This window comes from Rothia sp. HMSC071F11 (genome assembly GCF_001809115.1).
Classification (GTDB): Bacteria; Actinomycetota; Actinomycetes; order Actinomycetales; family Micrococcaceae; genus Rothia; species Rothia dentocariosa.
In genome coordinates this window covers 1-57671 of sequence record NZ_KV795763.1, presented here as the reverse complement: position 1 = coordinate 57671, position 57671 = coordinate 1, and the positions used below count along the sequence as shown (strand labels likewise).

47 protein-coding genes and 1 tRNA gene (1 of these 48 running past the window's edge) are annotated in these 57671 nt (G+C 55.2%); 30 read left to right on the top strand and 18 right to left on the bottom strand.

Going from position 1 to position 57671, the window contains the following annotated elements; all coding sequences use genetic code 11:
• On the bottom strand, positions 1 to 184 hold the 5' portion of the coding sequence (locus HMPREF2554_RS08375) for an alpha/beta hydrolase (protein WP_070536675.1). Its footprint begins 710 nt before the window's first position; only the first 184 of its 894 coding nucleotides appear in the window; the start codon lies at positions 182 to 184; the stop codon falls past the left edge of the window.
• A 199-nt stretch (positions 185 to 383) separates the two neighbouring features.
• Between HMPREF2554_RS08375 and HMPREF2554_RS08370 the strand changes: the two genes are divergently transcribed.
• The 8 genes from HMPREF2554_RS08370 (at position 384) to HMPREF2554_RS08335 (ending at position 10324) form a co-directional block, all read left to right on the top strand.
• The gene (locus HMPREF2554_RS08370; protein WP_013398444.1) at positions 384 to 1109 is read left to right on the top strand and encodes a queuosine precursor transporter; all 726 of its coding nucleotides are present in this window, start codon (positions 384 to 386) and stop codon (positions 1107 to 1109) included.
• A gap of 367 nt (positions 1110 to 1476) precedes the next feature.
• Positions 1477 to 2931 carry an amino acid permease gene (locus tag HMPREF2554_RS08365; protein ID WP_070554902.1) on the top strand — a complete coding sequence of 485 codons (1455 nt, stop codon included), beginning with the start codon at positions 1477 to 1479 and terminating at the stop codon, positions 2929 to 2931.
• Positions 2932 to 3108: 177 nt separating this feature from the next.
• On the top strand, positions 3109 to 4653 hold the full coding sequence (locus tag HMPREF2554_RS08360; protein ID WP_070554691.1) for an amino acid permease: 1545 nt from the start codon (positions 3109 to 3111) through the stop codon (positions 4651 to 4653).
• 495 nt (positions 4654 to 5148) lie between these two features.
• Positions 5149 to 5649: an acyl-CoA thioesterase gene (locus HMPREF2554_RS08355; RefSeq protein WP_070554688.1), complete on the top strand. Its 501-nt coding sequence runs from the start codon at positions 5149 to 5151 to the stop codon at positions 5647 to 5649.
• A 260-nt stretch (positions 5650 to 5909) separates the two neighbouring features.
• Positions 5910 to 7103 carry an MFS transporter gene (locus HMPREF2554_RS08350; RefSeq protein WP_070554686.1) on the top strand — a complete coding sequence of 398 codons (1194 nt, stop codon included), beginning with the start codon at positions 5910 to 5912 and terminating at the stop codon, positions 7101 to 7103.
• A 410-nt stretch (positions 7104 to 7513) separates the two neighbouring features.
• Complete coding sequence (locus tag HMPREF2554_RS08345) at positions 7514 to 8074, top strand: DUF6318 family protein (RefSeq protein WP_070520757.1); 561 nt, start codon at positions 7514 to 7516, stop codon at positions 8072 to 8074.
• A gap of 415 nt (positions 8075 to 8489) precedes the next feature.
• Positions 8490 to 9326: a hypothetical protein gene (locus HMPREF2554_RS08340; RefSeq protein ID WP_070554684.1), complete on the top strand. Its 837-nt coding sequence runs from the start codon at positions 8490 to 8492 to the stop codon at positions 9324 to 9326.
• A 287-nt stretch (positions 9327 to 9613) separates the two neighbouring features.
• Entirely contained in the window at positions 9614 to 10324 is a 711-nt protein-coding gene (locus HMPREF2554_RS08335) for a hypothetical protein (protein WP_070554682.1), read from the top strand.
• A 145-nt stretch (positions 10325 to 10469) separates the two neighbouring features.
• On the opposite strand, the gene HMPREF2554_RS08330 is transcribed toward HMPREF2554_RS08335, so the two are convergent.
• The 4 genes from HMPREF2554_RS08330 to HMPREF2554_RS08315 all read right to left on the bottom strand — a co-directional run bounded on the left by HMPREF2554_RS08330 (position 10470) and on the right by HMPREF2554_RS08315 (position 14915).
• The gene (locus tag HMPREF2554_RS08330; protein ID WP_048753498.1) at positions 10470 to 10970 is read right to left on the bottom strand and encodes an SRPBCC family protein; all 501 of its coding nucleotides are present in this window, start codon (positions 10968 to 10970) and stop codon (positions 10470 to 10472) included.
• Between the two features lie 25 nt (positions 10971 to 10995).
• Positions 10996 to 12297 (bottom strand): tRNA guanosine(34) transglycosylase Tgt, encoded by a 1302-nt coding sequence (gene tgt, locus HMPREF2554_RS08325; RefSeq protein WP_048754561.1) that lies wholly within the window; start codon positions 12295 to 12297, stop codon positions 10996 to 10998.
• Positions 12298 to 12481: 184 nt separating this feature from the next.
• Positions 12482 to 13744 (bottom strand): glycoside hydrolase family 76 protein, encoded by a 1263-nt coding sequence (locus HMPREF2554_RS08320; RefSeq protein WP_070554680.1) that lies wholly within the window; start codon positions 13742 to 13744, stop codon positions 12482 to 12484.
• Between the two features lie 76 nt (positions 13745 to 13820).
• Positions 13821 to 14915: a pseudouridine synthase gene (locus HMPREF2554_RS08315; protein WP_070554677.1), complete on the bottom strand. Its 1095-nt coding sequence runs from the start codon at positions 14913 to 14915 to the stop codon at positions 13821 to 13823.
• A gap of 368 nt (positions 14916 to 15283) precedes the next feature.
• On the opposite strand from HMPREF2554_RS08315, the gene HMPREF2554_RS08310 reads away from it, so the two are divergent.
• Positions 15284 to 15910, top strand: coding sequence for a TetR/AcrR family transcriptional regulator (locus tag HMPREF2554_RS08310; protein ID WP_070554675.1), 627 nt, complete (start codon positions 15284 to 15286; stop codon positions 15908 to 15910).
• Between the two features lie 156 nt (positions 15911 to 16066).
• Here the strand turns inward: HMPREF2554_RS08310 and HMPREF2554_RS08305 are convergent, their stop codons facing one another.
• Complete coding sequence (locus HMPREF2554_RS08305; protein WP_048779957.1) at positions 16067 to 17005, bottom strand: Dyp-type peroxidase; 939 nt, start codon at positions 17003 to 17005, stop codon at positions 16067 to 16069.
• A gap of 180 nt (positions 17006 to 17185) precedes the next feature.
• Positions 17186 to 22777 carry an Lhr family helicase gene (locus tag HMPREF2554_RS08300; protein WP_070554673.1) on the bottom strand — a complete coding sequence of 1864 codons (5592 nt, stop codon included), beginning with the start codon at positions 22775 to 22777 and terminating at the stop codon, positions 17186 to 17188.
• 190 nt (positions 22778 to 22967) lie between these two features.
• Here HMPREF2554_RS08300 and HMPREF2554_RS08295 point away from each other — a divergent pair, with 190 nt between their 5' ends.
• The 3 genes from HMPREF2554_RS08295 to HMPREF2554_RS08285 all read left to right on the top strand — a co-directional run bounded on the left by HMPREF2554_RS08295 (position 22968) and on the right by HMPREF2554_RS08285 (position 25296).
• The gene (locus tag HMPREF2554_RS08295) at positions 22968 to 23552 is read left to right on the top strand and encodes a malonic semialdehyde reductase (RefSeq protein WP_013398459.1); all 585 of its coding nucleotides are present in this window, start codon (positions 22968 to 22970) and stop codon (positions 23550 to 23552) included.
• 319 nt (positions 23553 to 23871) lie between these two features.
• Complete coding sequence (locus HMPREF2554_RS08290) at positions 23872 to 24456, top strand: malonic semialdehyde reductase (protein WP_070554670.1); 585 nt, start codon at positions 23872 to 23874, stop codon at positions 24454 to 24456.
• Between the two features lie 183 nt (positions 24457 to 24639).
• Entirely contained in the window at positions 24640 to 25296 is a 657-nt protein-coding gene (locus tag HMPREF2554_RS08285; RefSeq protein WP_239664711.1) for a malonic semialdehyde reductase, read from the top strand.
• A gap of 291 nt (positions 25297 to 25587) precedes the next feature.
• Here the strand turns inward: HMPREF2554_RS08285 and HMPREF2554_RS08280 are convergent, their stop codons facing one another.
• The 5 genes from HMPREF2554_RS08280 to HMPREF2554_RS08260 all read right to left on the bottom strand — a co-directional run bounded on the left by HMPREF2554_RS08280 (position 25588) and on the right by HMPREF2554_RS08260 (position 30128).
• Positions 25588 to 26469, bottom strand: a complete 882-nt coding sequence (locus tag HMPREF2554_RS08280; RefSeq protein ID WP_013398462.1) for a DUF4232 domain-containing protein — start codon at positions 26467 to 26469, stop codon at positions 25588 to 25590.
• A gap of 1 nt (position 26470) precedes the next feature.
• Complete coding sequence (locus HMPREF2554_RS08275) at positions 26471 to 26791, bottom strand: 2Fe-2S iron-sulfur cluster-binding protein (RefSeq protein ID WP_004006570.1); 321 nt, start codon at positions 26789 to 26791, stop codon at positions 26471 to 26473.
• Positions 26792 to 27008: 217 nt separating this feature from the next.
• Positions 27009 to 28193, bottom strand: coding sequence for a hypothetical protein (locus HMPREF2554_RS08270; protein ID WP_048754569.1), 1185 nt, complete (start codon positions 28191 to 28193; stop codon positions 27009 to 27011).
• Between the two features lie 21 nt (positions 28194 to 28214).
• Complete coding sequence (locus tag HMPREF2554_RS08265) at positions 28215 to 29549, bottom strand: hypothetical protein (protein ID WP_070554667.1); 1335 nt, start codon at positions 29547 to 29549, stop codon at positions 28215 to 28217.
• Between the two features lie 506 nt (positions 29550 to 30055).
• A tRNA-Arg gene (locus HMPREF2554_RS08260) sits at positions 30056 to 30128 on the bottom strand.
• Between the two features lie 481 nt (positions 30129 to 30609).
• On the opposite strand from HMPREF2554_RS08260, the gene HMPREF2554_RS08255 reads away from it, so the two are divergent.
• From HMPREF2554_RS08255 to HMPREF2554_RS08245, 3 genes are all read left to right on the top strand, one after another.
• Positions 30610 to 32460 (top strand): phosphoenolpyruvate carboxykinase (GTP), encoded by a 1851-nt coding sequence (locus HMPREF2554_RS08255; RefSeq protein WP_070554665.1) that lies wholly within the window; start codon positions 30610 to 30612, stop codon positions 32458 to 32460.
• Between the two features lie 359 nt (positions 32461 to 32819).
• Positions 32820 to 33332, top strand: coding sequence for an RrF2 family transcriptional regulator (locus HMPREF2554_RS08250; protein ID WP_004006574.1), 513 nt, complete (start codon positions 32820 to 32822; stop codon positions 33330 to 33332).
• Positions 33333 to 33835: 503 nt separating this feature from the next.
• On the top strand, positions 33836 to 35005 hold the full coding sequence (locus HMPREF2554_RS08245; RefSeq protein WP_013398468.1) for an FAD-binding oxidoreductase: 1170 nt from the start codon (positions 33836 to 33838) through the stop codon (positions 35003 to 35005).
• 624 nt (positions 35006 to 35629) lie between these two features.
• Here HMPREF2554_RS08245 and HMPREF2554_RS08240 read toward each other — a convergent pair.
• Positions 35630 to 37033, bottom strand: coding sequence for a phosphomannomutase/phosphoglucomutase (locus HMPREF2554_RS08240; RefSeq protein ID WP_013398469.1), 1404 nt, complete (start codon positions 37031 to 37033; stop codon positions 35630 to 35632).
• A 150-nt stretch (positions 37034 to 37183) separates the two neighbouring features.
• Between HMPREF2554_RS08240 and manA the strand changes: the two genes are divergently transcribed.
• The 6 genes from manA (at position 37184) to HMPREF2554_RS08210 (ending at position 43499) form a co-directional block, all read left to right on the top strand.
• The gene (gene manA, locus HMPREF2554_RS08235; RefSeq protein ID WP_013398470.1) at positions 37184 to 38365 is read left to right on the top strand and encodes a mannose-6-phosphate isomerase, class I; all 1182 of its coding nucleotides are present in this window, start codon (positions 37184 to 37186) and stop codon (positions 38363 to 38365) included.
• An 82-nt stretch (positions 38366 to 38447) separates the two neighbouring features.
• Positions 38448 to 38738, top strand: a complete 291-nt coding sequence (locus tag HMPREF2554_RS08230) for a nucleotidyltransferase family protein (protein ID WP_013398471.1) — start codon at positions 38448 to 38450, stop codon at positions 38736 to 38738.
• Between the two features lie 2 nt (positions 38739 to 38740).
• On the top strand, positions 38741 to 39073 hold the full coding sequence (locus HMPREF2554_RS08225) for a HepT-like ribonuclease domain-containing protein (protein WP_048753335.1): 333 nt from the start codon (positions 38741 to 38743) through the stop codon (positions 39071 to 39073).
• Positions 39074 to 39243: 170 nt separating this feature from the next.
• A complete protein-coding gene (locus HMPREF2554_RS08220) occupies positions 39244 to 41703 on the top strand; it encodes an RNA ligase (protein WP_070554663.1) in 2460 nt (819 codons plus the stop codon).
• A gap of 153 nt (positions 41704 to 41856) precedes the next feature.
• The gene (locus HMPREF2554_RS08215; protein ID WP_004006581.1) at positions 41857 to 42126 is read left to right on the top strand and encodes an ACT domain-containing protein; all 270 of its coding nucleotides are present in this window, start codon (positions 41857 to 41859) and stop codon (positions 42124 to 42126) included.
• Between the two features lie 17 nt (positions 42127 to 42143).
• Positions 42144 to 43499: a PFL family protein gene (locus HMPREF2554_RS08210; RefSeq protein ID WP_013398474.1), complete on the top strand. Its 1356-nt coding sequence runs from the start codon at positions 42144 to 42146 to the stop codon at positions 43497 to 43499.
• A gap of 72 nt (positions 43500 to 43571) precedes the next feature.
• Here the strand turns inward: HMPREF2554_RS08210 and HMPREF2554_RS08205 are convergent, their stop codons facing one another.
• From HMPREF2554_RS08205 to tmk, 4 genes are all read right to left on the bottom strand, one after another.
• Entirely contained in the window at positions 43572 to 44813 is a 1242-nt protein-coding gene (locus tag HMPREF2554_RS08205) for a DUF6119 family protein (RefSeq protein ID WP_141744378.1), read from the bottom strand.
• Between the two features lie 172 nt (positions 44814 to 44985).
• On the bottom strand, positions 44986 to 45789 hold the full coding sequence (locus HMPREF2554_RS08200; RefSeq protein ID WP_070554659.1) for a DUF6119 family protein: 804 nt from the start codon (positions 45787 to 45789) through the stop codon (positions 44986 to 44988).
• Positions 45790 to 45816: 27 nt separating this feature from the next.
• Positions 45817 to 46956: a DNA polymerase III subunit delta' gene (locus HMPREF2554_RS08195; RefSeq protein ID WP_070554657.1), complete on the bottom strand. Its 1140-nt coding sequence runs from the start codon at positions 46954 to 46956 to the stop codon at positions 45817 to 45819.
• Complete coding sequence (gene tmk / locus HMPREF2554_RS08190; protein WP_246826039.1) at positions 46953 to 47714, bottom strand: dTMP kinase; 762 nt, start codon at positions 47712 to 47714, stop codon at positions 46953 to 46955. Before tmk ends, HMPREF2554_RS08195 begins: the two co-directional genes overlap by 4 nt.
• 132 nt (positions 47715 to 47846) lie before the next feature.
• Here tmk and HMPREF2554_RS08185 point away from each other — a divergent pair, with 132 nt between their 5' ends.
• The 5 genes from HMPREF2554_RS08185 to HMPREF2554_RS08165 all read left to right on the top strand — a co-directional run bounded on the left by HMPREF2554_RS08185 (position 47847) and on the right by HMPREF2554_RS08165 (position 52372).
• A complete protein-coding gene (locus HMPREF2554_RS08185) occupies positions 47847 to 49040 on the top strand; it encodes a trans-sulfuration enzyme family protein (protein WP_070554655.1) in 1194 nt (397 codons plus the stop codon).
• 7 nt (positions 49041 to 49047) lie between these two features.
• On the top strand, positions 49048 to 49383 hold the full coding sequence (locus tag HMPREF2554_RS08180; RefSeq protein ID WP_004006586.1) for a DUF2516 family protein: 336 nt from the start codon (positions 49048 to 49050) through the stop codon (positions 49381 to 49383).
• A 196-nt stretch (positions 49384 to 49579) separates the two neighbouring features.
• On the top strand, positions 49580 to 50317 hold the full coding sequence (locus tag HMPREF2554_RS08175; RefSeq protein ID WP_004006587.1) for a phosphoglyceromutase: 738 nt from the start codon (positions 49580 to 49582) through the stop codon (positions 50315 to 50317).
• Positions 50318 to 50487: 170 nt separating this feature from the next.
• Entirely contained in the window at positions 50488 to 51672 is a 1185-nt protein-coding gene (locus HMPREF2554_RS08170) for a sensor histidine kinase (protein WP_070554653.1), read from the top strand.
• 13 nt (positions 51673 to 51685) lie between these two features.
• Positions 51686 to 52372: a response regulator transcription factor gene (locus HMPREF2554_RS08165; protein ID WP_070554650.1), complete on the top strand. Its 687-nt coding sequence runs from the start codon at positions 51686 to 51688 to the stop codon at positions 52370 to 52372.
• A 90-nt stretch (positions 52373 to 52462) separates the two neighbouring features.
• On the opposite strand, the gene HMPREF2554_RS08160 is transcribed toward HMPREF2554_RS08165, so the two are convergent.
• Positions 52463 to 53167 carry a hypothetical protein gene (locus tag HMPREF2554_RS08160; RefSeq protein WP_070554648.1) on the bottom strand — a complete coding sequence of 235 codons (705 nt, stop codon included), beginning with the start codon at positions 53165 to 53167 and terminating at the stop codon, positions 52463 to 52465.
• A 286-nt stretch (positions 53168 to 53453) separates the two neighbouring features.
• Between HMPREF2554_RS08160 and ispD the strand changes: the two genes are divergently transcribed.
• The 4 genes from ispD (at position 53454) to rlmB (ending at position 57338) form a co-directional block, all read left to right on the top strand.
• Positions 53454 to 54224, top strand: a complete 771-nt coding sequence (gene ispD / locus HMPREF2554_RS08155; protein WP_083297454.1) for a 2-C-methyl-D-erythritol 4-phosphate cytidylyltransferase — start codon at positions 53454 to 53456, stop codon at positions 54222 to 54224.
• A 34-nt stretch (positions 54225 to 54258) separates the two neighbouring features.
• Positions 54259 to 54783 (top strand): 2-C-methyl-D-erythritol 2,4-cyclodiphosphate synthase, encoded by a 525-nt coding sequence (gene ispF, locus HMPREF2554_RS08150; RefSeq protein ID WP_070554645.1) that lies wholly within the window; start codon positions 54259 to 54261, stop codon positions 54781 to 54783.
• 76 nt (positions 54784 to 54859) lie between these two features.
• Complete coding sequence (gene cysS, locus HMPREF2554_RS08145) at positions 54860 to 56290, top strand: cysteine--tRNA ligase (RefSeq protein ID WP_070554636.1); 1431 nt, start codon at positions 54860 to 54862, stop codon at positions 56288 to 56290.
• A gap of 61 nt (positions 56291 to 56351) precedes the next feature.
• On the top strand, positions 56352 to 57338 hold the full coding sequence (gene rlmB / locus HMPREF2554_RS08140) for a 23S rRNA (guanosine(2251)-2'-O)-methyltransferase RlmB (protein ID WP_048754585.1): 987 nt from the start codon (positions 56352 to 56354) through the stop codon (positions 57336 to 57338).
• Positions 57339 to 57671 lie beyond the last annotated feature (333 nt).

Genomic DNA, 57671 nt, shown 5'->3' with positions numbered 1-57671 from the left:
GGGTTCGTCCGTAGGCACGATAGGGGAGGTACCCGATGAGTTCGCTGGAGGAAACGAGCAGGGGTTCCAGAACTGAACCGGCGCGGCGGGCACCGCGCATCGCCGCCGAAATGCTTCGGGGCAAACGCGGGATGTGCGCGGTTGTGCGGCGCACGGATGAGCGAGCAGGTTCTTGGTGACCCATATTTATAGTTTAAGAGGCGGCAGCCTGCACCGTAAAAAGGCTCGTGATCCGAATAAATCGGCGAAACTACGCTTTATCACCTCAAGAGCCTTTTTAGGTTCTCGCCCAAACGGAGTTACTGGGTAAGATAGTGAGTGCTCGGGTGGCAGACGAGCATAACCTCAAAACAACATTCACATCAAACCTTTCAGGGAGAACTATGTCTACACCCGCTAAGGCACCGCAGGATATTACTACCCCGCCGTGGGCGAAGCGCCGCAGCTATTTTGACCTGCTGCTGGGCGCATCCTGCGTGATTCTGATTATTTCGAATATTGCGGCTACGAAAGGTATCGAATTCGGGCCGCTCCCATTTGAGCTTCCGCCGTTCACGAACGGCAACTTTATCCCCAGTGATGGTGGTTTCTTCTTGTACCCGCTGGCCTATGTACTCGGCGATGTGCTCTCTGAGGTGTACGGGTTTAAGCGCGCTCGCCGGGCTATTATCGCCTCGTTTGTGGCGGCGGCGTTCGCTGCCGGATGCTTCCTGCTGACTGTTGCCCTGCCGCCCGCCAGCTACTATGAGAATCAAGAGGCGTTCGCCATTATTCTCGGTCCCGTATGGCAGATTTTTGCCGGGTCGCTGCTGGGGTATTTGACAGGTCAGCTTCTGAACGCATGGGTGATGGTTGCCATGAAGAAGGCCACCTCCGGGCGGTTTATGTGGGCGCGTATGATCGCTTCAACCCTCGTGGGCGAGCTGGCGGATACCATTATTTTCTGTGCGATTGCTTCGCCTATTCTGGGGATTACCAGCTTGGATCAATTCATCAGCTACACCTTGGTCGGGTATGTGTATAAGTGCCTGGTTGAGATTGTGCTCATGCCTATCAGTTACCCGGTGATTGGCTGGTTCAAACGGCACGAGATCGAGTACGACGGTTAGGCTGATGCCGCACACCGCCGTGAAAAATTGATGATGTGGCGAGAAGCGGATGGGTTGTCTGCTTCTCGCCATTAATATTTGTGGCACTGTATCCTTGTGCGGTGGGTGGCGCATCCTATGCACAAATTTGCATTACGTCGTGGAACACCCAAAAATAACCAAACTCTGAGAATCATAGGGAAAATCTGTTTCGCCACGCACAAACCCATGCAAAAAGTTGCATAGATGATGCTCGACGCGGGATAGTTATTCGATACGCCTTTGCCACATTTGCTGCAGACCGGGTACCGAGCCGCGCTCGGTTTCGACGCGACATACGAGGGCAGGCGCCCAACCGATGAACGAAAAAAATGGAAAGCACCACCTGATGAGTAAAGCACAGGACGCCTCAGCACCTAAGACGGCACCGGCAGAAAACGGCGAACTGAAACGTTCCCTCTCGCATGGTCAAATGACTATGATTGCGATGGGTCTCGCCCTGGGGACCGGCCTCTTTCTGGGCTCTGGTTCCGCCATCAAAATTGCGGGACCCGGTGCTATCATCGCCTACGCTGTTGGGTCCATGATCGCCGCTATTATCGCGGCATGCGCGGGCGAAATGGCGGTTCGCCACCCCGTTCCCGGCGGGTTCGGCACTATCGCAACCAGATACCTCAGCCCCTACGCCGGGTATATTGGCCGTTGGGCGTATTGGGCAACTACCGTGCCGCTGACCGGCGCCGAACTCGTGGCGGTTGGCAAATATTTCTCGTATTGGTTCCCCGCAATTCCGCTGTGGGTGACGGTGGCAGCCTCCGGCATCCTGATTCTCATCCTGAACCTGGTGAGCGTTAAATCCTTCGGCGCCCTCGAATTTTTCCTCTCTTCCATTAAAGTAATTGCGGTTATCGTCTTTATTGTGCTGGGGCTGCTTCTTGTGTTCGTTGGCCTGCCCGGACACACTGCGGTGGGTACCGCAAACCTCGTGAACGACGGTGGGCTGCTTCCTAACGGACTCGGCGCCGTCTGGGTTTCGATGGCAATTGTGATGTTCTCTTTCGGTGGCGTTGAGATGCTTTCCATCTCCGCCGCAGAGGCGCAGAACCCGGCGCGTTCGGTGCGTACCAGTGTCAAGGCCATGATCTGGCGGCTCTCCAGCTTCTACGTGCTCTCGATGTTGATTATTCTGTGCCTGATGCCCTGGCAGCAGGCGGCGCAGACCGGCAAAGACCTCAGCCAATCGCCCTTCGTGATGGTGTTCTCTGAACTGGGCATTCCTTATGCGGCAGATATTACCAACTTCGTGATTCTGATCGCCGCGCTTTCGGGCGCGAACGCCTCGCTGTATGCGGCAACCCGCCTGCTCCACGCGCTTGCGGGCGATAAAATGGCACCCACGTTTGCGGGCACCACGAACCATAACGGCGTGCCCGTCACCGCGCTTATGCTCTCTTTCCTGGGTGTGGTGATCGCATCTGTCATGGCGGTGGCAGAAATCAGTAATATTTTCGAGCTACTGATGGCCCTAGTCACCCTGTGCATTTTGGTTGTGTGGATTATGATTTTGCTGACCTATCAGGCATACAAGAAGCACCAGGGGAACTCCTCAGGATTCACCGTCTGGGGTGGGCGCATTACGGCGGGTGTGGGGCTTGCCGGGGTCCTTGCTACACTGGTCGCCCTTTTCATGCTTCCCGATTCGAGCGCCGTAGTATCCGTGCAGGTGGGCGTGGTGTTCTTCGCCATCATCTCTATCTTCTATATTGTGTTGGCGAAAAAACGCGGCGGTTTCCCGCGTGCCGATCTTGACGCGCTTGCCGAACAACAGAAGGAAGACGCATAGCCTGTTGCTATACCACGAGCAGATAGTATTTTGACGAGAAGATAGCGCTATCTTCTCGTCAAAATACTATCTGCTCGCGGTTAATACGGGCGATGTACTACCCTAGAAACACACTCATTCTTTGACATTTTCACAACATCACAGTCCAGGCACTCAGAACCCGAAGAAGGCTTAAACATGACCGACGGCCACACCCCTCAACCTGCTAAGAGGCATAGAAGCGGCACTGCGCATCCAGCTGGCGGAGCACCACGCAATAAATCCGCCCGCGCCGAACTCAAGCGTTCCCTCTCGCACGGACAGATGACCATGATCGTTATGGGCTCGGCGCTTGGCACCGGCCTATTCCTGGGGTCCGGGCGGGCAATCGCTATGGCCGGACCAGCCGTTATTCTTGCGTATGCTATCGGCTCGGCGCTCGCCTCCGTCATAGGCGCGGCCACTGGCGAGATGGCGGTGCGTTATCCGGTGCGAGGCGGTTTCGGCGCTATCGCCACCAGGTACCTTGGTCCCTATGCCGGGTTTCTCACACGCTTAGCCTATTGGACCGCAACCGTGGTCATTACCGGCGTGGAACTGGTCTCTGTGGCTACCTACCTGAATTACTGGTGGCCGCAGCTGCCTCTGTGGGCGGGCATCGCGGTATTCGGTGTAGCAATTATTATTCTGAACATCACGAGCGTGAAATCCTTTGGTGCGCTCGAATTTTTCCTCTCGTCCATCAAAGTTATATCGGTGATCGCCTTTATTCTGGTGGGTCTATGTCTGGTATTCTTCGGACTGCCCTCACATGCGGCGGTCGGCACCGCTAATCTTGTCAATGATGGCGGGTTTATGCCCCACGGGTTCGGCGCGGTTTGGCTTTCACTGGCGGTCGTGATGTTCTCCTTCGGCGGTATTGAGATGATCTCTATCTCCGCCGCAGAAGCCAAGGATCCCGCTCGGTCGGTGCGTTCCAGTGCGAAGGCTATGATGATTCGTTTGGCAACGTTCTATGTGCTGGCGCTGTTTATTGTGGTGTCGATTATTCCGTGGCGTTCGGCGGGCGAGCTGGGGGAGAAGGTTGAAACCTCCCCGTTTGTTCTGGTTTTCGATCAGTTGGGCATTACGGGCGCGGCGCATTTCGTGAACTTTGTGGTGCTTATTGCGGCGCTGTCTTCGGCAAACGCTAACCTGTATGCCGGTGCCCGCCTGATGCACTCGCTGGCGACCGACCGTATGGCGCCTCGCGCATTGGCAGCGGTGAACGCCTCCGGGGTGCCTTCGCGTGCCGTATGGGTTTCCACCAGCGGTGTTGTTATCGCTATTCTGCTGGCGCTGTTCAGCCCGCAAGAAGCATTCCTCTCCATGATCTTCCTGATTATGGTGTGTGCGCTCACCGTGTGGGTGCTGATTCTGCTCGCGTACATTGTGTACCGGCGGGTTGAGGGCAAAAGCTCGGCATTCCGCCTGTGGGGCGGGCGCGTTACGGCGGGCGTGGGCATCATGGTGCTTTTCGCCGTGTGGGTTGCCCTGTTTATGGTGCGTGGTTCGCTCATTCCCGCGATTGTGGGCGTGGGGTACTTCCTGGTTCTGACGATTGTGTACTTTGCGCGTGTGAAACACACACTCACGGTTGATGAGGATGCGTTTGCCGAAGCACAGCAGGCTTCCGCTGAGCACGCCACAGCCTTAGAGGAGGAAGAGGAGGCGTTGAAGACAGCCTCCGAATTCGGTCGCTAGAGCGCCTTGCTGATGCGGCGCATGCTGGGTTTCGTCGCTGAAGTGCGGGGTGATGAGTGCTCTGCCGCAGCCATCACCATAATAATTTGCAGGGGAAACCTCAAGTAATGATGATTTTATCTATCATGTAGTACTTGAAGGTTTTGTGGGTATTCTCGAAAGACCGCGAAATTCACAAAAAGTTTTTCTGTAACAAACCCGCAATAATGCATCATAGGCTTACAAGAGGGTCTATAGTTATTGGTGAACCGTATGATCTTGTATGCGTTCAAATGTCTGTGTGTTGGGTGTTCCCCGGAGGCGGTGATGCTTCCGGGGAACATCATTTTTAAGGCTATTTAAGATGTTTTGGTATCAGCAGATGACGATCTAGCGAGAATTTCTTACAGTGCGCTGTATAGGCCCAACAGTAGTGCAAGTTAGGGGAAGTACGACTGTAAAACTTTACCCATATACGTATTTATGCATAAAAATGCACAAGGTAGAGTTAAGAGCATGAGCGCACATCAATCCACTGCGAACCCATCAACTTCGATAACCGGCGAATCCGGTCTGACCGTGCAGGTGCCGCCGCGCTGGGGTGATATGGATGCCTACGGGCACGTCAATAACGTTGCAATACTGAGCCTTCTCGAAGAGGCACGCATCGCCGTCTTCGGACCGCCACCGTCTTCAGGGCAGAAACCGCAGAATTTGCCCGCGCCGCCCATCCCGCTTTTTGAAACCATGCCCGATGGAGTGCAGGCCCTTATCGCCGAACACGGGGTGCGTTATCTGGGGCAGCTTCCCTATACGGGCGAGCCATTAGAGGTAAACGTGCGTATCGAAAAGGTGAGCGCCGCCTCGGTGCGAGTGGGCTATAGTATCTATTCCCCGGTGGATCATGCTGAGTGCGTGCGTGCCTTCACTGTGTTGGCTTTTTGGGATGCACCTGCCGCCCGCCTCGCGCGCCTCACCCCCGAACAGCGGGAGCTTTTGGCGCAGTATATGCCGTAGCACTTTGACCGCGAGCAGATAGTATTTTGACGAAAAGATAACCGAGCTCCATCTGCTCGCGGTATGTGCGGTTGGGGGTGAGTGAAGTCCGGCAGCCCGGTCTCCCTATTGCATACAATGTGATTCAGAAAAACATGCCCGGCGGTTTACCTGCGAGGGCGCAAGGCAAAATACCACGTGAGGAGGTGTGTATCGTGCAGCAGGTGATATTCGGCGGCGCAGAGGCATAGGCAACTATCCCTCTGAACCGAAACGAAAGCATGAAAGAACTAATTCAATACTTCAAAACTCCCCTTCTTCTCATCACCCTGATCGATGGATTCGCGGACGCATCCTTCGGGCTGATCCTCATTGTTTATATCTCGCGCATTGCCGAGCCCTGGTGGCTCACCGTCATGGCTGTCGGCGGGTTCTTCACCGGCATACTCTTCGGTCCTTTCACAGGCTGGGTTGCCGATCGTTTTTCGGGTCGAGCCTGCTGGTCTGGCTCCCTGGCCGTATCCTCGCTCTGCGTAGCAGTCATCGCGTTTTTCCCGAATCCGGTCACCATCATTGCCATGAGCGTGCTCAACGGGGCCGCCGGAAATCTCACCAACGCCGCCGAATTCAAACTACTGCCGAAGGCGCCGGGTATGACCCCGTCGAGCGCATCTGCCTCTATTGTGGGAATCGGTTCATTCTGCTCGATCGTAGCTCCACCTGTGGGTGCCTTCTTCGCTACCTGGAACATGACCGCCACTATAGTAGGCTCTTCGGTGCTCCTGCTGGTCGCGGCAGTCATCGCCTGGTTTAACGTGCCAGCACGGCGCGATCACGAACTTTCCGATGCGATTAAACGCGATAGTTTTAAAGATATTTTCCTAGGATTCTCGGCTATTTCCAGCGCTCGCGCCCTCGTGATTTTCTTACCCGTGATGGCGGTCGTAGTTGCTTCCACCACGATGGAAGGCATCGCCGGGGTGTTCTACCTGCAATCCATCACGAACACTGCATTCGAGTATTCGCTCGTGTTGGCGATGTGGGCTGTCGGCGCGCTCATCGCCAGTATTTTCTATGGGCGCGGATGGTACAAACCGCAGCTGGTGAACGCGATTTTGTGGGGTGGATTCTTTATCGGCGCCGTGATTCTGCTGGAAGGGCTGGTGGCGAATCCTTGGATTGTAGGAGCTGGGTTTCTGGTAGGCGGGTTCTTCAACTCGATCCACAATATGGGTATTCGTGACATGGTGTATATGCAGGTACCCGAGCATCGTCAGGGGCAGTGCTGGGCTCTTATCGGCTCGCTGTTTAGTTCGATGGTGCTTGTGGGTGACCTACTCGGTACGCCGGGAATACTGGGGGATGCGCGCACTATTGTCATGATCGGCGGCGCGACGGCAACCGGTGCGGCGGTGGTGAACCTGCTGCTGTATGTGCTGGCGCGTAACCGCACGGGGCACATCCATCGCGCTTAGATGCGGCTAGAAGAGGAGTCGGTAGGCAGAGAGCGTTTAGGGTGAGGGTAAGCATAAGGAGTAGTTAAGGTCACAGTGCAGAGTCTGAGGCAATCCGACCAGATATATGTGACCTATGATACTTTACATATGTCTAGTTTCTCACTGAATACACCCTAGAGAGGGGTTAAGCAATGTTATCTTTAGCTGTTAATCGTCGTACCGCGCTCCTGTTCCTTGGTTCTGGTGCTGGGGCTGTCTTGATGAGTGCATGTGGTGGGAATGCGTCAAATACCGAAAGCTCTGCTTCGCCTCTCGCAAGCTCTTCATCCGCGAGTTCCACTTCTTCTTCGTTGTCATCAGAAAATTCATCAAGCGCTTCGCCCAGTGCCAGTCCAAGCAGGCGGAATAGCTTCCAGCGAGGATTCGATGTGGAGCTTAATAATGCGGATATGGAGTATACGGGTGAGGGCTATATGTATTCCACGCGCGAAAAGCCGGGCTATGGGTGGTCGCATCCTAAAAGGCCTCAAGAAATGAGCGAGAACTCTGAACTCGGGCTGTACTATAGCTGGGCATATGCATCGGCTGGAATAAGTTATGCCATGAAAACGGGTGATGATACGTATATTAAGCAGTCTGGAATGACTGAGGGCGATCAGAAGCTTTTTAAAAGTATTGCTCTTTTGGAAGAAACGCGTGAGGGTAAGTATTGGGAAGAGTCAGGTAACTTCGTATATAGGCTAGAATCCGATCACCCCGAGAAAAAGGGTGAAGAATATTCTTGGCCTTATCAATTACAAATGTTTCATGGAGACTTCTACGTGCGTAACGGAGAAGTGCATGAAATTCCTGAGAATACTGATGGTTGGGGGCAGACTGTCTACTCCACTGGGACCCTTAAGGCGAGGTATCTTGATGGTGCCTGGCAGATGGAAGGGTTCTTTGAAGGTATCGCTACCGATGTTGTTGGAAAACCCTTTGATAAATAGCCTGTTATTTATTTGAGAAAAATGCTGTCTCACGCAGTAGCTTTTTTCTATTTTGAGACCGCAGAAAAAGGTTCTTGGTGTGAACACAACACTAGATATTCCGCATTGTTCACACTAAGAACCTTTTTAGTATATATGAATAATATTTTATAGTTTTCTCAAAGTTTAAAAGGATAGCAGGGTATGTAAATTTTGAGAATAGTATATGGCTTAGTGCGAACGCTAGAATATCCAGAAAGCACTTAGAGAACCATGTTTACAGCTCGTGAAAGAAAATAATACTAATTATATTTCATATCACTATAAAAACTTTAATGATAGTGTTCCTCGTATGCACTCTGTATCAAAAGACGGAAAGCATCATATTAATCAACACACTATGAAAAACTATCGTTATAAAAATTGAGGAGTACTTATGTCTACGAAAAAGATGCGTACTGTAGCCCTAACTGCGCTCGCAGTTCCTGCCCTGATTGGCTCGGTCATGGCAGCCCCCGCCCAGGCAGAGGTGCAATCGGGAACTAACCTGACCTATACTTCGCCCCAAAATGTGAGTTCGCAGTACCACGTTTACGCCGATAATATCGACTGGTCACAGCCCGTGGGCGTGGTGTTTTACTTCGATGGTGACTATAACCAGGACGACGTAGATAGCTCTTTCTTCTACAACCCTAAAGGTGACACCATGCAAGGTATGGCGAATGCAGCTCAGAAACACAACAAGGTCTTTGTCTCCGTAGATACGCCCGATGAATTCGACCCAAATAAAGCAAATGATTACGCCACTTGGTGGGAAAACGCTGATGGGAATGGCGACTACTTCCGCAGTTTTGCCCAGGAGTTTATCGCCGATTCAGATATAGATGAGTCGCAAGTGTGGCTTATGGGATACTCTGGCGGCGCCGAATTTATCACCTATGAGCTTGATGCCGATCAGCAGGGAACCTGGCGTTCCGGCGGTGGTTCCATCATGGTTGGCGGTGGCGGTGGAAAGAATGGGCGCATGGAGACTCAGGCACCGCAGAACATTAAATCGCAGCCTATGTTCTGGTGGGTGAACGAAAAAGATACTCTAGGCGCTACTACACCGGAATGGTGGGATGCTCTCAACACGGCTACAGCCGGTCACGACTGGTATGCGAGGGAAGGGTTTAACACCCAGCCGATGAAAATCGACAAGAAAGAGACGACCTTTAATAACGCTCATACAGATTATGACCTTCCGGGCATCCTCGATCAGCTGTTGTCATAGTCAGAGGGATAACTCTCCGAACCTCTCTGGATAATTGCTCGGGGTACGCCATTAAAAGGCTCTTGATACGAATGGAGCGGGATTTTCAACGCTTTATTCGCATCAAGAGCCTTTTTACGTGGAATAAATCATGATGCTGATGCAAGAAGGCATGAGGCCGAAGGATGGAACGGCAAGCGAGGCATAGCAGGGTCGCCGCGGGGAAGCGGCGCAACCTTCATGAAGATCTTGAGAATTCCTGCACGGTTGTACAATGAAACTATGTCCCCACTGTTGAGGAGATCTCTATGAAAACTCGTTCTTTCGTGACTCTTGGTGCCGCCTGCCTGCTGGCGCTGACCGCCTGCTCGGGCGGCGGCAATACAAACGCGCAGAACACTGCCAGCGCCTCCTCCCCGCATCAAAACAGCTCTGCGAGCCGCAGCGCATCGGCAACCCCGAGCGCGAGCGCGAAACCTGTTATGCCTGAGCGCACTCCGGTGGTCAATGATGACTCCACCATGCAGCCTTCCGCAAGCTCAAGCAGCACCCCGAACCCCTCGAATTCCTCCCAGGTGTGGACTTCTCCAGGAGCGGTCAAGACGGGTACGGTCACCACCGCATCGGCTGACCCGAATGCGGGTAATCCCACGAACGTGCGCCGTGCAGGGGAGAGTTGCGGATCAATTCATCAGCAGGGTCACCTGCGGGGCAGCAACGCACAGTTACGTGTGGTTGATGGCGTGGCGGATTGCGATTACGCCATGTCGATCATGACCCAGTACATCAACAGCACCCCCACGCCCGATAACCAGACCCAGCACTGGGTTATGCGCATTCAGGATGCTACCTGCTACTGGCGTCCGTTCTTGGACTATACCCCCGATCGCGGTGCACCCGAATGCGTTGTGGAGGGGCATAATATCAAGATCACGGCGCGTCTGGACGACCCAGAGGCTGCCATGCGTGCCTATAACGAACTCGACCCGGAGAACCCGGAATATCAGTCCGAAGATTAATGCTTCGCTAATGTTCATAAAACACGGTGGGGAGCGGACAGTTTCTTATAACAGAGCTGTCCGCTCCCCACCCGTATTACGCGAGGTCATTTGATGGCTAGCTACGGTGCTTTCCCTGCGGCAAAAGTCTCAAGGCTGCTTGAGCCTATGCCGCATCCTCTTTGAGTAGAGCATCCAGCCGCGCGAAGGTAGACCGCCAGCTGGCGCGTACCTCCTCGTGTACCGAAACCGGCATGGGGCCGATCTCCACGGTGATGCGCGTACCTTCGCCCACGCCCTCGGGGGTAATAACCGTCTCGGGGAAAAAGCGGAACCGCTGATAGACAACCACACCTCCGGGGTTCCCTAAATGGTCCGGAAGCTGTTCAGCGTATTCGAGCTCCTTGAGCGGATCAATAGCGAGAAACCGACTCTGCAGGACGCATGATACTGAGGCATCAAGCTCGTTAATCATCGATAGCCGCTGCATGCCGCCGACATAAGGTTCCAGCACAATATCTTCGGCACGGGTACGCCACCCCGTCGGCCCATACCAGCGATGCAGCAGATTCGGGTTCAGAAACGCCCCGAAAACCTGCTCGACGGGGGCGGCAATCTCATGGTCGAAGATGAGAAGTTCTTCGTCGGGAACCTTAGTGATGCTCATCGTACACTCCGTGACGGTCGTTGATTTAGGGCTTCTTACCAGAGTAATAGTTACCGAGGAATTCGTCACGGTACTCAAAGTAGGTGCCGTCTGCAATCGCGGCGCGCGCATCATCGACCATGCGCACAATAAACCGCTCATTGTGAATGGAAGCGAGGGTTGCCGCCAGCCGCTCATCCGCCTTGAACAGGTGCCGCAGATAGGCGCGCGTATAGTGTGCGCACGTATAGCAGTCACACCCCTCATAGATGGGCGAGAAATCTGCTTTGAACCGGGCATTCGTCACGTTAAAACGCCCGGTGGGGGAGTAGAGCGCCGCGTTACGCGCCACGCGGGTGGGCGAGACACAGTCGAAGGTATCCACACCATTTTCCAGCCCCACAAAAATATCGTCCGGTTCCGAAATACCCAGCAGGTGGCGGGGCTTAGCCTCCGGGAGTTCTTCAGCGCACCAGCGCACAATGGTACCCAGGTTCTCCTTTTCGAGGGCACCTCCGATACCGAACCCGTCGAACGGCATATCACCTAAATCGCGGCAGGCTTTGCGGCGTAAATCCTCATACTGCGCGCCCTGAATCACCCCAAAAAGTGCTTGGTAGGGTTTGCCCGTGCGCTCATCCGTGAGCCGTTCATGCTCGGCAATGCAGCGCAGCGCCCACAGACGGGTGCGTTCCAGCGCCTCTTCCTGGTATCCGCGGGAATTGTACAGAGTAGTCAGCTCGTCGAAGGCAAACATGATATCTGCCCCGATCTGATGCTGCACCTGCATTGAAACTTCGGGGGTGAAACGGTGAATAGACCCGTTGATATGGGATTTAAAATTCACGCCGTCATCATCAATATGCGCCAGGCGCTCTTTGCCGTGAGCCACATCGTCGTCGCCAATCGGGCGCCCGTCAGCGCCCTTTGCGTCGGCAACGGTTCCCATGTCAATCACCTTTTTGAACCCCGAACCCAGGCTCATCACCTGGAACCCGCCGGAGTCGGTGAAGGTTGGCCCGTCCCAGTTCATAAACCGCCCCAGCCCGCCGGCGGCATCCAGAATCTCAGGTCCGGGCTGCAGATACAGGTGGTAGGCGTTCGCCAAAAGCGCCTGCGCCCCGAGCTCCTTCATCGCTTCGGGAAGCACCGCCTTGACGGTCGCCTTCGTACCCACGGGCGTAAAGGCGGGAGTCTCAATATCGCCGTGCGGGGTGCGGATCACACCTGTGCGCCCCAAAAACTGCCCGCCGTTAGCCTCAACACGCTCGGCAGACGGGGATGCGGTCTCGGCAAGGCGGCTCGTGACGGTAAAACCGAAGTCGGGGTGGGGGAACTCGTTGTTCATCTGTGCCTTTGAAATATACGGGTACGACTAGGGGAAATGTGCTTACTCCGGGGAGGAAGCGCACGGCTATTATACAGGCGCGGTACGTCAGAGCATCTGCAGACCCGCGCCGTCTCACCTCGTATGTAGGGGTATGACGGGACGGGCCTGATAAGCGGAGCACCCCACCAATACCGGAAAAGACTTAGTCTTCCGCGCTCAGGCGGGCGGCGGCCTCCAGAGTCATCCACGCCTGAAGCTGACCGGATAGTTCCACGGGCTTACCTGCGGCGAGCGCATCGCGCGCGGATACGGTGAACTTCGGCGAGAAAATGGCGATCGCCCGGTCACGAATTTCGTTCGGGTCAATACCAGGTTCATTCAGCGGCAGGGTGGGGTCGAATTCGCGGCGCCCCTCCCACACCGCGCGGGCGCTGCCGTATACAAGAGCGCTCGCCAGGGATCGTGCCTCCGGGCTGAGCATAGTGGACATTGCCGCTTGTGCCAGGTAGCGCACCAGAATACCGGTGAAGAGCGCACCGTCACCGTCGCTACCGGAGTGAAGTACGAGATGATGTGAACCGTCCGAGAACTCGAAATCTTCGCTGAGGTTTTTGACGATTCCGACGATCAGGCGTTCGGCGCGCAGCAGGTATTCTTCACGGCGGTCGTCTGAAATTTCCGAGGATTCCGCAAGCGTCAGAAGCACCGCTAAGGTTGTGCCCTGATTGTAGGTGTAGATATTGCGTTCTACGTCAAAGGGAACATCGCGGCGGCCGGTAATGTCATCAACCATCACATCCTGCGGGCGCAGGTTAGCACCATCGAAGTAGAGCATACGGTCGCCGTCCCAAAGAACGTCGTTGAGCCAGGACATAAGATTCTGCGCGGTTTTTATCTGCCCGATGCGCGCAAAAGCAAGGGCCGCGGGAGCGGTTGCCGGAGTATTGCAGAAGTCTCGTTTGCCTTTGGACCAGCTCATGCCGCCACAGGAATGAAGGCCGGTGTTAAGCCTTTCAAAGAGTACCGATCCTGCATCCTGCGCCGTAACGTCCGAGGCGCCGGTTATTGTTTTACTAAGCCTATTGAGCCGCCCCACGGCGAGCGCCAACCATGCCATATCGTCATAGAAGTCGTTTGCAAATCCCAGGTTGCGGGTATGGATGCCGCGTACCACGCTCCTGGCGGTGGCGAGCATGTTCTGGGCTTGTTCGGTGTCGCCTTCACGGACGGCACGTTCGCCCGCATCTATAATGCAGTCGAGTAAGTGCGCCTGCCACCAGTAATGCCATTCGGCAAACCGTGCTCCTAGACCACGCGATTCGGGCATCTGCACTGCCCCGAGCAGGGTTCCGGGTACGCCAAAAACGCGGCGGGTGTATCGACTAAGGATAGAGTCGGCGGCACGCGAGGCGCGTTGCGCATGCTCGGTGCTGGGGACTGATTCAGAAGGGTGGTTGGAGGTCACGTTCTTTCTTCCTTGCTTATGAAAGCTACCTACGATACTGCCACGAGAGGCGAGGTGCTACCACATTATCGCATTATTAGTACTGGGGTCGTGCCACATTTCGCGGTGCGAGAGAAAGCGTGCGTGCGCTGTACAGGGTGAGCGGTTTGCCCGTGAAGGGATGTACACAGTCAAGACGATGCGCTAGAAGCTGTAGCGGCACAGATGCATCGTTTGGTGCTGTTGGCAGAACCTGCGGGTAGAGAACGTCGCCGAAGATCGGGGTTCCGAGCAGGTTCAGGTGCGCCCGCAGCTGGTGCATTTTGCCGGTGTGCGGAGTGAGTTCGTAGAGGGCGAGTTCTTCGCCGGGCGCCGGATAGGTCAGATACGGGTTTTGTTCGCCAGATTTGAGAGGAACACTTTGTGGCGCTTGATAGATTTCTCGGATGCGCACCAGAGTTTCCGCGTTCACGCTAAGGCCTGCGCGCTCGCATTCGCGTGCCGAGTACTGCCGCACCTGTAGAATATTGCGATCCTTGTCGATGCGGCTGCGCACCTGCACGCCTTCGCCCAGCATGCTCTCACGCAGGTCTTCACCTGGTGCCGGGGCGATAGCAAGGTAGGTTTTGGTGACCTGCCGGTTCTGAAACATCATCTGGAAGGGGCCGCGTGCGTCTCGAGTTTTGGCGAAGAGTAAAATCCCCGCGGTGGGGCGGTCCAGCCGGTGAACGGGCGTGAGCAGAGGATTATTCTCGCGTACCCGCAGTTTGGTGAGTGCGGTCTGCACGACATAAGCGCCGCGCGGGGTGACGGGCAGATAGTGCGGCTTATCTACGGCGAGCAGGTGCTCGTCTTCATAGAGGATCGGAAGGTCATCCGGTAGCGGCGGTTCTTCGGGAAGTGGGCGGTAGTACCAGATTCTCAGACCGGGCAGATATGGGGTTTGGTAGGTGAGGATCGTGCCGTCATCGGTGCGCACCTCGTGCCGGGCGAAACAGTCGAGGATTGTTGCGGGGTCTTCGGGCGAGAATCGACTGATGAGGTACTGAGCCACCGTGCTGGGGTGTGCATCCGGCCCCTGGGTCGTCTCATGCAGTACTGGATGCGCGGGCAGAGTCAGCGATACGGGGTCTATGCCCGCGCGCTGGGGCAGGGGTGGTGTGAAGAGGTGGCGATTGACTCGTCGCGGCATAGGTTGATTGTAGCGTGCTTTGTGAGTTGGCCTCTTCGGAGGAAACCTCTAGCCTCCTGCGTGAAAGTATAAGGACCGCGCCTTGATGACAGCACATACTTAGGCCATCATGGCACGACCCTCTCATATTTTGGGTGGTATGTGAACAGTGTGAAGTTAATGCGAAATATTCCTCGCAAAAGTGTCTAATAAATAAATAAAATCATAAAATTTATTTCACTACCATGAAGCATGGAACGGCTTAATAGAGCGGCAAAATCAGTGTATAAGCATTAAACTTCATATTAAGTTTTATAGGTAGCGGCTTAGGGTTAGCGCGTTACTATTAAAAAAAGAGGTTCGATGAAATCGAACGATTAGAGGGATATATGGAACACAACGCACGCAACGAAGCTAAGCACACCGAACCCGCACAAAAAGCCTCTGAAAAAGCAGCTAAGAAGACGCGGCAGAGCGGTCAGCGTCTGACTCCGGCGCAACGGGAAGAACAAATCCTGCAGGTCGCGGCGGCTCATTTTGCGCAGCACGGTGTTGTGGCAGCCTGCATGAGCAGCATCGCTCGTGAGGCTGGCATTACTCGGGCACTGCTGTACCATTACTTCCCCGGCAAAGAGTCTTTGGCGGCGGCGGTAACCCGGCGCGAAGCACGGGCTGTTCTTGAAGCGCTCAGCGAGCATCACCCTAACCCGGTGGAGGCTCTTCGTGTTGAGCTGCGCTCCAATTTCGCCCATGTTGCTGAGGGTGGCAGTGAAAGCGATGCTCCCAGTACTCCTGACGAATACTTGGAATGGATGCTCGAACGCACCGAAATGCCCGTTAACGACCGCACCCGCATGATTTTAGGCGGATGGCTGCATCTAGTCGATTACTTCGCCCGGCATGTGGTGCAGGGCAGCCCGCGCGGTAACACTCCGGCGGGTGCACGAGCCATGCGCGTCGATGAAGCTATCGACATATGCGTTGGCGTGGCAGACACCATGACCGGCGGGTACTAAGCTAGAGCTTCTCAACGAGACCCCACATCGGGAGTTGCCGAAAATATTTCGGTTCTCCTTGATGCAGGGGCTTTCTGCACTTAAAGACCTCGGCATTTTAGAGGGAGCGGCGCATCCGCAGACCGCGCGGGGTATCCGCCGTGTTTGAGGCATGTCTTAACCCGAAAAATCCCCCAGCATATCCATGGTCGGTACGAAGAAAAGCGTTCCGGTTGTGGCGGTGCTGAAATCTAAAAGCCTATCGTAGTTGCCTTCTGGAACACCGATAAACATATTTTTGAGCATCTTCTCCACGGTTGAGAATGTGCTGGCATAACAGTTGAAGTAGGTGCCCATTTCGTTGTTACCCACGGTACCGAAGGGCATATTATCGCGAATAACCTTGAAATCATCGCCAACATTAGACAGCGCGGAATGCGAGTTGCTGGGTTTAACGTCGTCGGGCATCTCAATATCGTCCTGTTTGGAGCGCCCGATGACTTTCTCCTGCTCGGATACGGGCAGATTATTCCACGCCGTCATATCGTGAATATACTTCTGCACGAACTGGTAACTGCCGCCTCGATACTCTGGGTCTTCGTCACCGACCACGCCGAAGTATTCACGGGATGCGGGAGTCTGCGGATTTTCCGTACCGTCCACAAAACCGATGATGGCACGCCCATCCCAGTAGCGGAAACCGTGCACTTCTACAATAGTTTCGGCAATATCACGCAGAGCATCGGTGATGATTGCGGCAATATCGTAGGCGACGCTGCGTTGAGTTGCCCGCACATGAAAGTGCAGATCTCCCGGAGTTGAAACTGCGGTATGCTTAGCTCCCTGAATCGACTGAAACTCCACGAGCTCTTTCGGCAGTGGCTTCGGCAGATCTAGCGTCAACCAGGCACTGTGGCTGATACCCATCACCAAGTTCGCCTTTTCGGGAGAATACCGGTTGGCGGCGGTGTGGTTCACGTTAATGACCAGCGCGCAGAGACTCTGAAAACCCTCAAGCAACGCTTGCTGAGAAATATCGTTCTTAAATTTCCACACCATAAAAACGGTGTTGGTATTCGGATCTGCGGTTACCTGTTGTGATTCTGGTGGAAGCATAAAGCCACCCTACAGCTTGCATATATCCGCTGCAATGAACCTGCCCCTAAACGCTGGCTAAGCCCTTCCTCGTTGGAGGTATTATGGGGCGGTACGAATTCAGGGGAATTTTATCCGGCGATGCGCGGCATACCAAAGCGAGAAGACTCCCGGCTGGAGTCGTGTAGTTTGAGGATACATTTAGGGGGAGCGGCGCATCCGCAGACCGCGCGGGGTAGTGTAAAAGCCCTGCGCAAGCAGCGCGCGCCGTAACGCCACCACCGGATGCTCGGGCAGCCGGTTAGAATCGGTCTTCGACGCTCCCCGGTGAGTCGGCGGTTCCGGGGTCGCTAGAATATCACAATCGTTGAGTTTTTCCACCACGATTTTCTCAGCAATACCCGCCTGCACGATGCGCGCCAGCAGCGGGGACGCAGCCTCAAGTTTGAGCGGATCAGCCGTGAAAGACAGCAGGGTTTTGCCGCCGCGTTCCAGATAGAGGACCGCTTCACCATCGAGCAGGATGAGGCAGGCACCCGCCTTACGCCCCGGACGATGCCGCACGGACCGAGCGGTCTCTGCGCCTTCGTGCGCAGCCTCTTCCGTACTGCCGGGTGCAGAAGAGACCGGGAACAAACTGGGGACGGAAGGCCACGTGAGCGCCGCACCATAGGGATTCGCAGGGTCTGTAGCCGCCAACAGAACGCCCTCAAATACACCGAATACTTCCTCGGTTTTTATTCGTTTTGCCCCGGTATTCTGCGGGGTGTCGGTGCCAATGTTCGCGTAGGAACGCACCGCATCCACCGTTGCCGGGGAGGCAAACTGAGCCGCACCCAGCCCCTCAATGAAGTATCCGCGCCGCACCAAGGCACGTTCCTCGGCAGCCGCATAGACGCGGTACAGGGCCGCAAAGCCGCCGGGCACATCCTCAGAGGCGAGCGCGCCGCGCGTGAGCACACCGTACCTGTCTAAGAGAAGTTCCGCACGCGCATAGGCGGTAACGGTAGCATCCGCCTCTTGCGAGGACTCGGTGCCCGTTGGCTGGGGAAGGCTAATATGGCTGAAACGTCCGGAATCCCGGGCCGAAACCTGCGGATCAGAAGAGCCGGCACGAGTGCCGCCCAAGCCGCTATACCTGCGCGGATAAGCACCCGCAGAAGTACGCGCCGCCGACAGTCGTGCGGCACCGCGCCTGCGCACCGGGCGCGCTAGGGGAGCGGCGGGCCGCACCGGATGCGCACTCGATCCGCCCGCCAGCATGGCACGTACCGGGGCGAAAGTATCGTTCGTGACTAGCCCCGCCCACACCAGGCGCCACAGCGCGGCGGATACCTCCGAAGCTTCCGGAAAATGCACAACCTCGCCCGAGGCGGCGCGAGAAGCCAAGATGTCGTTCACACGCTCACGAAGCGGCATAAAGAACAGCCCGCCGCCAGAAAGCGCATCAAAGACGGCGTGTTCCACCGGACCCAGCTCATCCAAGGCCTGCGTACGGGAAGAATCGGGCAGGGTCAGTTCGGCGGATTCGGCAAGATGCAGGCTCACCCAGCCGTCATTGCCGGAGATTTCGCCCTCACCGCGCCAAAGCACCTCTCCGCTGGCTAACAGACTATCTAAGAGCTGCGGCGAATAATCACGCACCCGTGCTGGCAAGACGAGGGTCTCCAAAGCAGATGCGGGCACACGCACCCCGGCCAGCTGATCGATGACCGTCAGTAACCCTTCGCGACCCTCTAATGCCTCGGCGGATGAACCTTTGCTCTCGGTGAGAACCTGAACCGTGCGTTCGGGTTCGTAATAGGCACCGTATTCGGTGGTTTCTGCGAGCCTGCGCGAAACCTTGACCGTCTGCGTGCGCACTCCCTGCCAGGCGGGCAGGAACGCGCCATAGGCACGCTGCGGTACCGGCTCAATCTCGCGGCGCAGCGCCGCCAAAGACCGGGCACGAAGCAGGCGAAGCACCTCGGCATCCACCCATTCCAGGCTTGCCGTGGGTGCGGGGGAGAGCGGTATCGTATCGGCTGCCTCCGCGCGAGATACACGCAGTTCCTCGGGCATGTACTCGCCCGAGAACAGCCGATTCTGCGTCTCTAAAGCGCGTAAAACCGGCAGAATAGCACCCAAACCCGTCGGCGTAATACGACTGAAATGGGCGCTCGCCTCGGCTGCGGTAAAGGGAATGTGCGTGCGCGCATACCGCGAGATTAGGTCTTCGAGCGGCGCGGCGACCGGCGTGAGGTATGCCTGAGCAATTCCGACCGGAAGCGGCAGCCCTAGCCCGTCGCGCAGCCGGGCGGCGTCTTCCACGGCGGCATAGATCGGTTCCGTGCTGCCCGCCATATTTGAGTGCGGATTGATAACGAATGCCCTGCGGGATGCGACCAGCTCTTCGGCAAGCGTGCGCGCCTCTTCGTCGGTGGCGTGCGGGGTAGTTTCAAGGTCTTCTTCCGGTAGACCCTCATCGGTATTTTCGGCTGAATCCCCGGTTTCATGTGAAATATCAGCCTTTTTAGATCGACTTTCGCTGCCTTTTGGAGTGCTCTGAGAGATCTCGGGCGCGGCCTCAACCCCGGACCCCTCATTCCCGCGCAGCCGTAGCGCCAGCTCCCTCGCCGTGAGCGGACCGAGCTGGCGCAGAAGATCCGCCACACCCTCAACCCCGCGTGCCCGATACTTCACCCCGGTGCGTTGAAGACGCTCCTGAACCTCAAGAATCACCTGCGGATCCAGCAGATCGCGCAGCTGAGCGGTACCCAGCAGCTCCGCCAAAAGCGTCGGATCCAGTGCCAAGGCGGCAGCGCGGCGTTCGGCGGCGGGCGCATCCGTATCGTAAATATGCTCCGCCACGTACTCGAAAAGCATGGTGCGGGCAAAAGGTGAAGGCCCCTCGGTCTGCACCTGCGACAGACTGATGCGCCGCGCGGCAATATCCCGATGCAGCTGAAGAAGCGCAGGAACATCGTATACATCCTGCAAGCATTCGCGGGCGGTTTCCAGCAGAATCGGGAACTCGGGGTATTTGCGCGCAACATCCAGCAGCTGCGCCGAACGCTGGCGCTGCTGCCATAGGGGAGTACGCCTGCCCGGATCGCGGCGCGGCAGAAGCAGGGCACGGGCGGCGCTCTCTCGAAAACGAGACGCAAAAAGCGCCGATTCGCCCACACGATCCTTGACGATCTCCTCTAGCTCATCGGGCTCGAAGAGAAAAAGCTCAGCACCCGGCGGGGTATCTTCCACCGCGGGAATACGCAGCACAATACCATCATCTGCCGCAAGCGCGCTGGCATCAATACCGTACCGTTCCTGCACGCGGGCGCCCACCGCCACAGCCCAAGGTGCGTGCACCGGATATCCGTACGGCGAATGCAAAATAACGCGCCAATCTCCCAGTTCATCGCGGCAACGCTCCACCACAAACCGCGTATCGGTGGGGACCACGCCGGTAGCCTCGCGCTGCTCCCGAATATAGGCAAGCAAATTATTGCTCGCCCAAGAATCCAGCCCTAACCGGGTCAGCTCGGCGCGTATCGCAACCGTCGCTGAGGCGTCTTCGCTTCCGGAGTCAGCACCCGCAGACTTCGCTAATTCGCGGGTAAACTGTCCCAGACGACGGCCCAACGCCACAGGGCGGCCCACCCGCTCACCATGCCAAAACGGCAGGCGTGAAGGCTCACCGGGTGCGGGGCTCACGCGCACTGCATCGTGCGAAATGTCCTCGATGCGCCAACTGCTCGCACCCAAGGCGATAACATCGCCCGCCCGCGATTCGTAGACCATCTCCTCGTCCAGTTCGCCCACCCGTTTAGGCGCCTTGGAATCCTCAGAACCGACCAGGTAGACAGGAAAAAGCCCACGATCAGGAATTGTCCCGCCCGAAGTTACTGCAAGCCGCTGCGCACCGGGCCGCCCCTCAATCGTGCCGCTTGGCGCATCGGCGGTGGCGGTGCGATCCCAAATAATGCGCGGGCGAAGTTCCGCAAACTCGTCGGAAGGGTACCTGCCCGCCAGCATTTCTAAAGTACTGTCATAGAGCGCGCGCGAAAGGTTCGCGAAAGGGGCGGTGCGGCGCAGCGCCTCGTACCAGGCATCCACCCCGATAGGTCCCAGAGCGCAGGCGGCGACGGTCTGCTGGGCAAGCACATCCAGCGGGTTTGCGGGAACGGTAAGCGGTTCTAAAGACCCGGCGAGCATACCGGACAGAGCCACGGCAGAGCCCAACAAATCCCCGCGATGCTTCGGATAAAAAAGCCCGCGCGAAACCTCGCCCACGCGGTGCCCGGCACGACCCACCCGCTGCAGACCGGAAGCCACCGACGGCGGAGACGCCACCTGAATAACCGCATCCACATGCCCCATATCGATGCCGAGTTCCAGGGAACTTGTGGCGACCACGCACCGCAGCGAACCATTCTTGAGGGACTCTTCGATAAGCGTGCGCTGATCCTTCGCCACCGAACCGTGATGCGCCCGCGCCAGCGGCGCAATGTCCGGTTCCTCACCAATATCAGGCAGAGGCTCACCCGCAAGCTCGCGCCGTGAGAGTTCACGGCGCACATGAATATCGTTGAGAGCCGCGGTAAGTTTTTCGGCGAGCCCACGCGAGTTCACGAACACGATTGTAGAACGATTATTCTCGATATCGTCCACGACGCGTTCCTGAACATAAGGCCAAATCGAGGCACGATACCCGGATGCGCGCTCGCCCTCACCGCCCGGCTTCCGTGCCCCTGCACTCGCCGTTGCGCTCGCGGCACCATCTTGTTCGGCGGCGTTGTTCGGCAGCTCAAGGGATAATCCTTCTTCGCCGGGAAAGGTGCCGATAGCATCCGCAAGAGTATAGGGTGGCGCATCATCGGCTGCCTGAACCTGCAACTCCGGCGCGTCCGGGGCTGGACTGGGCGAATCCTGTCCGCGCGGTGCCCGCTGCTCCCCGGGGGCATAGCTGCCCTGCCCGTAATCGTTCGCCCCTCCGAGCGCCGCCATATCCGGCACGGGCACCGAGAGCCGCAGATCCCAACGTTTGGGCACCTGCCGCGCCACGATCGTTACCGGGTGCACCCCGCCTAAAAATGTGGCGACGGCTTCGGGTGGGTTAACGGTTGCCGACAGTCCGATGCGCTGCACCGGTCGCTTCACCAGCTGATCGAGCCTCTCCAGGGACACCGCCAGATGCGCCCCGCGCTTGGTTCCCGCCAGGGCGTGCACCTCGTCCACAATCACGGTTGTCACACCGGTGAGTGTCGAACGTGCCGCAGAGGTCAGCATAAGGTAGAGCGATTCGGGGGTGGTTAGCAGAATATCGGGCGGGTTGCTGATCAGCTGCCGCCTCTCACGCGCCGGGGTGTCACCACTCCGAATACCCACGGTAATATCGGGTGGGGTTTGCCCGGATTCCTTCGCTGTATGCGCAATCCCCGCAAGTGGCGCGCGCAGATTGCGCTCCACATCTGCCCCGAGCGCTTTCAGGGGCGAAACATACAGGATGCGCGTACCGCCCGCACGCTGTTTCTTGGTCTTTTGTGTTTCCCGAGCGTCCCCGTTTTTCCGCCCCTGAGCCGATGTCATAAGCTCGTGCTGACCCAGTTCTGTGCTTTTGTCGCGGTAGAGCGCATCGAGTGCCCATAGGAAAGCGGCAAGGGTTTTGCCGGAGCCCGTGGGGGCGATAATAAGCGCGTTTTCGCCCTTGCTGATACTCTCCCAGGCTCCTTCCTGCGCGGCGGTCGGAGTGCCAAAAGCGTTGCGGAACCATTGCTGAGTGGCGGGTGAGAAAGGTTCTAGAGCGTCGGGCATGGTCCCATTATCTCGTATATGCCCCGGATTCTCCTTGAAAGTTTTTTGAGCGTGGCACATATTACAGGGGCAATTGTGCGCGAATACAAGACTTTTCCGTGTGATGGGGCCATAATAATTGAATATGTACATTACGTACATCATAAAATTTTACATGTAAAGTAATTTATTTCACTGAAAGGACACAGGTATGACCCGCTTGACCGAAGACCAGATCACCGCTCTCTTTCGCGAACCTCGCACCGTGAGTGCATTCACCGATCAGCCCGTCACCGATGAACAGCTGCAGAAGATCCATGAGATCGCCTACCTGGGGCCCACGGCCTTCAACAGCCAGCCCCTGCGCATCACCTGGGTAAAGAGCCCCGAAGCTCGCGAGCGCCTGGTCAAGCACATGATGGACGGGAATAAGGAGAAGACCCTCAAGGCTCCTGTAACCGCTGTGCTGGCCTTCGATAAGAACTGGCAGAAACGCTTTGGGGAATTCGCACCCCAGGCCGCTGCCTTCGAATCCTACTACGAGGCTGAAGAGGCACGTATTCCTGCGGGCGCGCTGAGCTCTGCACTTCAGGCCGGCTACTTCTTGACCGCCGTGCGCGCTCTTGGCCTGGATGCGGGCCCCATGACTGGCGCGGATTTCGATGGTATCGCCGCTGAATTCTTTGAAGGTACCGACCAGCAGCCCTTCCTCGTCGTAAACCTGGGCTATGGTGTTGCTCCCGAGTATCCGCGCGGTACTCGTTTTGAGTTTGATGATGTAACCCGCAGCATCTAAAAGCTGTGTTTCGCTCTTGCTGAGGTGCCGAGGTGCGCCTTCGGTCCCCAGCGGGAATAAACCGCAGGAATCCGGCATATATACATGTACTCAGAGACCTGCGAATATGTGATGTACCGGTGGCTGCCGTATCTGATGATGCGGCAGCCACCGGTTTTTGCTGGGCTCTGAGGGAATGGGGAACTGTCGCGGCGTGAATTCTGGGGGTAGCTTTATGGTGCGAACCGGTGCATGATGGAAAGAACGGCGCGGTGGTCTTTCGCAGATTATAGATCCATTGCGCGAAGAGAACTTGATGTCATAGGAAAGGATATGAGAGATGACCCGTTTATCTGAGGACCAAATCACCGCTCTTTTCCGTGAGCCCCGAACTATGCGTAAATTTACCGATCAACCCGTCACTGATGATCAGCTTCGGGAGATTCAGGAGCTCACCTATCTGGGACCCACGGCCTTCAATAGTCAGCCCCTGCGCATCACCTGGATCAAGAGTCCCGAGGCTCGTGAGCGTCTGGTCAAGCATCTGATCGAAGCTAATCAAGAAAAGGCTCGTCAGGCACCTGTCAACGCCATACTCTCATACGATAAGGCGTGGATAGACCGTGCAGATGTGTTTAACCCCCGCGCGGCAGAGACTATCAGGAGCTACTGTACAACCGAGGAAATTGTTACCTTTGCCGCTCAGCAGAGCGCCAACCTGCAGGCCGGTTACTTTATGACCGCTGTGCGCGCCCTTGGTCTAGACGCCGGTCCCTTATGGGCCGATTTTGAGGGGCTGTACGAAGAATTTTTTGCAGGTACCGACGAGCATCCCATTCTTGTGGTGAATTTAGGGTACGGCGTTCCAACCCAGTACCCGCGCGATACCCGGTTCGGATTCGATGATGTAACCCGCAGCCTCTAGCGGCTCGTGCATCTGCACCAGGATGCACCGCCTACCGGTTTTGTGACGAAGTTTGACGGAATCTATCGGGAAAACCCCTGTGGCTATGCGTTGAAGCTGAGGCGGGTGCACTATGGAAAAGGGGAGTGGTGCGTAACGTGCCTCTTGCTCCATATGCCGCATACTTGCCGAAAGGGAAAGAACGTGAGCTCACGCAGTGCTGCCGACCGGGGCATCGAACCGGAGCCCTATCTCGCGAATCCGAGCCGCCAGTCACGCCTGTCCCGTGAACAGCGTGAGGCGCTATATGAACTGCCCCGCACCTCGTATCAGTTCAGCGATGATCCGGTGACTGAAGAGCAGCTTCGTGAGATTTATCGGCTTACCGCGCTCGGGCCTACCGCCTACAACAATCAGCCTTTGCGCATTACGTGGGTGCGCTCGAAGAGTGCGAAAGAACGCCTTTTGGGATATCTTCACGAAAGTAATCGCGATGCTGCCGCCAGCGCGCCCGTGAATGCGGTTCTTGGGTACGACAAGAATTGGCAGAAACGGTTCGCCGAGTTCGCTCCGCACGCCGTGGCAGCGCAGGAGTTCTTCGAGGCTGAAGAAGAGCGCATTCCGCTGGGCAGGCTAAACGCACAGGTACAGGCGGGGTACTTTATTACCGTGGTGCGTGCGCTAGGTTTAGATGCCGGGCCTATCACCGGCGTAGATTTTGAGGCTCTTGCCGCCGACCCCGTTCTGCTCGGCGGTGCAGATCAACAGCCTTTCCTCGTGGTGAATCTCGGCTATGGTTTGGGCCCCTATCGGGCACGCGGGCTGCGCTTTGACTTTGAGGATGTCACGCGCACTGTTTAATTTCCGTGCTTCGCGTCCCGCCACGAGATTTTCCTGCGCTTACGGCAGCCCTGAAACGCGGCGGCGTATACCACGTGCGGGCGAACTCCTAGCGTTTTCCCTTCATCTGGTGTTCTATTTCATAGGTAGGTAAGAAATATTTCCGTATCAGGGTGATGAGGTGGAAAACTTAGGTAAACCTCGTGTATAAATAAAGCATTGTGTAGATGCTGAAGAGGCGGTTCCTGTATGAGGAACCGCCTCTTGCTGTTATCGCTTCTTCTCGAAGCGCATCATTCGTGTGCTGAGTGGTTACGAACCGAACTGTCCCACGGACAGCTGCTGAACCTTGCCGGTGCACGCCTCAGAAGAAGCAGAGACCGTCGTCCAGTTGCCGTCACCGGGAACCTGAACTAAGAATCCGTGCGCCATCGTCGGTGAACAGTTCTTACCCAGCGGACCAGCGTTGACCGAGGTCACTGGGGCGTTTGTAGATTCACCTGTGTGCAGAAGCGTGCCGGTGGGGTTCGTCGAACCTGCCGCCGGGCGTGCCGGTGAGCCAATCTGACTGAAATTAGAATCTGCGTAGACAACCGTCGGGTTACCCTTGAGCACACAGGGCTCCTCAGAAACGTTCGTGAACGTCAGAATGAATTTCCGGGCTCCGGGTGTGCCCTTATCTTCGGAAACAGAAACCGAGAGATCGGTGATCTGGCAGGCTGACGCTAGGAGTGAACCTGAAGAACCGGTTGCTGAACGCCCTGGCTGTTTAGCTTCTGGGCTGGACGATTCTTCAGTGCCGTTATCTCCATCGTTATTCGATGAAGAGCCATCCGCATCTTTGCTTTCCTCGCCGGATGAACTCTTTTTATCGTGAGAATCCTTAGAATTGGAGTCTTTTTTCTTAGCCCCATCCTCGGAATGTTCATCGTTTGAGTGAGAGTCGTTATTATCTGTGGGGTTATCCTCAGGGCTTTGAGAACTATCCCCGCCCGCAGTACTGATAGAACCGGGGGACACAGAATGCGCCGGGTCGGAAGCACGGGTAATTTTACCCTGAGCAACGCTGGCGGATGCGCTCGGTGAAGCGTCAGTCTGCGCAGAATGATCGGCATCGGAAACGCCGCAACCTGCCAGCGTAAGGGCGCAAAGAAGTGCGGTTGCGGAGTAGAGTATCTTAGCCGAACTCGTCATATTACATCGCCGCCTGCAATTGTATAGAGGCGCCATCCATACCGGGTGCGTATTCCACCTGGCAGCAGAGGCGCGAGTATTCGTTAGCTACGTCGTCTACCATGTCGAGGAGATCCTCCTCAGCGTCGGTACGATCGCCTGAAGCCGCGTAGTGTTCTGGATCAATAAAGGTATGGCACGTGGCACAAGATGCGTTGCCACCGCATGTTGCGAGCACGGGGAACCCGTTCGCTTGTACAGCTTCTAATAGAGTCTGGTGATCCTCCCATTCGATCTCTCGGCTGTCACCGTCTTCTCCGGTTACATTGATCTTCACGCTCACGCGCGTGTCCTCCTCACATTGTGTAGATGCACCTCTATTGTAAACTCAGAGCTTACCCCGTAAAACTTTGCGACGGGGGTATGACAGAGGTGTACCCGCGAGAAGAGTACCAAGGTTAACCCTATGATGCAGTGGTGCCGTGCACAGCATATCCGTGACCCATGCACCCTAGTGAACGAGTCGAAAATGGTGAATGAGAATGCCTTTGTTCTGGAGGTTATTCCTCGAAATCTTCCTCTGTTTCCAGGGCATGCACGATACCGCGACAGGTATCTTTGGGATTGGCGTATCGCAGGTCCACACCAAAAATCTCACGGATCTGACGAGCCGAATTTAGATGCCAACGTTGGCTGTCGGAGGGGGTAACAGATGTGGTAGCTTTCATACCCGGCGCCAATTTTTCGTGACGAATATCGTAGTGCTTGCCACCCATCGTAATCGTAAAACCGTGACTTTCCAGAAGATTCTTAAAAGCGTGAATATCGTGCGGAATCTTAACGCCACGCTGCGACTTGGTGCCGCGCATCCTAGGCTGCGACTCGAAGGGGTTGCGTGTTTTCACCACACCCTTGCGCACACTGACAATCTTATGGTTGGTGTTTGAGAACTCTACCGAATAGCCGTGCAGGGAGTACACGGTACGGTTTGTACCCGGAATTGGGCGGCGATCATTCGCCTCTTCGAGGATGCGCTCCACAAGTTCTGCTGTGAGTCCCAGGGCGCTCAGCTGTTTTTCGGCATCGGGGGTGAGCTCGTAGTGTCCGCTGGGGGCGCTGAGCGTAGAGCCATCGAAAGGATGTACCGAGATAACCTCTGAGGTATTCGCGTTCAGAACGGCGGTGTACCCGAGGCGCCGGTTTGAATAATGCTGAACCTCACGTCCGAAACGGTTTTCCTGGGCGGATTCGTCGCGGCGTTCGCTGTCTGGGGCCGTAATGAGCTCAAGGACGAGCGCGTACCCCAGGTTGTTGCGCATCATATGATCGATGACACCTGGCAGTACCGGGTAGATGCGGTCGCCCGGCGGAACATCGCCATAGAAATCATTCTCAATCTGTTCGGCAATGCGTTGGTTCTCGTGCGGAACCTCAAGCAGGGGAATAAGCTGCTGACCTGAGGGTTTAATCGTGGGCTTGACCGCCGCAGGCTTGGGGGCGTTGCGATAGGCGGTCACCAGCGCCTCGTTTTGGGCAATAAATTCTGAGGCAAGAAGCGGCATGATGGTGAAGTAAAGCTCCGCAGCCTCCGGGGAGATTTTGCGCCGTGCATCCAGCAGGCTTTCACCCTTGGGGTTCTGTATAGTCCAGGTGCCCTCCTGCTCGGTGTATTCGTATCGCGCTAGGTGGGAGAGCTCCTGCAGACGGGCATAAAGCTCGACGGGAATGTCTATTTTCTTGTTCATAAGGTGCTTTCCTCCTAACCCCTATGAGACGGTGGCGTTTGATTCTAGAGAATTTTCCGGGGTATCTTCAGCACCGTTGGCGTCGGTATCTGTGACGGATTGTCGAATACTCATGACGATGCGGTTATCGGGCGATATCGTAACCTGTATACCGCTTCCGTGATATTCGCGCGTCCAATCAAGGTTTACCCTTACCTTTTCGGGGGAGCTGATGGCGGAGACCATCGCATCGAAGGCTTCGCCGCCGTGGGTTTTAAGATAATTCTGCGCGCCGGAGGTGAAATCGCAGGCGGTAATATCGGGGACGCCAAGAAGCTCGCGAGCGGCTTCGGGGCTGTATTCTGTGCCGCTTCGTCCATCAAAATCATCAAACTCGTCAAGAGCGGTGATAACGGTCATAGACGCTGTATTGACATCGACTCGGTAATCGTTGTGGCGGAACCGAATAATCCAACCGTTAATGCGTTCGGCGCGACCCAGTGTGATAACTTCGCGGATAGTCACCAGATCGATATTGTCTTTTTTGAAGGTGTCCAACCGCCCCGGATCTACACGATAGTTGGCGGTGCGTTCGGCCTTGGTGATGGGATCATTCAAAGAAGGCAGCGCGGTCTTCTGCGTGTGTCCGTATACCTGTGCGGGATGCTGCGCACCGGATGCCGAAGTCTGTGAACCCGCTGGCTTTGGCGTTTGTGAAGAAGCCGTCTCGGGCTGCGGGGTTGTATTTTCCGCTGAGGACTGCGCTGCTTGGTTCGTGCGCAGCTGCTGCAGATATTCTTCAATGCGCGGAGGAGTATAGGTGAGTGTACTCTTCTTCTTGAACATCGCGGGAGAAGGCATACGGGCGATGCCGGGCGTGGGAACTTGCGGCTGTTCATGAGAAGGTACCGGCTGGGCCTGCTCTAGGGGAGTGGGCACCGTAGGAACGGGTATGGGGCCAGTCTGGGTCGTATCTGCGTTATCATCACTCGCAGGTGCCTCCATCATGTCGGCGGGAGTATCCACCGCGGCGCTAATCGTGGTTTCGGGAACTAGCGGCAGAGAACCGGTGACAACCTCGTCGGCCTGAGCTGCACTAACATCTTCGTGCTCTTGAGTTGAGAAAGAAACAATATCGTCGGCGTTTTCAATACGGTGTCGAAAATTCTTATACAGTATCTCGGATGCGGCGCTGAACAGCTTCTCGACGGATGCAGATTCGGCGGGTGCACAAGGACACAGAAGCTCGGTCTGATCTTCGCTATAGACTGCCCAGTGGGCGCATCGGTGATTTGCCGGATAGTATGTAATATCTTTTAGCTGAGCAATATCTATGAGGGAACCCACTAGGGATTGCGGTATCGTGAGCTGAACCATGATGTTGACGCTCCTTCGCTGTTGAAATACTTTCCCTGGAAAATTGGGGTGTATCCAGATTACCGGTATTTTTGAAGCCTGTCTTGGGACAACGGTGTTTTTAATCCCCTAGCAGATAAAAGCGGTGCTAGAGCTTGTGGCACACCGGAAACTGAGGGGCAGACCAAGTATTTACGCGATGCGTCTGGTTGCACTGATCGTATGGATAGCCGAAATTTCATAGGCTGGTTTTGCGTTGAGACCCCCGATAGTCACCGCTTCTGAAGGCATGGGTATAGTGCCTGAGGTGAAGCTGCTTGTGGATGTGAATGCCTGCATGTTATGACTCAGAAGGATCGGATCGTGGTTCTCTATACTCGTCAATTATACGCTATTCAATAGTTGTTTTAGGGTATAGAAACGGCGAAATCCCCGGCGATTACTCGCCGAGGACTTTCAAACTGCCACGTCTGCAGGCTTTGATAGACAGCAAAAAAGCCCTTCCTTGACAGGAAAGGCTTCGTTCGTACGCCTGAAGGGATTCGAACCCCCAACCTTCTGATCCGTAGTCAGACGCTCTATCCGTTGAGCTACAGGCGCATGCTCCTCGCGACCGGGCTTATAACCACCCGTCGCAGCAACAAACAATACTATACGGGCACCCTTGATAGCGCGCAAGTCGAAAAAGAGTGTTAGTTCTAACAAAAACCCTCAACTATTACTCACAAAGTTCCTAAAAACGGCATAAAAACCGCGTAATTTCAATGTTTTTGCGGGGTGGGAAAATTTTTCAAAAAATTTTGGAATTCGTGGGAACGCTCGGGATTATTCGGTGAAGCTATGCCGCATCCACAGGTAAACCAACTTAAGAACAAGAGTGCTGTAGGGGGTCGAATATAAAATACTCGACTCATCAGCTAAATGCGCTATTCTAGATGAACACGAGGATGTGGAAAATTCCACGGGCGTGTATTTAAGGAAGCTACACGCCCTCGTTAGTTTAAAACATCCTCACAACACACTGCCTGCCGTGCCAGTGAGGTGCCCGGCAATTCTCAAGACTCAAAGGGGAAATAGGTCAATGACTGACATCTCAACCGGTACTCTTTCTGCAGAACTTGAAAAGAGCCTGCAGAACGCTCCCACAACCCACCCCGAGCTCTTAGCCTGGGTGCGCGATGTTGCAGCACTCACCGAGCCCGACCGTATCTACTGGGTTGATGGTTCCGAAGAGGAATACAACCGGCTAGCCCAAGAGCTGGTCGATGCAGGTACCTTTGTACGCCTAAGCGACCATGAGTTCCCCAACTCGTATGCAGCGTTCTCTGACCCCGACGACGTGGCACGTGTGGAAGAGCGCACCTTTATCTGCTCACAGACCGAAGAAGGAGCGGGCCCCACTAACAACTGGCGTGACCCCGTGGAGATGAAGCAGACTCTCACCGGCCTTTTCAAAGGTTCGATGCGCGGGCGCACCATGTACATCATTCCCTTCGTCATGGGCTCTTTGAAAGCAAAGAACCCCAAGATGGCGGTCGAAATTACCGACTCCGCCTATGTGGTGTGCTCAATGCGCATTATGGCAACTATCGGCAAGGATGTGCTCGCGAAACTGGACGAAACTCAGGGCTTCTTCGTGAAGGCGCTTCACTCCGTAGGCGCTCCGCTTGAGCCCGGGCAGGCAGACGTGCCCTGGCCCTGCAACCCCGAGAAGTACATTGTGCAGTTCCCCGAGACCCGTGAAATCTGGTCCTTCGGGTCGGGTTATGGCGGCAATGCACTGCTGGGCAAGAAATGTTATGCACTGCGTATCGCCTCGGTTATCGGTCATGATGAGGGCTGGATGGCTGAGCACATGCTTATCCTCAAGGTCACCAACCCTGAGGGCGTTACCCGCTACATCTCCGCCGCATTCCCCTCTGCCTGCGGTAAAACCAACTTTGCGATGATGGATCCCACCATCGACGGGTGGAAGGCCGAAATGGTCGGCGACGATATCGCGTGGATCGAATTTGACGAGAACCACCAGGCTCGCGTCGTTAACCCCGAGGCGGGTCTTTTCGGCGTGGCGCCCGGCACCGGTTACTCCACTAACCCCAACGCCATGAAGGCAATCTCTAAGGGCAATACTATCTTCACCAACGTGGCACTCACCGATGACGGCTCCGTATGGTGGGAAGGTAAGACTGACGAGGCGCCCGCGCACCTGACCGACTGGACCGGCAAGGACTGGACTCCTGAATCGGGGCGTCCCGCAGCGCACCCCAACTCGCGTTTCTGCACCCCCGCATCCCAGGTGGATATGCTCGCCCCCGAGTACTACGACCCCGAGGGCGTGCCGCTGAGCGCCATCGTGCTGGGTGGTCGCCGCAAGACTACCGTGCCGTTGGTCTCCGAGTCCGACAGCTGGGAGCAGGGCGTCTTCCGTGCGGTCACCCTCTCCTCTGAGACCACAGCAGCCGCAAAGGGCGCCGTTGGTGTGGTTCGCCGCGACCCCATGGCAATGCTTCCCTTCATCGGGTACAACGCGGGCGACTACTTCCAGCACTGGATTGACCTGGGTAAGAAGCATGGCGCCGAGAACATGCCGAAGGTCTATTACGTGAACTGGTTCCGCCGCACCCCCGACGGCGGCTTCGCATGGCCCGGCTTTGGTGAGAACTCCCGCGTGGTCAAGTGGATCTTCGACCGCCTCGACGGCAAGGGCGGCGGCACGCAGACCTTCCTGGGTACCGTACCTACGAAGGAAGATCTCGACCTGACCGGTCTGAGCGTCAGCGATGAAGAACTTAACGCGGCACTCGCCGTTTCAAAGGACGAATGGGCGGCCGAGCTGCCCGGCATTGACGAATGGCTGGCAAAGTTCGGCGACAAGCTCCCCGCAGAGGTCAAGGCTGAGCGTGACGCCTTGGCAAAGTCTCTTGAAGACTAAGGAACATTCGGCAATATGACATCACGGTGGGGTGGGATGCGCTGACAATGCGTATCCCACCCCACCGTTTGTGAAAGCCCGCTCTTACATTGTTGCAAAGCACATCCCACCGATCGGGTGTGTAGCGCGTATAGCATGATATGGCATACTCAGGTGTGTGGGATGATGCACACTTTATGCAGAAAAGGTGTAAATATCCACCAATGCCTTAAAATATTGCTATACAGACTCCGCATTTTGTGTGCAGTAAAGCCATACCTAATTTTCGTGCGGGTGGTACGAAGACTAGAATTTTCCGGTAGAACGGACAAACCCTATATTATTAGCCCTCAATAAACTGTTGAAAGGAGATACGAAGCATGCGCCTGACGGCTTTTTCAGACGTATCACTACGTATTATGATGCTTCTTTCTTCCTTGCAGGAAGGGGAAAAACTCTCGACTCAGAGGATCTCGGAGGGAGTCGGAACCCCTTATAATCACGTCGCAAAATCTGTGGCGTTTCTCGTCAATCAAGGGTTGCTTGAATCTACCCGTGGGCGATCCGGTGGCGTCCTGCTGTCGGAGACGGGGCGCAAAGCGACCGTGGGGCAGGTACTTCGTAGTACCGAGGGTGATATTCCTATGATTGAATGCGAAGATGAAAATGGCAACTGTCCCCTAGATAGTTTTTGTCGTCTGCGAACGGTTTTAGCCCGCGCTCGTGAAGCTTTCTATGCTTCTGTTGATGATGTTGTTATCTCTGAACTTCCCGCCGGAGCGCGGCCTGCTGGGCCCGTTTTTGTGGAGCTGGGGTTGGGGCCGCTCGTGCACGAGCCTACGGAGCGAGAGCTGCCGCCCGTACCTCCCCGGCCTGCAGTAGCATCGCATTAAAGATTAAAGTCTCAGGGTGACAAATGTTTGTTGCTCAGAGAGTAGATGCACTATGCGAGAGAAAGTAGCGGATAAACCGTGAAAGCGTGGAGTTTTCTCTTTTGATAGCTTGCCTCTGTCAAGGGTTGGCACCGTAAGAATATACATTGACCGTATGTGCCCGGTGTCCGTTTAAGAAGGCAGGTATGTGACCTGAGTCTGCCTCCGTAAGAGGGGCAGGTGACTGGTGTGCCAGTTTATACGTTGTAGAACAACACTGCTGTTCACCCTGCGTGAAACCTAGCGTCAGAGTACAAAATTATTTTTATTCACATCACGGTATATCGCGGTGAAAATAATCACATAAACACTACTGTACAAAACACACTATCTGATACAAAGGCATTTTAAATATTTCACGCCGCAAGAAAACACCATCTTAGCGAACAATAAAAGGTGATAACCTAAAAAGGTTTACAAACAAAATATCACTAAAATCTAAGAAAGAAAGGCGCACATCCCTCATGCTTTCCGAAAAATCACGCCCGGTTATCGAGGCAACCCTGCCGATTATTGCAGAGCGTATTGGGCACATTACACCAGACTTCTACGAGCGTATGTTCGCCGCCCGGCCCGACCTGATGGATGGGCTCTTCTCCCGGTCGTCTCAGCTTGAAGGCACCCAGCCGAAAGCGCTTGCTGGGTCCATCGCGGTCTTCGCCTCCTACATTATGGAGCATCCCGATTCCTACCCTGACGAGGTGCTTTCCCGTGTGGCGCATAAGCACGCGTCCTTAGGGCTTCAAGAGAATGAATACCCGACCGTCTACAAGTATCTTTTTGAGGCGATTGCCGCAGACCTGGGCGAAGCAGCAACTGAAGAGGTCGTGGATGCCTGGAGTGAAGTGTACTGGCTCATGGCGAACGCCCTGATCAAGATCGAAAAGGGACTCTATGCATCCCAGGCAAATAATGTTACCCACGCGCCCTTCAAAGTTGTTGATCGTCAAGAAACCGGCGATAACGTGGTCGTGCTGACCTTTGAACCTGCCGATGACACCCCCATGACTGAGGCGAAAGCAGGCCAGTACATTTCCATTATTACGAAGGCACGTGATGGTCTGCGCCAGCCCCGCCAATACACCCTGCTTCCGTCCGATAAAAACCAGCGCCGTATCGGCGTGAAGCTCGATCCGAACGGCGAAATGACTTCGATCATTCACGGGCTCAAGATTGGCGATGTCGTCGAGATTTCCAACCCTTATGGTGACCTCACCTTGGAGGGCTTCGGCTCTGCGGATGCACCCCTCTACCTTTTCTCAGCGGGTATCGGCGTAACCCCTATGATTAGCTTCCTCAATGAGCTGATTGAGTCCGGTTCTCAACGTCAGGTAACCGTGGTTCACGCTGACCGTCGCCTTGATACATGGCCGCTGCGTGAGGAAATGACCGAGCTGATCGAAAAACTTCCTCACGGCAAGCTCATCTCGTTCATAGAAGACGAAGAAACTGGCGATTACCGTGGCCGTGTGGACATCGCAAAGCTGGGCGTACCTGCAGAGGCGAACGTATACCTGTGCGGTCCGCTGCCGTTCATGAAGGGCATGCGGTCCGCTCTCGTAGATGCAGGTGTACCGGCGCAGAATATCAATTATGAGATCTTTGGACCGGACCAGTGGATGCTGCGCTCGTAAAGGCTACTTTGGAGAACATACTGAAGCCGCTTGGGAGACCCGTCTGACGCTGCACCGAATATCCCATATTCAGGAGGAGAGATAAATAATATTGGGGGCGTTGAGCCCCCAATATTTTTATTTAAGTATTTCTAAATGTCCAAAGGTAAACTAAAGAAGCCCCCGTCGCGGCTACACCCCACGGAACACTTCTGACCTAATCAGCCGTGGAGGGTCGTAGTTCCGAAAGGGGGTGAGACGGAATGCCGAAAAAAGGTAAAAGCAAAATCGCTTTGGCGGCTGCGCGAATTATCAAAGCCCTCGCGCAACTCGTCAAAGCGATTGCTGACCTAATCGACGTCATCGGCTAAGCCGGTGTGACGTTTCAGCGGGTTCCCCTAGCTTCGCGGTTTAGGGGTGCCCGCTATCTAACATTATACCTAAATATCAGTGGGTATATCCCTGTTAAAACTACAAAGCCCTCGCGCTGGCGTTCACGCCCGGCACGCCTACCGGGGCGAAGCGGCTCAAATGCGCTCGTGCCAGGGCTGTAATGCGATTGTATAACCCAGCACCAATAATGCTTAGAAGAAGGGCGGATACCGATAATAATCGGCATCCGCCCAAAATAAGGAGTTCAAAGAACTACTGGCGCACCAGAGCCAGAATCTCGTCGCGCACGCGCTCCATTGTGGGAGTATCCGGTGCTTCAAGGTTCAGACGCAGGAACGGCTCAGTATTGGAAGGCCGCAGATTTGCCCACCAGCCTTCTTCGGTGTTGGTGAAGGTGGTACCGTCTGAGTCTTCGACCTCTACAGGCGCGCCAGTGTAGTGCGCGCGCACACGGTCCACAGCGGCTGCCTTGTCCTCAATCTCGGAGTTGATCTCACCGGATGCGACATAGGGGGAGTAGCTGGCGCTGATCTCGGAGAGCGCCTGGTTACCGCCGCCGAGGGCCGCGAGCACGTGCATCGCGGCGAGCATGCCGGTGTCTGCGTTGAAGAAGTCCTTGAAATAGTAGTGCGCGGAGTGCTCACCGCCGAAAATACCGGATTCTTCAGCCATGACTGCCTTGATGAAGGAGTGCCCCACACGGGTTTTCACGGCGCGTCCACCGAGCTTTTCGACGAGCTCGGGTACGGCCTTGGACGTGATGAGGTTATAGATAATAACCGGCTGCTCATTGCCTTCCGCCTTAGCGCGCGCGATTTCACGTTCTGCCACGAGCGCGGTGATGGCGGAGGGGGTGACCGCGTCACCCTTCTCATCTATCACGAAGCAACGGTCGGCATCGCCGTCAAAGGCAAGGCCGATGTCTGCGCCGTGCTCAACAACCGCTTTCTGCAGATCAACAAGGTTGGCGGGTTCAAGCGGGTTAGCCGGGTGGTTCGGGAAGGTGCCGTCAAGCTCAAAGTAAAGGGGCACAATCTCAAGTGGAAGCGCGGGCAGAAGAGCATCTCCCAAGACGGCGGGTGTGGTCTTACCGCCCATGCCGTTACCTGCATCCACAACAACCTTGAGGGGGCGAATATTGGAGAGGTCTACGAGCTTACGCAAGTACTCGGCGTAGGCTTTGAGAACGTCCTTTTCGGTGACGACGCCGGGATTCTCAACGGTAGGAATAGAGCCTTCGTCAAGGTACTTCTGGGCAAGATCACGAATATCGAAAAGACCGGTTTCGGAGGATACAGGAACCGCCCCGGCCTTAGCCATTTTCATGCCATTGTATTCGGCGGGGTTGTGGCTTGCGGTGAAAGTAACGCCTGCCGCATTCTCAATACCGCATGCAAAGTAGAGCACATCGGTTGAAATGAGACCGATTTTTTGGACGTTTGCGCCGCGTGCGGTGGCACCTTCAGCGAATGCATCCATGAATTCGGGGGAGGAGGGGCGCATGTCACCGCCCACCAAAACGGTCTGACCAGCCAGACCGAGCACATCAACAAAAGCGGCGCCGGTTGCACGCACAGTTTCGTGGGTAATAGTTTCGCCGACGATACCGCGAACGTCGTACGCCTTAAATGAGTCTTTGAGGTTAATAGTAGTCACTCGTTTATTTTAGCGGGTATATCTTTGAAATGTACCTCTATAATTGGTGGGAGTATCCAGAGAATTCCCTGAATTTTATGGGTTTTATATCACGTATGCCGTAGTTTTGGTGATGTTGCGTGTAAAAGTTCCTAGAAAGGCCAAGGCAACATGGGCGAAATTTTTCCGTTGAAGAATAAGATTCAGAATTATGCGTGGGGTTCGCACGAAGTTCTGGGTCGCATGCGCGGTGTGCCCGTACCCACAGAAAAGCCGGAGGCTGAGGTTTGGGTGGGGGCGCATCCTGCGGCTCCGTCTGAGGCCACAGTTGATGGGTCTGTGTCGCCGTTGAACGAGCTGGTGGCGGCGCATCCGGACCGTTTTTTGCGCCCTGACCGCGCGAGCGATTGGTTCCCGTTCCTGTTTAAGATTTTGGCTATTGATGCTCCGCTGTCGATTCAGGTTCACCCTACACCGCAGCAGGCCCTCGCCGGGTTCGAGGATGAGCAGGCGCGCGGGATTCCGGCTGATGCGCCGCATCGTAACTATAAAGACCGGTACTCTAAACCTGAGAACGTAATTGCCTTAACCCCCATGAAGGTACTGACGGGCGTGCGTCCGCAAGGTGAGCTGCGGGAGCTGGCTGAAGCTTTTGGCGCCGATTGGCTGAGTTCTCGTGTGCAGCTAAGCCCGAAGCAATTGCTGACCGAGATTATTCGTCTTCCGCAGGATGCTGCTGACCGCGCCATAGCGAGTTTGGTAACTGCGGCGCAAAAGCTGATGACACAGGACGGTGTCTCTGCAACGGTGTCGGATGCCGCTGACCTGGTGAACCTGGTGGCGCAGAAGTATCCGGGTGATAAGGGGCTACTCGTCGCGTTTGTGATGAACCTGATGAACCTTGCGCCGGGGGACTCTGCTTTTACCCCGGATGGTCAGGTGCATGCATATGTTTCTGGTACGGCGATTGAGCTCATGAATCCCTCGGATAATGTGCTGCGCGCAGGTCTTACCCCAAAGCATATTGATGCGGAAGAACTTATTAAGGTGCTCGGTGAGCGTCAGGATGCGCCGGTAGTACAGCGCCCGGCGGCGAACGGATCGGGCGTGGAACAATACGCCATGTGGGATGAACGCATGAGCGTGCAGCATATACGGGTGCTCGCTGGCAAACCAGTTGAATACACCTTTGAAGGCACTTCTGCCGCGCTGGTGGTGGACGGTTCGGTCACGATTTCTACGGGTGAGCAGAACATAACGCTGCGCGGCACCGAGTCGGTCCTGCACGCTGGGGATGCCACCTCCGCCACCATCACGGGGGAGGGCGAACTGTATATCGCCCGGTATGTGTAGCGTGTTTATTGTGTGGGGAATATTGAGAGCAAGTTTGTGAGTATTTACTATAAGACTTGTATCTTAAGAAAGGAGTAGCGCTATGCGGCCTTCGTTAGCTTTTGAAACACATCGGCGTGCTATACGCGAGATTGTGAAAAAATATCCTACAGTAAATCCCCGTGTTTTTGGCTCTGTTCTACATGGTACCGATCATGAGGAGAGCGATCTTGATGTCCTCGTGGATGCTCTGCCTGGAGCTACTCTTCTAGATCTCGGAGATCTGGAAGCAGATTTGGTGCAGGCACTTGGAACCCGAGTAGAAGTTCTCACTCCCCAAGATTTGCCCCATAAATTCCGTGAACGCGTACTTGCTGAGGCTCAGCCGGTGTAATGATGAGCAAAAATCGTCTTTCTGATTACATAGAGCACATACAACAGGCAGCCGGTGATGCATATTCTTTTACGGAAAATATGACTCATCAAGAGTTTTTAAAAGATAAAAAGACTCAACAGGCAGTTATCCTAAATCTTATTATTATCGGCGAAGCTGCAACAAAAATCATGGATAATTACGAAGACTATACTCGTACGACTCCTGAGGTTCCGTGGCGCAGCATGCGAAATATGAGGAACCGGTTGGCTCATGGGTACTTTGATATAAACCTCGATATCGTGTGGGATACTGTAAAAAATTGGTTACCTTCTCTGCTGGAACAAGAGTTTTAGCTTCATGGAACTAAAATATTAAGAATATAATTTTTAGATATATTCTTTTGTGTCTCGGTGCACCTTCAGATGTAACATGTAAATATTTCAGAGATGCCGGAATGGAATATCCGGCAAAACCCTGACATAAATTACCCGACCACAACCTCCGACGACGAAAGACAGCACCGATGGCACGTAAAATCTTCCTCTTAGCCGGTGCGGCGGGTGCCGGTAAGAGCACCTGGATCGCCGCGCATCCCGAACTTGCAGACCTGACGCATTCTTGGGATGCCGAGCGCCGCAAATGCGGATACATCACCTACACGCTCGATAATCAACCCGCATTAGCCCTATCACAAAACACCAGCGCCGAATCGAAGGCTATCCGCCGGGTGAACGACTGCGTGGAAGAAAATATGCGGCACGGCAACACCGTATTTATCGACAATATGAACGTGCTGCTGCGCAACATGAAAACCTTCCTCGAATTTGCGCGCAAATACTGCTACACCGCATACCTGGTCGATTTTCAGGGCGAACTCACCCTCGACGAGCTGTATGCGCGCAACAGAACCCGCGAATACACCAAGCGCGTACCCGAAGAGGTTATCGAGACCGCCTACAACAACCACCGTGAGCTGCGCGAGAACTGGCGCAGCATCCTCAAGAACTACCGAGATGTGGTCGCCGGGTACATCGCCCCCAACCAGGTTTTTACCGAGCTCTTCACCCCGGTGCGTGCGCTCGATAACTACCATAAAGTAGTCGTAGTCGGCGATATTCAGGGCATGGGCGGTGAACTCGAAAAACTCATCGACACTCTCTCACCCGAAACCGGGCTGAGCGATGAAAACATCTGCTGGATATTCGCCGGTGACCTCTTCGATCGCGGGCAAAACCCCGAAAAAGTCTTTGACATTCTTGAACCCGCCCTTGGCACCCTGCCCAATGTGCACCTCGTGATGGGCAACCATGAACGCTCCATCATGCACACTATTAGGGGCGTGCGCCGCTACCGTGATGCCCGCGAAACTCTGGATGCGCTCGCCGCCCACGGCGTGTACAACAGCCGGGTGATCACCATGCTCAACACCGCCGTGAATATGATGCCCTTTACTCTCGGGCAGGAGCGTTATTTCGTGACCCACGCCGGGGTTGCGCCGCAGCTCTTTGCGGATTCCCATCGCACGCTGGAAGGGGTGGGGGAGGGGTACCTCACGGGGCTGTATGCAGATGAAACGTTCTATTTGGGTTCTAATCCGTACTCGCAGGCGCGGGCGGGTAAAACCCAGTACGCAGGCTACGAAGATACGCTCAACGACCTAAGCCGGGCCGCTGGTATCACCCAAATTTACGGTCACCGCCCGGCGGCACTCGGTTCGGAAGGATACAGTAATCTCATTCCGTTAGAAAGCAGCGTCGAATTTACCGGCGGCGAGCTGAGCGCCGTGGTGTTCAGCCGCGAGGATAGCGCATCCGGTGCACCCGAAAAAGCCGTGTGGAAGCGCGAAATCGTGAAAATTCCATCGAGCTCCCTCGTCCCCGATCCTTACGCCTCGGGGAGTAGAGCGGCGGGTGCCTCGAACAATGCTGCAAACGGTGCCACAGAACCACTCAGCGACGGGCATAGCCTGCTAGAGGAGATGCGCGCCAACCCCAACGTGAACGTGCGCGCAACCGAACCTGCGGGAGTGCTCGCGTGCAATTTCACGCGCAAAGCCTTCTACAAAGGCGCCTGGGATAAGACCACCGCCAAAGCACGTGGGCTGTTTATTCACGCCGAAACCGGCAAAATTGTGGGGCGCGGGTACGAAAAATTCTTCAATATGGACGAGCCCGGGCATGAGAGCGAGGCACAAGTTCGCAAACGCCTCGCCTACCCGGCCCTTGCACGCGCCAAAGAAAACGGATATCTAGCGATTATCACGGTTTTCGACGGTATGCTCGCCGTCTATAGCAAGAGCGGGGTAACCGCCTACAGCCGCCATGCCGAAAGCATCTTGCACGCCGCCCTCACCCAGGAAGAGCGCGCCCGGCTCACCGAAGCGCTCACCCGCATGGATTCATCACTAACCGTTGAGGTGGTCGATCCGTTCCGCGACCCGCACATCGTGCCCTATAAACAGGTCACACTCTATCTGCTCGATCTGATCGCGAACACCGCGCAGTTCAGGGTGAAACCGGCCCGCTTTGAAGATCTGTGGCTCTCGCCGAAAGCCTTTGCACAGCCACGCCCAACCGAGGAGTACGGCCCCGTGCGCATCTCTACCGTCGAAGAAATTCCCCTCAAGGATGACGCCGATTTCACCCGCCTGCTCCAGGATGCACGTACAAGCAACGCTGAGGGCTGGGTTATCCGTGACTCTACGGGCTATATGGTTAAAATCAAGGCGCCCGGATACTCCGCCACGAAACGCGCCCGCGCAATTCCCGCACTGGTGGACTACCTGCGCGAGCCATCCGAACAGCGCAGGGGCACCCAGGCCGACCGTGAGAAGCTGGAACGCAACGCCGAACGCCTGGGGCTGAACCTCAGCGACTATATTGTCTCCACCATCAGCAGGCACCGCGCATGGGATTTACCGCGGCTGGCACTGCATCTAAAAGACCTGCTGCACGGCGTTAACACGCACGGACGGCTGGACTAGCCCACAAAACTGAGGCGGTGCCCATGAGAACGTGAGCGCCGCCTCAAGCATGTTGCACGGGTCTGCATAGCTATACGTGCGTTACAATTCCTAAACAAGCATTCGTGCCAGCAAACGTGCGAATACCGGGTTTACACGAGTAAAGGAATCACCGTGAAAATTATTCTGACCGTAACCGGAATCGACCACGAAGGCATTATCGCCGCCGTCACCACCAAGCTCACGGAACGCCACGTGAATGTGCTTGACGTTTCTCAAACCATTATGGGCGAGTACTTCACCATGATTATGCACTGCTCCTTTGACGACACCGAACAGAATCTCATCGACCTACAGGAGTCTATGACAGCCGTAGAACACGCCCAAAAGGTGCAAATCCGTATTCAAGCGGAAACCATCTTCAAAGCGATGCACAGCATCTAAGGCGCGGGATAACCTCAATGATGAACGACCAAATACTCGAAACCATCCGCATGATCGAGGAAGAAAAACTCGATATCCGCACCGTTACCATGGGTATCTCGCTCCTGGACTGCGCCGACTCTGACGGCGATGTGGCACGCAGCAAAATCTACGACAAAATCACCTCCCGCGCTAAAAACCTGGTAAGCGTATGTGAAGGTATCGAAGTTGAGCTGGGCATACCGATCGTGAATAAGCGCATTGCCGTAACCCCAATTTCCGTGGTCGCGGCAGCTAGCGGAGAAAGCGAATATCTTGAGTATGCTCGCACGCTCGACGCCGCAGCAAAAGCCGTGGGCGTGAACTTTATCGGCGGGTTCAGCGCGCTGATCGACAAGGGCGCTACCCCTTCCGATAACGTGCTCATGGATTCTATTCCCGCTGCGCTCGCTGAGACCGATGTCGTGTGTTCGTCGGTGAATATTGGTTCGTCCCGCGCCGGTATTAATATGAGCGGTGTTAAACGCATGGGCGAAATCATTCGTGAAACGGCTGACCTCACCGCAGATACCAACGGCTTCGGATGCGCCAAACTTGTGGTCTTCGCCAACGCCGTGAGCGACAACCCCTTCATGGCGGGCGCTTTCCACGGAGTACAGGAGGCAGACACCACGATTTCGGTGGGCGTTTCCGGCCCCGGTGTGGTGCAGCGTGCCCTGCAGCAGGTGCGTGGCGAGCGTTTTGATGCGTGCGCCGAGGCTATCAAACGCGCCGCTTTCAAGATTACCCGCGTGGGTCAGCTGGTCGGTCATTTAGCCGCCGAACGCCTGGGTGTGTACTTCAATATTGTGGATCTTTCGCTGGCGCCTACCGCTGAGATCGGCGATTCGGTCGCGCATATTCTTGAAGAAATGGGCCTGGAAACTGTGGGGACTCACGGTACTGTGGCGGCGCTTGCTCTGCTCAACGATGCGGTCAAGAAGGGCGGGCTCATGGCCTGTTCGCATGTGGGCGGGCTCTCCGGCTCGTTCATTCCGATATCTGAGGATGCTGGCATGATCGATTCTGCTGCTGCCGGGCATATTACGCTCGATAAGCTGGAGGCGATGACCGCGATCTGTTCGGTTGGGCTGGATATGGTTGCGGTGCCGGGCGATACCTCCGCCGCGACGCTTGCCGCCATGATTGCCGATGAGGCTGCGATCGGTGTGATGAACCACAAGACCACCGCAGTGCGCGTGATTCCAGCCGTCGGCCTGGGCGTGGGCGATACTGTCGAGTTCGGCGGGTTGCTGGGGCGCGCCCCGATTATGCCGGTGCATACCCCATCTTCGGAGGCGTTCATTGCTCGCTGCGGCAGGATACCCTCGCCGGTGCATGGGTTTAGGAACTAGGAGTAAAGGTACTGGGGGTGTTTGGGATGAGCATTCTATGTTGCTTCCAAACACCTCTAGCCAGAATTTTCTTTAGGGGTTTTCATCCGTTCTTTGGAAATAGACGGTTACTTTAACACCGAGTTTTTCAAGATTATGAATATGATGATAGAGAGCTATTTGACTTAAAGTAGATAGAGGAATATTACCCTCATTACCTCTATATAGGAGTACTAAAACGATTTCTTGTGGTTTCAGGCTTTTATGCGTAACTATCTCAGGAAATTTCTCTACAATTTTTTTAACTTTTTCCTGTGTCTTTATATCAATCTCCTTATCTGTATTATTTTTATCACTTTTTTGTATTTTTTTAATTTTATTATCTATTCTTTTAGGAAGATTTTCAATTAGATCTTTTATTTTAGGGTAGGATTTATCAGGAGAATCTAAAACCCACTTTGTTGATGTATATGATTGGTTTAAGAGATGACTAAATCCTTCTGCATCCGTTGAATTATTTTTTACATGTATATAAATCCCTTTATGTAAATATAAATCACATAGTTCAATAGGATAATTATTTTTTAATTTTATGCTGGAAGAATCACCGTTTTCATCATTGGTTTCTTCAAAAGGCTTAACTCCGTTATAATCCTTATTACCACCAAGATCTAATAATAAACTATTGTGCGACCATTTCTTGGGTAATGAGGTATTATCATCCCTTATAAGGTCAGCAAGTTGAAGGTTAAAATCAGCTTCATGAATAACTGTATATTCTTTGTTCTTTACAGTGTGGCGGGGGCAGTTACCGACAGCGCTATCTAATAAATCTTTAATTTTCTTTGTATCATTTTCATGATTATAATTTATGTCTTGGTTTTTAAATATGTTTTCTATAAAATTATTTACGTTGTTTTGGAATGTTTCTGAAGTTTTATAAAATCTACCACAGGCCATATAGTAGTATATATCTTTATCCTTATTATAATAAAAACCGCTGAGATAGTCGAAAATATTTTTAGCGGGATGGTCGTTTCCTTTAAAAGATACTTTTATATTTTTAATAAAACTATCATATAGTTTATTATCAGGAATTCCTTGAAGAGTATCACGGTTGTCTTCTAAGAACTTTGTTATTTCGGTAATATTTTCTGAAGATAATATAGGAAAAAAGTTAACATTTATATCCTTCGGAGTTTTATTCTTGCGATCTTTAGCTTTTATTCCAGGAAATTGAATAACAGTAGATTCTATGTTTAAATCCTCAGAATTGAAATCTGGCATATAAGATATGTATAAATCGAAATTCTCTCCTGTTAAACCGTTTTTCAAAATATCTTTAAATAAGGCTATTTTTAATTTTTTTCTTCTTCGAGTGTAAGAGATTCATAATATCCTAGCTTCTTTAAGTTTATATTTCCTCCCCCGCTTGAAATTTCCTGCATATAGTTTTGATATTTTTCCTCGTATTCCTCGCATAATTTTTTAAGTTCATTAAGATTTTCTATTTTTTCTTCATCTTTTTTTCATCTTTTTTGAAATTTAGGCCTTTAGTGATGCATAAATTTATGCCCCCATGTATAGTGGTTTCAGTTTTGTTATTCTTAAGCGTATTTCCCGATATGCGCGTTGGTATATCGACGATCTCATCAATTGAATATTCTTCGGGTGTTGCTCCGGATGAAATTGCAGTATTTGTCATTTTTCCTTTTCGTGAAGGAGACACGGTAGAGAGCTTTGTTATATGTTTATAGTCAACTTCAGATAGAGCAATCCCTCGGCCAAAATCCCTTGTAGCTTTTGATGTGTCAAGTAGGAGATATCCACATCCGTAAGATATAGCCCAGATTATTTTTTGATTTTCTTTAACAATCTTTTGCTCAATAAAAATTATGCAGAACGGGGATACTCTTGATTCTTTGAAAATATCCTCGTGGGCAAGATTGATCCAAAAAGGTGTGCGATGTATATATTGACCGCTCAAAATTGTTGCGGTTTTAAAATCTTCTTTAAAATCTTCAATATAAAAACATTTTTTTTCATTTAAATAGTAGTTTTCTAACTCTTCTAGATTTTCTGGAATGTTACTACCGCTTGTGTCTGAGCATCCTGAGTGGCTTTTATTCTGCTCCTCGTCGTCTTTATTTTCTTCGCCACTCACCGCATTTCTAGTTTCCCCCTTTTTACTATATAGATAACCTAAATAGTTTTGATTTAAAATATTTATCAAATTATCACAATTTTTACTTTCAAGTATTTCTGAATCATTGTAGGGTAATATGAATCTGTAAATATTTACAGCTACCATAAATAATTTCCTTTCTCTCCATAAAACTTATAACACAAACCTGCCCATAAACCCCTCAATGAGCAGGCGTGCATTCGCGTTAGTACGCAGCCTGCCGAGCACAACCTCAAGCGCCTGCACATGTTCCAGGGTCTGCGCGGCACTCGTGCGTGCGGCGAACTCGGCGAGCGCATCCCGGGCATGCTCATTCATCAGGGCAGACCCGGAGTTTAGCTGCAGGGTGAGCACATCGCGCAGCACCGTCTGAATCTCCGTCATCGATCGCAGCAGTGTATCCGATTGGATGCGCTTCGCACGTCGTTTCTGCTCGTCCTCCAGTCGCCGCACCTGCGAGCGCAGGCTGGGGGAGATGCGCGCCCCTTCGGTGATGCCCAGGATCGCCAAAAGTTCGGCGCGTTCCTTCTCGTCGCGCGCCGCAGCGGCTTCGGCAGCGTCCTGTTCCGCGAGCGTGATAAGCCTGTCCGCTGCCGCATACGCCGAAGAAATAGAACGAATGTTCATGATGAGAAGCGGTAGAGTTTCGCGCCGCTGCAGGGATGCGGGGTCGTGGGCTAGGCGGGCGGCGACCTCGGCATCACCCTGCGCGAGTGTTGCCGCGTGGCGTGCCAGCGTTTCCTCAACTCCGTCGGCAGCGAGCTTGGCGGCAACATCGGCGATAGCAGGAACCGGAAGCTGCACGGGGCGGCAGCGTGACCGAATCGTCACGAGCACATCGGTGGGGGAGGGAGCCGTCAGCAGCCAAATCGTGTGCGGCGGCGGTTCCTCGATAGCCTTCAAGAGCACATTAGAGGTGCGCTCGGGCATGCGTTCGGTGTCTTCCATAAGGATCACGCGCCACCGCCCAACCGACGGCCTATCCTGCGCCTTCATCACAAGCTCGCGGGCATCGTCAATGCTAATGCTGACCGCCTCGGTGCGAAAATGCGTAAAGTCCGAGTGCGAACCGTTCAGCACGGTCACACAGCCCTTGCAGGTGCCGCATCCGCGATCGGCAGGATCGGGCTGTTCACACAGCAGCGCCGCCGCAAAAATAAGGGCAGCTCGCCGATGCGGTGCCCCCGCCGCCCCGGTAAAAAGCCAGGCATGCGTGGGACGTTCGGCGGATGCGTCGCGGCGCAGCTGGTCAAGCGTGCCCGCGGGCAGAATCAGCTCATCCCATAGGCTCATCGGGCGTCCTCCCCGAAACCACCGGAGGTAAAATTCGTGTTCGTATCGCCGTTATCGCGGGCTAACTCTCGGGACTCCAGGAGTGGGCGAACAACCTCAAGCACCCGTTCGTGCACCGCATCCACGCTTCCACAACCATCCACTACATAGTGCGCACCGTCGGCGTTCTGCCGCGCAATATCAGCGAAAGCGGTGTGCACGCGGGCTTTGAAATCAGCGCCTTCCGCCTCAATCCGGTCTACGGTGCCGCGGTCGCTCATGCGCTGGGACTCATCGGTGAGGGGAACATCCAGCAGAATTGTGGCGTGCGGTATCAGATCTTCGGTTGCCCAGCGGCTTAAATCCGTGATGGTATCTTTGCCCAGATTACGCCCAATACCCTGGTAGGCTGCGGAAGAATCGAGATAACGGTCGCTGAGTACTACCGCCCCGGCAGCGAGTGCGGGACGAATCTTCTGCGCCGCATGCGCCGCGCGGGATGCAGCAAAAATCAGCGCTTCGGCACGGGCATCGACCTCGCTGGAACCGTGTTTAAGAACGAGTTCCCGCAGAGACTCGCCAAGGGGTGTTCCGCCCGGTTCTCGGGTAGCAATCACGGTGTAGCCTTGAGCCTCTAGAGCGGCTTGAAGCCGGGCAAGCTGGGTAGTTTTGCCCGCACCGTCACCGCCCTCGAAGACGATAAAAAGCCCGCGGCGATCGGGCGCTGAACCCGGCTGCGCGGGCGTACTCTGTGGCGTGTAGTGCAGGGAATCATTCACCCTACTAAGGGTACCGTGCCTGCCGAATGCGATAAAGGAAGGTGAACGTTTTCACGGCGTTGCCGACCCAGAACATGACTTTCTGCGGTGTTCGGCGTGCATGTGAGCTTTCGCTGTGCCACTCTTAAAAGCATGAGTGAAGAGAAGATGTCAGCAGAGACCTATGTGGTGAGCGGTGGCCGTCCCGCGCATGAGCATGATGCGCCGGTGAACCCGCCGATTATTTTGTCCTCAACCTACCGTGGAGCCGGTACCGTTGATACCGTCTCCGATAAAGTGTATGCGCGGTTCGCCAACCCCACCTGGGAGGCTATGGAAGAGGTCGTCGCCGGGTTGGAAGGTGGCACACACGGTCTCTTATTCCCTTCGGGCATGGCAGCGATTGCCTCGATTCTGGATTTGGTACCGGTCGGGTCGGTTATTCTCATTCCTAAACATGCCTACATGGCCTCTATTACTATGAGCAAGGATTTGCAGAAACGCGGTATTGCCGAGGTCGTGCGCATTGATCTGGAAGATACCGCTTCGGTGATTGCAGCCTTCGAAGATGCTGTTGCCCGCACCGGTGTCACCCCGGAAACCGTGGATTATGCGGCCCCGAAGGTACTCGCCTGGCTGGAGAGCCCCACGAACCCCATGCTTGAGGTCGCCGACCTGCCCGCTATTTGCGCGGCGGCAAAACGTTTGGGTGTGGTGACTGCGGTCGATAACACCTTCGCCACCCCAATTTTGCAGAAGCCTCTCTCCTTCGGTGCTGACGTGGTGGTTCACTCTGCGACCAAGTTCTTAGCGGGGCATTCGGATGTGCTTCTGGGCGTTACGGTCACCTCGAACGAGGATCTATATCAGGCAATGCTGCACCATCGCATCACCAACGGGGCTATTCCCGGACCCGTGGAGGCGTGGCTCGGCTTACGCGGTCTGCGAACCCTGGCGCTTCGCGTAGAGCGTTCGGTGCACAACGCGCAGAGGCTGGCTGAGCGCTTGAGTGAGCATCCGGCGGTAGAAGAGGTACGGTACCCCGGTTTGCCCGGCAGTAATGGGCATGAGTTGGCCAAGAAGCAGATGCACGGCGGGTTCGGTGCGGTGCTATGCGTGGTCTTGCGTGCCAGCGATGAACAAACGCAGCGTGTGGTAGAGGCTTTGCGCGTGTGGACTCCTGCAACGAGCCTGGGTGGTGTAGAATCCCTGATTGAACGCCGTCGTCGGCATGGGAGCGAACCCGACTCCATTCCGCCGTCGCTGCTGCGTCTATCGGTCGGCATTGAGAATGTCGATGATCTCTACCAGGATTTGGTGACCGCCATCGAGCAGGTCATCCAGTAAGGAAAATATGACTGCTCCTCAGCTTTTGTTTTATGCCACCCTGATTATTGACGGGTTACTTGCCCTCGTGGTGGCGTGGATTTGCATTCTCGCCTTTGTGCGGTCCGTCATGGCACCCGCGAATATGTACACGTTCAACGGCAAACGCTCCAAGAATTTCTGGATGGCTATGACCGGCGGTTCCGCCGCGGTTGGTCTGCTGGGGGTTTGGAGCGCCTTGAGCTTCACTTACAATCCTAGCGCTACGAGCAGCGTGGTGCTTTTCCAGCTGGTCGCCGCTACCATTTCGAGTGTTTTCCTGGCAGGAGTCTGGCCTGCCGTGGGCGGTAACCGCCGCTACTAGGCGCTCGTCAAGGCGTGCAGCCCGTATCTTTCGCCCGAGTATAGGGTGACTTTGACCTTTTCGGCGCGTGGCGCATCTATGCAGGGGTGTGCCGCGTGCCGATTCGTCTTCTGCCGCGAGATGTAGGGCAAGATGGCGGTGTGGTGTTGCTGGCATAAGCATGACAAACCGCCGCCCGCATGAAAAAATAGAAGCTATGACATACAAATTAGTACTCCTGCGTCACGGCCAGTCGGAGTGGAACGAGAAGAACCTGTTCACCGGCTGGGTCGATGTTAATCTGACTGATAAGGGTCGTGCTGAGGCTCAGCGCGGCGGCGAACTACTGAAAGAACGCGGCATCCTTCCCGATATTGTGCACACCTCATTGCAGCGCCGCGCTATCAACACCGCAAATATTGCCCTGGATGCGGCCGACCGCCTCTGGATTCCGGTCAAGCGTACCTGGCGTCTGAACGAACGTCACTACGGCGCTCTGCAGGGTAAGAACAAGTCTGAGATCCGTGAAGAATACGGTGACGAGAAGTTCATGACTTGGCGTCGTTCCTACGATGTGCCACCTCCGCCGCTGGACGATAGCGACCCCTACTCGCAGGCAAACGATCCCCGCTACGCGGATGTTGAGAACGCACCCCGCACCGAGTGCCTCAAGGACGTTCTCGGTCGTATGCTTCCGTACTGGGAATCCGATATTAAGCCCGACCTTGCCGACGGTAAGACTGTGCTGGTCGCGGCGCACGGTAACTCCCTGCGCTCGCTTGTGAAGCATTTGGAGAACATCTCCGATGAGGATATCGCTGGGTTGAACATTCCGACCGGCATTCCGCTGTACTACGAGCTGGACGAGAACTTTAAGCCTCTCAAGCCGGGCGAGTACCTTGACCCTGAAGCTGCGAAGGATGCTATCGCGGCTGTTGCAAACCAGGGTAAGTAATTATTTAACGCGCATGGTAAGAGAACCCATCGTTCCGGTAGTGTTGAACTGACCGGGGCGGTGGGTTCTCACCGTTTTCAGAGCACCTCGGCACTGCGGCGGTCAGGTTTTCGCTTCAGATACAATGCACACCGCACATCAGATAAGCACTTTTAGGAAGGAATCGCCCGTTGAACGCAGGTCTTATCGCTTTTTCCTCCGGCGTTCTCGGACTGGCTCTGGGTCTTTTGAGCATGGGTATTCTGAGGCGGTTCGAGCGTGAACGACATCGCACGACCGTCGCCGAACCCGCCTTGAGCGACGGAGCGGCGCAGGTGCTTGCGGTTATTGGGCGTGCCTATGTGGTGGTAGACGAGGTCGGAGGCGTCGTGCAGGCTTCGCCGGGCGCCTACGCCATGGGGCTGGTGCGCGGGCACACCGTGCTGTCTATTGAGCTTGCCGAGATGATCCGTACCGTGCGGCACCGCGGTATTTTCGTGGAAAAAGAACTTGAGATCGCCCGGGGCGAGGACGAATCCTTGGTGATCGACTTGCGCGTGGCTCCTGTGGGAAACGAATATATTCTTGTACTCGCCGATGACCGCACCGAAATCTCGCGTGTGCAACGGGTACGCAACGACTTCGTGGCGAACGTTTCGCATGAGCTGAAAACTCCGGTAGGGGCAATTAGCCTGCTCGCAGAAGCCATTGAAGAAGCCCGCGATGACCCGGAATCTATCGACTACTTCACGAGTCGTCTGCACAAAGAAACAAAGCGTCTGACCGCGCTGGTCCGCGATATTATCGAACTTTCCCGTCTGCAGTCCGCCGATGTGATCGGCAGCGGAAAATTGGTGTCTATCAACAGCTTGGTGGCGGAGGCGGTGGACCGTTCCAAGCTCGCCGCCGAAGCCAAGAACATTATCATCCACACGGATGCCCACGCCGACCGTGAGGTTTACGCAGATCCCGAACTGCTTGGGATCGCGGTGCATAACCTCATTGAGAACGCGGTGCGGTATTCTCCCGAAGATACCCGCGTTGATGTCACGGTCGAAACCTCGCACGAGAACCTGCTGATTTCGGTGACAGATCAGGGCGCCGGAATCTCTGAGGAAGACCAGAAACGTATTTTTGAGCGTTTTTATCGCGTAGACCCTGCCCGCTCGCGGCAAACCGGCGGTACCGGTCTGGGTCTGAGCATCGTCAAGCACGTGATGGCGCAGCACGGTGGTATGGTCACCGTGGATTCGACCCTGGGGGAGGGCTCCACATTTACGCTGAGTCTGCCGCTTGCCGAGGCAGATCATTCGACCCCTGAAATCCTGGATCTGCCGATAACTCGTGAGCTGAGCTACACTAGCTACAGGACTTAAAACAGAGGTAACGATGACGAAAATTCTGCTTGTTGAGGATGAAGAGGCGCTCTATGACCCGCTGTCCTTCCTGCTTGGGCGCGAAGGTTTCACGCCCGTTGTAGTCGATAACGGTCTGGATGCGGTGCCTACCTTTGAGAGAGAAGACCCAGATCTAGTGCTCCTTGACGTGATGCTTCCCGGAATGTCCGGCATGGAGGTGTGCAAGAAAATTCGCGCATCCTCCTCGGTTCCGATCATCATGCTGACCGCTAAGGATTCTGAGATTGACAAGGTGCTCGGGCTCGAACTTGGGGCTGATGACTATGTGACCAAGCCGTACTCTTCGCGGGAACTGATGGCACGCATCCGGGCGGTGCTGCGGAGGCAGAGCCCCGATCACGGCGATGAGCAGGATCAGAAAGCTTTGGCGGCTGGTCCGGTGCGTATGGATGTGGAGCGTCACGTCGTCACCGTGGACGGTGAGGAAGTTTCCATGCCCCTGAAAGAGTTTGAACTTTTAGAGATTTTGCTTCGCAACACCGGTCGCGTGATGACGCGCGCCCAGCTGATTGAGCGGGTCTGGGGCGCGGATTATGTGGGCGATACGAAGACATTAGATGTGCACATTAAACGCCTGCGCTCTAAGATCGAGCCGAAGGCATCCTCACCTCGCTATGTGATTACGGTGCGCGGGCTGGGCTATAAATTTGAGGCGTAGAGACTCGCCCATCTCCATACAGAAAAAGGCTCTTTATGTCATATAAAGAGCCTTTTTCTGTACCTTGAGAGGGTGAAACCCTCACCAGAGCTACTGCACGTTCTCGTAGACGGGCACGCTCGCCGTAGGAGCCGGGGCGGGGACTTCCTCAGATTCGTCGTATGAAGGAGTCTCTGCCGGTTCAGGAGCCGTAGGCACAGCGGTCGCCGTATTCGTGGGAACGGCAGTTGCCGATGCGCTCGGCGTTGGGGTTTTCGCAGGCGTGCTGGCACTGGGAGTTGTCGCGTGAGAAGACTGCGAGGATGCACGCGAGCTCGCCGCATTCGGCATATAGGAAGCGTACTCCTTGAGAGTTCCGTCTAAGATCGGAATATTCAGGTTTGTGGACTGATCGTTCGAAGAAACCTGAGTATTCGCCAGGGTCTCACCGGGAGTCTGCGAAATCTTCGGCACGATCACCTGAGAATCGTTGCTTTCTAAACGTACCTGCTGGCCCTTGGCAACCTTGACGGATTTCTCGCCGCTGGGGAACGCGAAGGTAACGGTAATATCGTGGTCGCTCTTATTCAGGATAGTGCCGAGCAGACGACCATCCGCACCTTTGCCGGATGAAACCATCATGATATTGCGAAGCTCAACGCCGTTAAGATCGGCCTTAACCCCATCGGATGCAGCATACTGCAGGGTTGTCGGCTGGGTATAGATATAACCGCAGCCAGTTGCTGATATGAGCGCGGCTGCAATAGCCACACCCGCACCGGTGCGCTTAAGAGAGTGGGAAACGGCGAACTTCACGGCGCGTCCTCCTAGATTCTGGTGAGCCCTGCGACTCTGTGTGCGTGCATATAAAGCCGCCTTGCACGCGCAGTCCTTCGAGCGCACAGAAGCGACACAAGATTTGACTCTCGCACTCTAGTTTAGCAATGTGATGACAAATCGTCAGTATGAGACCTGCACATGACGCCGGTTTTATGCCGTCTTCGGGAAATCACCGTGGAACTTTGCGAGTCTCGCTCAGCGTCATAAACCTGCGCAAACATCTCAAAACCTCAGAAGCACACTATCGGGTACCCTCTTAGATGTGACTGAAAACTATCCAGAGGCTCTAGCCACGAATGCTTCCCCGACAGCTCGCACCGCCATCGTCGTGCTCGGCGCGGGTTCCGGCACCCGCCTCAAAGAAAAGATGCCCAAAGCCGCCGTCGATGTACACGGAAAAACCCTGCTGTACTGGGCGCTTGAGCGCGCGCGTGCCTCGGGTATTGCGGAACGTATCGTTGTAACGGTTCCGACTGACTGTGCGCACCGATGCCCGCAATTACTGGCCGATGCTGCCGAATTTGATGCTCTCGTTACGGAAGGCGGCAACACCCGCACCGCATCGGTCATCGCCGCCCTGGATGCGCTCGCCGCCGAAAACCCGTCCATCGAGCGGGTGCTTATTCACGATTGCGCCCGCGCGTTTACGCCTCCCCAGGTTTTCTGCACGGTCGCCCAAGCGCTGACTGCCGGTCATCGGGCCGTTATCCCCGTTGTTCCCGTGATCGACACCATTAAAACCGTGGATGCGCATGGCACCGTCACCGGCACGCCCTCCCGTGCGCTTATGCGTGCCGTACAAACCCCGCAAGGCTTCAGGATCGACACTCTGCGTGCCGCGCATGAGCACAGCCGCACGCTTGAGGCTTCAGTCGCCGAGCACATTACTGATGATGCAATGGCGGTCGAGGCATACGGAGAACAGGTACATACGGTGACTGGGCATACCGATGCTTTCAAGATCACGACCCCGCTCGATTTGCGCATAGCGCGCGCACTCTACCCGACTGCGCCGGAATCCGCCCGCTCCTGAAACTAAGCACACAACCGCGATGAAAGGCACCTTCATGACAGATATAACCAGCGCACAGAACAGCCCCACCCCTCAGACCCCCCTCATACCTCGAGTAGGAACCGGCGTAGACGTGCATGCCTTTGGCGAGGAAAACACCGAGCTGTGGATCGCGGGCCTGTACTGGCCGGGCGAACGCGGGCTCAGCGGGCATTCCGACGGCGATGTCGTTGCGCACGCGGCCGCCGATGCGCTCTTTGCCGCATCCGGTACCGGAGACTTGGGCAGTAACTTCGGGGTGGATCGTCCAGATATGGCGGGCGCATCCGGAGTGCGTATTCTCTCGGAGGCGGCGGCAATCGTGCGAGCGGCAGGTTTCGAGATCGGCAACATCAGCGTGCAGCTGATCGGTAACCGCCCCAAATTTTCGCCGCGCCGCGCAGAAGCCAGTCGCGTTCTGAGTGAAGCGGCTGGGGCTTCGGTGACCGTTACCGCGACCACGACCGACGGTTTGGGCCTGACCGGACGCGGCGAAGGCGTTGCAGCCGTTGCCACCGCACTCCTTTACTCGGTGGAGTAGTTCCCCTGACGGAAGATTATTAAAGAGAACCCGGCGGTACCCACCGCCTGGGTGCTATACCCCGTAAACTAGTACTGTGACTATGCGTTTTTATGATTCAGCAACATCAAGCATCCGCGATTTTGAACCGGTAGTCCCCGGTGAGGCACGCATCTACTACTGCGGTGCCACCGTGCAGGGCGAACCGCATGTGGGGCATATCCGTTCCGCCCTGGTTTTCGACCAGCTTGCGCGGTGGATGCGCTACTGCGGGTTCAAAGTCACCACCGTGCGCAATGTTACGGATATTGACGATAAAATTTTGGCGAAGTCCGTTGAATCTGCACAGCCCACCTATACTGGGGAACACCCCAACGAGCAGTGGTGGGCGCTCGCATACCGGTACGAGAAAGTTTTTGCGCGCGCATATGCGACGTTGGGTATTGACCCGCCAACCTATGAGCCGCGCGCGACCGGTCACATTCCTGAGATGTTTGAGCTTATTCAGCGTCTTATCGACCGCGGGCACGCATACCCAGCGCTTGACGATTCTGGGGATGTCTACTTCGATGTGCGTTCTTGGGAACAGTATGGCGCGCTCACCCGCCAGAGTGTAGACGATATGCAGGATTCCGCCGACGCGGACCCGCGCGGCAAGCGTGATCCCCGCGATTTTGCCTTGTGGAAGGGGTATAAGGAAGGCGAACCACTGACCGCTGCGTGGGATTCGCCGTGGGGCCGCGGTCGTCCCGGCTGGCATCTGGAATGCTCTGCGATGGCAGGTAAATATCTGGGGAAGCGGTTCGATATTCACGGCGGCGGGCTGGATCTGCGTTTTCCGCATCACGAGAATGAACTGGCGCAGTCCACGGCTGCGGGCGATGATTTCGCTAACTTCTGGATGCACAACGGTATGGTCACCTACGAGGGCGAGAAAATGTCGAAATCGATCGGCAACACCATTTCTCCCGTGCAAATGCTGCAGCAGGCTCGCCCGCTGGTAGTGCGCTATTATTTGGGTTCGGCACATTATCGTTCGGTGCTGGATTACCGCCCCACTTCATTAGAAGAGGCACGGGTTGCTATCGAGCGTGTGGAGGCATTCCTCGCCGCTACCTCGGAGCTTATGGCCCCGAATCCGCAGGATCGTCGCGTACCACAGGACTTTGCGGATGCGCTCGATGACGATATGAATATTCCGCGCGCGCTCGCGGTGCTTCACGAGCAGACTCGCGCCGGTAACGCCGCGCTTGCCGCCGGTACGGACGCCTCTGAATTTGCAAATGCGGTGTGGGCGATGGCGAATGTGCTGGGGCTGATTTCGCTCATGAATCTTGACGGTTCGGGGGCTTCCGGTGCGGAGCATCAGGCATTAGATGCGCTTATTCACACTATTTTGGAACAGCGCGCGAGTGCCCGTGCCGAGAAGGATTGGGCGACCGCCGATAGGATGCGCGATGTTCTCGCCGCCGCAGGTATTACGGTCAAGGATGGCGCGCAGGGCTCTACATGGAGCCTTAACGCATAACACATCCCCCAAAACTCGCCCCGAAGCGGGCATGACAGACGTTGAACTAAAGGATACAGATATGGCTAAGGCAGGTTCGCGCCCCGGCGCTACCGCAAAGAAAAAGGGTGCGACAAAGGGCACCGGCGGTCACGGTCGTCGTGCGCTGGAAGGTAAAGGACCCACCCCGAAGGCTGAGGACCGCGTTTATCACAAGGCGTATAAGATGAAGCGCGCGGCGGAGCGTCGTGCGGCTACCGGCACGAACCGTAAGTTCCAGACTCGTCTGGGCGGCAAGCGCGTGAGCGATGAACTTGTTACCGGTCGCAACGCGGTTCTGGAGGCACTTCGCACCAATATCCCGGCGAAGCACCTGTACGTGATGAGCCGTATTGAGGTCGATGACCGCGTGCGTGACATTATGACGATGGCGAATAAGAAAAACCTGCCCATGCTGGAGATTCCCCGCAGCGAGCTGGATCGTCTGACGGACGGTGCCGTGCATCAGGGGATCGCAATGCAGATTCCCCCTTACCAGTATCCGGATGCGACCGATTTGGTACTGGACGTTATGGAGCGCTGGCATGCCGGTAAACTCAAGTCACCCCCGCTTTTCGTGGCTTTGGATGGTATTACCGATCCTCGAAATTTGGGTGCAATTATTCGCAGCGTTTCGGCTTTTAGTGGCGATGGGGTCATCATTCCCGAGCGTCGCTCTGCTGCGGTGACTGCGGGCGCCTGGAAGACGAGCGCGGGTGCGGCGGCCCGTATTCCGGTGGCGATGGCGACGAACCTGACGCGTGTGCTGCAGCAGGCAAAAGAGCAGGGTATTTTTGTGATTGGTTTGGATGGTGGGGGAGACATAGACCTGCCGAATCTACAGCTCGCTTCTGAGCCTCTGTGCGTGGTGGTTGGTTCCGAGGGTAAGGGTCTTTCGCGTTTGGTGACGGAGACCTGCGATCAGATCGTGTCGATCCCTATTGATTCGGCTATGGAGTCTCTTAACGCCGCAATGGCAGTGGGTATTACCCTTTATGATGTATCGCGCCATCGCGCCGAGTCTCACTAATGCTCTTATCCGATGCGCGTGTGGAGCCTGATGTTCAGGTTCCACACGCGCTCGTGTATTTACGACGCAATGGGGTTGCAGCGGCAGAGCCCGAATACATACCGTGCTTGACGGCTTGTTTTGCTAGTGGTGTAAAACACTCACCCGTTGGGTTGCGGTGGTGGGTGTGGGTGTGTATAGTTGTATGAGTCGCCGCGGCGAGGACTTCATTTCTGGTTGTGATCCGGGTGGGGTTGGTTGCGGTGATTTATCATGTGATGACCGGCTGATGATGATCTCTGCATGCGTGTTTGTGTGTGGTGGTGTTGTTGGTGTGGTGTGTTGTTTGAGAAC

Coding starts and splice junctions, on each gene's coding strand:
- HMPREF2554_RS08370 (WP_013398444.1), top strand. CDS start 384: ATGTCTACACCCGCTAAGGCACCGCAGGATATTACTACCCCGCCGTGG.
- HMPREF2554_RS08365 (WP_070554902.1), top strand. CDS start 1,477: ATGAGTAAAGCACAGGACGCCTCAGCACCTAAGACGGCACCGGCAGAA.
- HMPREF2554_RS08360 (WP_070554691.1), top strand. CDS start 3,109: ATGACCGACGGCCACACCCCTCAACCTGCTAAGAGGCATAGAAGCGGC.
- HMPREF2554_RS08355 (WP_070554688.1), top strand. CDS start 5,149: ATGAGCGCACATCAATCCACTGCGAACCCATCAACTTCGATAACCGGC.
- HMPREF2554_RS08350 (WP_070554686.1), top strand. CDS start 5,910: ATGAAAGAACTAATTCAATACTTCAAAACTCCCCTTCTTCTCATCACC.
- HMPREF2554_RS08340 (WP_070554684.1), top strand. CDS start 8,490: ATGTCTACGAAAAAGATGCGTACTGTAGCCCTAACTGCGCTCGCAGTT.
- HMPREF2554_RS08335 (WP_070554682.1), top strand. CDS start 9,614: ATGAAAACTCGTTCTTTCGTGACTCTTGGTGCCGCCTGCCTGCTGGCG.
- HMPREF2554_RS08330 (WP_048753498.1), bottom strand. CDS start 10,970: ATGAGCATCACTAAGGTTCCCGACGAAGAACTTCTCATCTTCGACCAT.
- tgt (WP_048754561.1), bottom strand. CDS start 12,297: ATGAACAACGAGTTCCCCCACCCCGACTTCGGTTTTACCGTCACGAGC.
- HMPREF2554_RS08315 (WP_070554677.1), bottom strand. CDS start 14,915: ATGCCGCGACGAGTCAATCGCCACCTCTTCACACCACCCCTGCCCCAG.
- HMPREF2554_RS08310 (WP_070554675.1), top strand. CDS start 15,284: ATGGAACACAACGCACGCAACGAAGCTAAGCACACCGAACCCGCACAA.
- HMPREF2554_RS08305 (WP_048779957.1), bottom strand. CDS start 17,005: ATGCTTCCACCAGAATCACAACAGGTAACCGCAGATCCGAATACCAAC.
- HMPREF2554_RS08300 (WP_070554673.1), bottom strand. CDS start 22,777: ATGCCCGACGCTCTAGAACCTTTCTCACCCGCCACTCAGCAATGGTTC.
- HMPREF2554_RS08295 (WP_013398459.1), top strand. CDS start 22,968: ATGACCCGCTTGACCGAAGACCAGATCACCGCTCTCTTTCGCGAACCT.
- HMPREF2554_RS08290 (WP_070554670.1), top strand. CDS start 23,872: ATGACCCGTTTATCTGAGGACCAAATCACCGCTCTTTTCCGTGAGCCC.
- HMPREF2554_RS08280 (WP_013398462.1), bottom strand. CDS start 26,469: ATGACGAGTTCGGCTAAGATACTCTACTCCGCAACCGCACTTCTTTGC.
- HMPREF2554_RS08270 (WP_048754569.1), bottom strand. CDS start 28,193: ATGAACAAGAAAATAGACATTCCCGTCGAGCTTTATGCCCGTCTGCAG.
- HMPREF2554_RS08265 (WP_070554667.1), bottom strand. CDS start 29,549: ATGGTTCAGCTCACGATACCGCAATCCCTAGTGGGTTCCCTCATAGAT.
- HMPREF2554_RS08255 (WP_070554665.1), top strand. CDS start 30,610: ATGACTGACATCTCAACCGGTACTCTTTCTGCAGAACTTGAAAAGAGC.
- HMPREF2554_RS08250 (WP_004006574.1), top strand. CDS start 32,820: ATGCGCCTGACGGCTTTTTCAGACGTATCACTACGTATTATGATGCTT.
- HMPREF2554_RS08245 (WP_013398468.1), top strand. CDS start 33,836: ATGCTTTCCGAAAAATCACGCCCGGTTATCGAGGCAACCCTGCCGATT.
- manA (WP_013398470.1), top strand. CDS start 37,184: ATGGGCGAAATTTTTCCGTTGAAGAATAAGATTCAGAATTATGCGTGG.
- HMPREF2554_RS08230 (WP_013398471.1), top strand. CDS start 38,448: ATGCGGCCTTCGTTAGCTTTTGAAACACATCGGCGTGCTATACGCGAG.
- HMPREF2554_RS08225 (WP_048753335.1), top strand. CDS start 38,741: ATGAGCAAAAATCGTCTTTCTGATTACATAGAGCACATACAACAGGCA.
- HMPREF2554_RS08220 (WP_070554663.1), top strand. CDS start 39,244: ATGGCACGTAAAATCTTCCTCTTAGCCGGTGCGGCGGGTGCCGGTAAG.
- HMPREF2554_RS08210 (WP_013398474.1), top strand. CDS start 42,144: ATGATGAACGACCAAATACTCGAAACCATCCGCATGATCGAGGAAGAA.
- HMPREF2554_RS08200 (WP_070554659.1), bottom strand. CDS start 45,789: ATGGTAGCTGTAAATATTTACAGATTCATATTACCCTACAATGATTCA.
- HMPREF2554_RS08195 (WP_070554657.1), bottom strand. CDS start 46,956: ATGAGCCTATGGGATGAGCTGATTCTGCCCGCGGGCACGCTTGACCAG.
- HMPREF2554_RS08185 (WP_070554655.1), top strand. CDS start 47,847: ATGAGTGAAGAGAAGATGTCAGCAGAGACCTATGTGGTGAGCGGTGGC.
- HMPREF2554_RS08180 (WP_004006586.1), top strand. CDS start 49,048: ATGACTGCTCCTCAGCTTTTGTTTTATGCCACCCTGATTATTGACGGG.
- HMPREF2554_RS08175 (WP_004006587.1), top strand. CDS start 49,580: ATGACATACAAATTAGTACTCCTGCGTCACGGCCAGTCGGAGTGGAAC.
- HMPREF2554_RS08165 (WP_070554650.1), top strand. CDS start 51,686: ATGACGAAAATTCTGCTTGTTGAGGATGAAGAGGCGCTCTATGACCCG.
- ispF (WP_070554645.1), top strand. CDS start 54,259: ATGACAGATATAACCAGCGCACAGAACAGCCCCACCCCTCAGACCCCC.
- rlmB (WP_048754585.1), top strand. CDS start 56,352: ATGGCTAAGGCAGGTTCGCGCCCCGGCGCTACCGCAAAGAAAAAGGGT.